The sequence below is a fragment of the Agrococcus sp. DT81.2 genome (assembly GCF_049844935.1).
Taxonomy (GTDB): Bacteria; Actinomycetota; Actinomycetes; order Actinomycetales; family Microbacteriaceae; genus Agrococcus.
In genome coordinates this window covers 1-55,596 of sequence record NZ_JBNCLZ010000004.1, presented here as the reverse complement: position 1 = coordinate 55,596, position 55,596 = coordinate 1, and the positions used below count along the sequence as shown (strand labels likewise).

The following is a 55,596-nucleotide window of genomic DNA, read 5'->3' as shown; positions in this document are numbered from 1 at the left end:
GCCGAGCAGCTCGCCGGCGTGCTCCGCGACCCGAAGGGCCTCGAGTTCGCCGTGCGCTTCGTCGACGGCGTCGTCCGCCCCGAGGATGTGCACGTGGCCGCGCGCACGCTCCGCGAGATCGCCGGCAACGCGCCCTCGTTCCTCCCGTGGCCGATGCGGCAGGCGCTCAAGCTCGGCGGCGGCGTCGCTCCGCTCGCGCCGCACGTCGTCGTGCCGATCGCGCGCCGCGTGCTGCGCGAGATGGTCGGCCACCTCATCATCGACGCGACCGACGCCCGTCTCGGTGCCGCGATCAAGCGCATCCGCGCCACCGGCGCCCGCCTGAACGTCAACCTGCTCGGCGAGGCCGTGCTCGGCGCTCGCGAGGCCGAGCGCCGCATCGAGGGCACCCGCGCGCTCATCGAGCGCCCCGACGTCGACTACGTCTCGATCAAGGTGTCGGCGACCACCGCCCCACACCAGCCGTGGGCGTTCGACGCCGCCGTCGACGACGTCATCGAGCGCCTGCTGCCGCTGTACCGCCGCGCGGCCGCGAACGGCACCTTCATCAACCTCGACATGGAGGAGTACAAGGACCTCGAGATGACCATGGCGGTCTTCATGCGGATCCTGGAGACCCCCGGCCTCGAGTCGTACGAGGGCGGCATCGTGCTGCAGGCGTACCTGCCCGACGCGCTGCCCGCGATGGAGCGGCTGCAGGCGTGGGCTGCCGACCGCATCGCCAAGGGCGGCGCACCGGTGAAGGTGCGGCTCGTCAAGGGCGCCAACCTGCCGATGGAGCAGGTCGAGTCGTCGCTGCACGGCTGGCCGCTCGCCACCTGGCACACGAAGCAGGACAGCGACACCCACTATAAGCGCGTGCTCGCCTGGGCGCTCACGCCCGAGCGGGTCAAGGCCGTGCGGCTGGGCGTCGCGGGCCACAACCTCTTCGACGTCGCCTTCGCGTGGCTGCTCGCCAAGCAGCGGGGCGCGGAGTCGGGCGTCGAGTTCGAGATGCTGCTCGGCATGGCGCAGGGCCAGGCCGAGGTCGTGCGGCGCGACGTCGGCGGGCTGCTGCTCTACACGCCGGTCGTGCACCCGACCGAGTTCGACGTCGCCATCGCCTACCTGATCCGCCGCCTCGAGGAGGGCGCGAGCCGCGAGAACTTCATGTCGGCCGTGTTCGAGCTCGCGAACGACGAGTGGCTCTTCGCGCGCGAGCGCGACCGCTTCCTCGCTTCGCTCGAGGGCCTCGCCGCCGACGCTCCCGCGACGCACCGCGTGCAGGACCGCACGGATGCGCTCGCCCCGGTCGCCGAGGACGGCTTCGAGAACGCGCCCGACACCGACCCGTCGCTGCCGGCCAACCAGGCCTGGGCCGCCGGCATCCGGGAGCGCGCGCAGCACTCGCGGATCGGCATCGACCTCGTCGAGTCCGCGACCATCCGCGACGCGGCGACGCTCGACGCCACCATCGAGACGGCCATCGCCGCGAACGCCGGCTGGCGCTCGCTCTCGGGCGACGAGCGCGCGGCGATCCTGCACCGCGCGGGCGTCGAGCTCGAGGCGCGCCGCGCCGAGCTCATGGAGGTCGCGGCCGCCGAGGCGGGCAAGACGCTCGACCAGTCCGACCCCGAGGTCTCCGAGGCGATCGACTTCGCGCACTACTACGCCGAGCGCGCGCGCGACCTCGACCGGGTCGACGGCGCGGTCGCGGTGCCGGCGAGGCTCATCGCCGTCACCCCGCCGTGGAACTTCCCGATCGCGATCCCCGCGGGCTCGACGCTCGCGGCGCTCGCGACCGGCGCATCCGTCATCGTCAAGCCCGCCCGCGCGACCGCGCGCACTGGTGCAGCGATGGTCGAGGCGCTCTGGGCCGCGGGCGTGCCGAGGGACGTGCTGCATCTCGTGCAGCTCGGCGGGCGCGAGCTCGGCGACCAGCTGATCGGCGACCCGCGGGTGGACCGCGTCATCCTCACGGGCGGGTTCGAGACCGCCCAGGCGTTCCGGCGCATCCGCCCCGACCTGCAGCTGCTGGCCGAGACGAGCGGCAAGAACGCCATCATCGTCACGCCATCGGCCGACTACGACCTCGCCGCGAAGGACATCGTCGCGAGCGCCTTCGGCCACGCCGGCCAGAAGTGCTCCGCCGCCTCGCTCGCGATCCTGGTCGGGCAGGCCGGCCGCTCGCGCCGTATGCACAACCAGCTCGTCGACGGCGTGCGCTCCCTCACGGTCGGGATGCCGTGGGAGCCGACCGCGCAGATGGGCCCGGTCATCGCGCCCGCCGAGGGCAAGCTGCTCGAGGGCCTCACGACCCTGAGCGACGGCGAGTCGTGGGTCATCGAGCCGAAGCAGCTCGACGACGAGGGCAAGCTGTGGAGCCCCGGCGTGCGCGCCGGCGTGCAGCGCGGCAGCGAGTACCACCGCACCGAGTACTTCGGGCCGATCCTCGGCATCATGCGCGTCGAGACGCTCGAGGAGGCGATCGCGCTCGTGAACGAGGTCGACTACGGCCTCACCTCGGGCCTGCACTCGCTCGACGTCGACGAGATCGGCACGTGGCTCGACTCGATCGAGGCGGGCAACCTCTACATCAACCGCGGCATCACCGGCGCGATCGTGCAGCGGCAGCCGTTCGGCGGCTGGAAGCGCTCGGTCGTCGGCCCGACCACGAAGGCGGGCGGCCCGAGCTACCTCATGCCGCTCGTCGACTGGCGGCCCGCGGAGGCGCGCGAGCTCGCAACCGTCGAGCACCCCGCGGTGCGCGACCTCGTCGAGGCGATCGACTCGCTCGCGCGGTCGGCGGATGCGTCGGTCACGTCGGCCGAGGCGGCCGCCCTCCACCGTGCGGCCGGCAGCGACCAGCACGTGTGGGCGACCGAGCTCGGCGTCGCGAAGGACGTGCAGCGGCTCTCCGCCGAGCGCGACATCCTCCGCCACCTGCCCATGCCTGATGTCGTCATCCGCCTCGCCGAGGGCGGCCGCGTGGCGCAGCTCGCGCGCTCGGTCGCTGCGGCGCTCCGCGCCGGCGCCGAGGTGCGGGTGTCGACGGCGATCGAGCCCGCCCCCGCGGTGCGGGCGGCGCTCGCCGCGGCGAACGTGCCGTTCACGGTCGAGGACGACGCCGCGTTCCGGCAGACGGCGCGCGGTCTCGCGCAGGGGCGCATCCGCTACCTCGCCGCGGACGACGCGGTCGACGAGGGCGTGCGTGCGCTCGCGGAGGCGGTCGAGGGTCGCCCCGACCTCGCGATCGTCGCACACCCGGTCACGGAGGCGGGTCGGCTCGAGCTGCTGCCGTTCCTGCGCGAGCAGGCGATCGCGATCACGGCGCACCGCTTCGGCACGCCGAACCACCTCACGGACAACCTGATCTGAGCCGCAGAGGGCTCCCAGCCGTACGTCGGCGCGAACGGGACCCCTTCCACCCGCGGGGACCTGGTGCACCGGGTCCCGGAGGGTGGAGGGGGTCCCGTTGCTGTGCGGGGCGCGCCGCGTCGCTCAGAGCACGAGGTGCTGCCGGCCGTCGATGAGCTCGCGGGCGGCGTCGAGGTGCCCGGCGTGCGTGGCGGCATCGAGGATGACGTGCATGAGCACCGCCGCCAGGTCGGCGAAGCGGCCATCCGGCCAGTCCGGCTCCGGGCGGAGCGGCGCCGCGTCGAGCGGCATGGCAGCGAGGATCTCGTTCGAGCGCGCGATTGCGCTCCGGTACTCCTGCACCACCGCATCCGTCGGCTCGTCGAGCTCGACGCGCCAGTCGGCCGGCCTCCCCGCGTCGAGCTCGGGTCGATCCTCGGGCCAGTAGTCGAGCGCTTCACCGGCCATGACGCTGTGCAGCCAGTAGCGCTCGCCGCCGAGGGTCAGGTGCCGCACGAGCCCGATCGGCGACCAGCCGGAGGGCAGCGCGGGCGTGCGCAGCTGCGCGTCGGTGAGGCCGTCGACAGCGGCAAGCACGTGCCGCCGCTGCGCTTCGAGCGCCCCGAGCAGCAGTGAGCGGATGCGGTCGTCGGTCATGCGCCGATCCAAGCACGCGCCCCCGCGAGCGGGACCCGTTCCACCGAACGGGACCCGGTGCACCGGGTCCCGGTTGGTGGACGGGGTCCCGCCGCGGAGCGGCCGCGCGCCGCGCACGCGCCGCCCGCCGCGGCTCAGCCCGCCGACCAGCCGCCGTCGTTCGGGATGATCGCGCCGCTCACGTTGCTCGCCGCATCGGAGGCGAGGAAGGCGGCCAGGTGCGCCTGCTCGATCGGCTGCGCGACGCGCTGCGCCGACTGGTGCACGGGCGTGAGGGCCGCGATGCCGTCCATGTCGATGTGCTGCTGGATGTCGGCGGTCATGACGTTCGTCTCGACGCCGCCGGGGCAGATGGCGTTCGCGCGGATGCCGGCCTTGGCGTAGGTGTACGCGGTGTTGCGGGTGAGTCCGACGAGCCCGTGCTTCGAGGCCGTGTAGGCGGCACCCGCCGCAGCGCCGCGGATGCCCGCCTCGCTCGCGATGTTCACGATCGAGCCCGAGCCCTGGGGCAGCATCACCTTGAGCGCCGCGCGCGTCAGGTAGAACGGCGCGGAGAGGTTGACGCGCATGACGCGGTCCCACAGCGCGTCCTCGACGTTCGCCGCCCCGGCGAAGTGGTCCATGATGCCCGCATTGTTCACGAGCACGTCGAGCCGCCCGTAGCGCTCGACCGCCGCCGCGATGATCGCGTCGGCCACGGCGACGTCGCCGATGTCGCCGATGTGCGCGGATGCGGTGCCGCCGGCCCGCTCGATGCTCGCGACGGTCTCGTCCGCTGTCTCGGCGATGTCGCTCACCACCACCTGCGCGCCGAGGCTCGCGAACAGCTCCGAGGTGGTGCGGCCGATGCCGCTGCCGCCGCCGGTGATGACGGCGACCTTGCCGGTCAGATCGATCATGCTCATGTGCTCCCTGCGTCGTCGGATGGGGTGGTGCCAGGATGACCTGAGGTCGCCTCGACTTGCAAGCACCGGTCCGCGAGCATCCGCCGAGCATCCGCCGGGTTGGCTACGATGGACGCGCCGCGACTGGCGCAGAGGTGGAGCACCACCGGGGAGCGGCGAACATTCGGCCGCGCGCCTGGGCCCACGCAAGCGTTGCGTGCAATCTCCGGGCGACCAGTGCGCCGCAGAGCTGAAGGAGCCACCGTGTCCGACCGCCTCCCCTCGTCCTTCAACAGCCCGCTGCTCGAGGTCGATCCCGAGATCGCCGCGGTGCTCCAGCAGGAGCTCGACCGCCAGCGCGACTACCTCGAGATGATCGCGAGCGAGAACTTCGTGCCGGTCGCGGTGCTCGAGGCCGCGGGCAGCGTGCTCACCAACAAGTACGCCGAGGGCTACCCGGGGCGGCGCTACTACGGCGGCTGCGAGCACGTCGACGTCGCCGAGTCGCTCGCGATCGAGCGGGCGAAGTCGCTCTTCGGCGCGCAGTTCGCGAACGTCCAGCCGCACTCGGGCGCCACCGCGAACGCCGCGGTGCTGCACGCCATCGCCCGCCCGGGCGACACGATCCTGGGCCTCTCGCTCGACCACGGCGGTCACCTGACGCACGGCATGAAGATCAACTTCTCCGGCCGCCTCTACGACATCGTCGCCTACGGCGTCGACCCCGAGTCGAGCCGCGTCGACATGGAGGAGGTGCGACGCCTCGCGATCGAGCACCAGCCGAAGGTCATCATCGCCGGCTGGTCGGCCTACCCGCGCCAGCTCGACTTCGCCGCCTTCCGCGCGATCGCCGACGAGGTGGGCGCGCTGCTGTGGGTCGACATGGCGCACTTCGCCGGCCTCGTGGCCGCCGGCCTGCACCCGAACCCGGTCCCGCACGCGCACGTCGTCTCCTCGACCGTGCACAAGACGATCGGCGGCCCTCGCTCCGGCTTCATCCTCACGAACGAGGCCGACATCGCGAAGAAGATCAACTCGGCCGTCTTCCCGGGCCAGCAGGGCGGCCCGCTCATGCACGTGATCGCCGCGAAGGCGACCGCGTTCAAGCTCGCGGGCACCGAGGAGTTCAAGGAGCGCCAGGAGCGCACCCTGCGCGGCGCGCACATCCTCGCGGAGCGGCTCATGCAGCAGGACGTGGCGGATGCCGGCATCACGGTGCGCTCGAACGGCACCGACGTGCACCTCGTGCTCGTCGACCTCCGCGACGCGGCGATCGACGGCAAGCAGGCCGAGGACCTCCTGCACGAGATCCGCATCACCGTCAACCGCAACGCGGTGCCGAACGACCCGCGCCCGCCGATGGTGACGAGCGGCCTCCGCATCGGCACGCCGGCGCTCGCGACACGCGGCTTCGGTGACGAGGAGTTCACCGAGGTCGCCGACATCATCGCGCTCGCGCTGCTGCCGGGCGCCGACCTCGCAGCGCTCCGCGAGCGCGTCGCGAAGCTCGCCGACGCGCTGCCGCTCTACCCGGGCGTCGGCCCGAGCGGCCAGCCCGAGGTGGTGCACGAGCTGGGATCGAGCGTCGACCGATGACTGCGCAGATCCTCGACGGCAACCGCACCGCAGCCGCCATCAAGGAGGAGCTGCGCGACCGGGTCTCTGCTCTGAAGGCCAAGGGCGTCACGCCCGGGCTCGGCACGCTGCTCGTCGGCGACGACCCCGCGAGCCAGTCGTACGTCAAGGGCAAGCACCGCGACTGCGCCGAGGTCGGCATCACGTCGATCCGCGTCGACCTGCCCCACGGCGCCTCGAGCGCCGACGTGCGCGCCGCCATCCGCGACCTCAATGAGGCGCGCGAGGTGACCGGCTACATCATCCAGCTGCCGCTGCCGCCAGGCCACGACGAGCACGGCATGCTCGAGATGATGGATCCGGACAAGGATGCCGACGGCCTCCACCCGGTGAACCTCGGCAGGCTCGTGCTGGGCGTGGACGGCCCGATCGACTCGCCGCTGCCGTGCACGCCCGCGGGCATCGTGCGGATGCTGCGCCACCACGACATCCCGATCGCGGGCGCGACCGTCGCGGTCGTCGGCCGCGGCCTCACCGTCGGCCGGCCGCTCGGCCTGCTGCTGACGCGCAAGGGCATCGACGCGACCGTCACCCTCTGCCACTCGCGCACGCCCGACCTCGCCGCCCAGGTGCGCGAGGCCGACATCGTCGTGGCCGCGGTGGGTGTGCCGGGGCTCATCCAGGCCGACTGGGTGAAGCCGGGCGCCGCGGTGCTCGACGTCGGCATCACGCGCGGCCTCTCGGCCGACACCGGCAAGGTGAAGCTGCTCGGCGACGTCGACCCCGGCGTGCGCGAGGTCGCCGCCTGGGTGTCGCCCGTGCCCGGCGGGGTCGGCCCGATGACGCGCGTCATGCTGCTCGACAACGTCGTGCAGATGGCAGAGAAGGCGGTCCGCTCGCGCTGAGGCTCAGCGGGGGAGCCCGTACTGGTCGCGCAGCGCGGGGTAGTAGTCGTCCCAGTCGGGCATCGTCTGCCCGCCGAGCGCCGCGACCAGCCGGTCGAGGTACCACTCCCAACCGGCGGCGACGTCGGGCAGCGCGACGAGCGCGACGTCGTGGTGGGTGAAGCGGATGGTCGTGCCCGATCCCGCGTCATGGCCGCCGTCGACGAGCTCGATCTCGAGGCTCCACGAGCCGTGCTCGTCGGAGGTCAGCACCGCGAGGTGCTCGGGCGCCTGGCACTCCAGGATCTCGACGGCGGTCGTCGCCTCGCCATCCTCGGCGGTCATGCTCATGACGACCTCGCCCGAGTCGGGGTCGCCCGCGTAGGTGCCGAACCACATGCCGAGCTCGCGCGACTCGCTCAGGAACGGCCAGACCGCGATCGCGTCGGCCGCGACCCTGCGTTCGAGCGTCAGCTCTGCCGAGTCGCCGTGCTCCGTGACGGTGCCGGTCCGTTCGATCGCCATGTCGCTCCCTCCGATGCGGCTGAGCCTACGCATCCGCCAAGGGGGACCGCCACCGCGATGCGCGCACCGTCGGCGGATGCGTCGCGTCGGCCCGCGTCGGTCAGCACGTGCGGATGGCGTCGACGTAGAGGTCGATGCGCTTGCTGTAGACCTCGGCGTTGCGCTCGATGCCACGTCGCTCGTCGTCGGTCGTCTCGCGCCGCACCTTGCCGGGGACGCCCGCGACGAGCGAGCGCTCGGGAATGACGGTGCCCTCGGTCACGAGGGCGCCGGCCGCGATGATCGAGCCCCTGCCGATCACCGCGCCGTTCATGACCGTCGCGTGCATGCCGATGAGCACGTCGTCCTCGACCGTGCAGCCGTGCACGACGGCGTTGTGGCCGATCGAGACGCGCGCCCCGATCATGAGCGGCGAGCCGTGGTCGACGTGCAGCGAGCACGAGTCCTGCACGTTGCTGTCGTCGCCGATCGTGATCGGCTCCTCCTCGGCGCGCAGGCTCGCGCCGGGCCAGATGCCGACGCGCTCGCCGAGCGAGACGGCGCCCGCGATCACGGCGCCCGGCATGACGAGCGCCGACTTCGGCAGGTGCGGCGTGTGCCCCGGCAGGGGGATGATCGTTGCGCGCTCGTGGACCGTCATGGCGCCAGCGTATCCCCGGCGGATCCCGGCCCGGCGGCGTATGGTCGCGGCATGAGGATCGAATCGCTCGAACCGCACCAGGTGTTCGTCTTCGGGTCGAATGCGAGCGGCCAGCATGGGGCGGGCGCCGCCCGCATGGCGCACGAGCGCTTCGGCGCCGTGTGGGGCGAGGGGCACGGGCTGCACGGCCGGTCGTACGCGATCGACACGATGAGCGGACTCGCCGTCATCGAGCGCGAGGTCGCCGCCTTCCTCGGCTTCGCGGCCGAGCATCCGGAGCTCGAGCTGCTCGTCACCGAGATCGGCTGCGGCATCGCCGGCTACTCGCCCGAGCAGATCGCTCCGCTCTTCCGTGGCGCGCCCGACAACGTGGTGCTGCCCGCCCGGTTCCTGGCGGTGCTCGAGCGCGACTGACGCCTGGCGAGAGCGTGCTCCGCGGCGAGCATGGCGCCGATCTGCACCGCTTCGCAGAAGTACTGATGCACTTCTCGGAGAAGCGGTGTACTAAGAGCAGTGCGGTCCACTCGACCGCCTGACCAGCAGGAGGCACCGTGTCGACAACGACCGAAGCTCCGGATGCCGTAGGCGCCAACGATCCGCCCCCGTCCGACGCCGTCGCGAAGGGTGAGTCGCGCCGCGAGCGCCGTGCTCGCCGCAAGCGCGCGCCGAAGGTGCCCATGACGAAGCTGCGGCGCCGGGAGGCGCTCGCGGGCTACCTGTTCATCTCGCCCTGGATCATCGGCTTCCTGGTCTTCACGCTCGGCGCGATGGTCTACAGCCTCGTCATCTCGTTCAGCTACTACCAGCTGGCCACCGACACCGCGAGGCCCGCGGGCCTCGCGAACTACGAGCGGCTGTTCGAGGACCCGCGGATCGCGACGTCGCTCGGCAACACGCTGTTCTACGCGGTGCTGGCCGTGCCGTTCGAGATCGTGCTGGCGCTCGGCCTCGCGATGCTGCTCAACAGCGTGCGCCGCGGCTCGGGCTTCTTCCGCACCGTGTTCTACCTGCCGAAGATGACGCCGACGGTCGCGACCGCATCGATGTTCCTGCTGCTGCTCAACGGCAACCAGGGCGCCATCAACCGTGGCCTCGCGTCGATCGGCATCCAGGGTCCGCAGTGGCTGCTCGATCCGGACTGGGTGAAGCCGTCGATCGTGCTCATGACCCTCTGGGGGGTGGCCGGCACGATGGTGATCTTCCTCGCCGCGCTCCAGAACGTGCCGACCGAGCTCTACGAGGTCGCCGAGGTCGACGGCGCGGGCCCGGTGCGCCGCTTCTGGAACATCACGCTGCCGATGATCTCGGGCGCGGTGTTCTTCAACGTGCTCGTGCTGACGATCGCCGCCTTCCAAGTCTTCGACCAGGCCTTCCTGCTCTTCCATCGAGATCAGGTGCAAGGAGCGTCGGATGCGTCGCTCTTCTACGCGATCTATCTGTTCCAGCAGGCGTTCCGGCAGTTCGACTTCGGCTTCGCCTCCGCGATGGGATGGCTGCTGTTCCTGATCATCGTGACGATCTCGCTCGTGCAGGTGAAGGTCGGCAACCGGTTCGTCTACTACGAGAGCGAGCGATGATGACCACGCAGACACCGGCGAAGACCGTCCAGGCCGGCGCGGCGATCGCGGCGGTCCCGCCCGAGAAGCGCCGTCGCCGCTGGTTCAGCGACGAGCGCAACCAGGCGCTCACGCCGATGGGCTGGGTCGGCCAGATCGTGCGATGGGTGCTGCTGCTGATCTTCGCCGCGCTCTTCCTCTACCCGCTCGTCTGGCTCATCTCGGCGAGCCTCAAGCCGCGCGGCGAGGTCTTCGACAATCAGTTGATCCCGACCACGATCGTGCCCGAGAACTACGCGGTCGCGTTCGAGCAGATGCCGCTCGCGAACTGGATCTGGAACAGCATCTTCATCGCCGTGCTCGCCGCCGTGCTCGTCGCGCTCGCGAGCTCGCTCGTCGCGTTCGGGTTCGCCTACTACCGGTTCCCGGGCCGCGGCATCCTCTTCGGGATCGTGCTCGCGACGATGATGCTGCCGGGCGCCGTCACGCTCGTGCCGCAGTACCTGATCTGGAACCAGCTCGGGTTCGTCGGCACGCACGTGCCGCTGTGGGGTGCGAACCTCTTCGGCTCCGCGTTCTACATCTTCCTCCAGCGGCAGTTCTTCCTCGGCCTGCCGAAGGAGCTGTTCGAGGCGGCCCGGCTCGACGGCGTGAGCGCGTGGGGGCAGTTCTGGCGCATCGCGATGCCGCTGTCGGTGCCGTCGTTCGTCATCATCCTGCTGTTCGAGTTCCAGGCGAGCTGGAACAACCTGCAGGCTGCGCTCATCTACCTCAACACCGGCTCGCAGGAGGGCTACACCGTGCCGCTCGGCATCGCGAGCGCGATGACGAGGTACAGCCCGACAGCCGGCGGCCACGGCGACTACCAGTACGTCATGGTCGCCGCGGTGCTCGTCACCATCCCGATGCTCGTGCTGTTCGCCTTCGGGCAGCGGTCGTTCGTCACCGGCATCGCCACCACGGGCCGGAAGGGCTGAACTTCCGGATCAGGCTGCAGCGCGCATGGAGAAGGGGCGCCCGATCAGATCGGGCGCCCCTTCGTCTTGCCCCGCGGGGCTGGAGGTCACTCGCCTCCGGCGACCTGCTCGTACGCGCGCATCGCGGCGTCCTGGGCCTGCGTGAGCGCCTCTTCAGCGCTCGACTCGCCCAGCACGGCGGAGGTCACCGCGTTCTGCAGCTCCGACTGGATCTGCTGCCCCGCGGGCGACGCGCCGAACGACTCACCCTCGGCCGCGACCTCGTAGTACGTCGCGATGACGTCTTCGAAGCCGGGGAAGCCGGCCGCGTCCGCGAACTGGTCGCGCAGCGTCGTGTCGACCTCGGGCGAGCCGGTGAAGAGCCCGGTGTTGATGCCCTGACGGTCCGGGTTCCCGGCGGTCGTCTCCGCGCGCGCCTCGCCAGCAGCCTGCCACGCGTCGGGCGACGTCAGCGCGACGGTCCACGCGCATGCCGCGGACGGGTTCTTGGCGCTCGTCGGGATGACGAAGGCCTGTCCGCCGGCCGCCGTGATGGGCTCGCCGTCCTGCGTCATGAGCGGCGTCGCAGCGATCTCGATGTCGCCCGCGTATGCCGTCAGCACGTTGGGGTACCACTGGTCCCAGATGGCCGCGCCCACGTAGTCGTTCGAGTACGCGTTGCCGTCGCCGAAGACGTCGAAGGAGTCGAGGAAGCTCTTGACGTTGGCATAGCCGCCCTGCGCGTCGTAGACCTCCTTGAGGAACTCGACCGCCTCCACGTTCTCCGCCCGGTCCAGCGTCGGGGCACCCTCGTCGTCGACGGTGCCGCCGCCGAAGCTCAGCATCCACAGCGCGGCCTTCGCGACGCCCTGGGGATCGAAGCCGAGTCGGGTGGGATTGCTGCCCTCGAGCACCGTCATCCGCTCGATCGCCGACAGCAGCGCCTCGCGGTCGGAGGTGTCGAGCTCGGCGTCGGTCACGCCCGCCTCGTTCATCACGCGCTGGTTCAGCAGGATGGCGGGCGGCTGGTAGAACTGCGGCACCCCCCACACCTGGTCCTGGTACTCGACGTCATCGACGACGTGCTCGTACCAGTAGTCGTCGGGATCGACGTCGCGGGCGGCGAAGCACGCGTCCAGCGGCATGATGAGGCCCTGCGCCGCGTAGGTCGCGACGAACTGGCGGTCCATCTGCACGACGTCGGGCACCTGGCCGCTCGCCGCGAGGGTCGTGAACTTCTGCGCGTCGAACGCCGTCGCGTCCAGCTCGAGCGTGACGCCCGACAGGGTGGACTCCGCGTGATCGAGCCGGGCCTGGCCGACGTCGTCGGCGTTCTCGAAGCCCCATGCCGTCAGCGTGCCCGTCGGCTCCGATTCGAAGTCCGCGGCGCCCGCAGCGCCTCCGCCGCCGCCGCATCCGGTCAGCAGCAAGGCGGCCGCCGCAGCGACCCCGATCCCAACTCTGGCTCGCACGATGTGCCTCCTCGGTGTCAAGGTGCCGACCGCGCATCGCGTCGGCTCTCTGGCCGGAGCGTACCTCGAAGGTGTACCCCCACCTAGAAGCGCTTCTCCAGGTTCGCCCGAACCGTCCGCCGTGCGCTCTACGGTTGGAGGGAGGGCGGATGCGCCCCGGCCCCCGTAGCCCAACCGGCAGAGGCAGCGGACTTAAACTCCGCCCAGTCTGGGTTCGAATCCCAGCGGGGGCACCGCGCGAGGCTCGGTAGAGTCGCCGCATGCGGCCGCCCACAGGACAGCAGTTCACCCTCTCGCACAGCGTCGACGGCAAGCGGCTGCGCGCCACGGTCACCGAGGTCGCCGCCACCCTGCGCGAGCTGACCTTCGACGGCGTCGACCTCGTCGAGCCGTTCCCCGAGCACGCGCGGCCCGCGAAGGGCCAGGGCATCGTGCTCGCCCCGTGGGGCGGCCGGGTCGCCGGCGGCGACTGGCTGCTCGACGGCAAGCCGCAGCGGCTCGCCATCACCGAGCGCGACAAGGGCAACGCGAGCCACGGCCTGCTGCGGTTCTCGCCCTACCGCGTGCTCGACGAGTCGGAGTCGCGCGTGGTGCTCCAGGCGACCATCCACCCGCAGGGCGGCTGGCCCTTCCTGGTCGACACGACCGTCACCTACGAGCTCACCGACGACGGGCTGCAGGTCGCGCACGAGGCGACCAATGTCGGCACCGAGCGTGCCCCGTGGGCGTGCGGCGCGCATCCGTACCTCGCCGTCGGCGACACCGCGCCCGACCGCCTCACGCTCACCGTGCCCGCGACGCGCGTGTTCAACGCCGTCGACCTCATCCCCACCGAGGAAACCCTTGTCGATGCGATGGATGCGTCGGCCCCCGATCTGCGCTCCGGCCGTCGCCTCACCGAGCTCGACGTCGACCACAACTACGGCGGCCTCGACTTCGTCGGGGGAGTGGCGACGACGTCGCTGCTCGACGACGCCGGCCGGGGAGCGGAGCTGTGGCAGGACTCGGCGTACCCGTACGTCGTGGTCTTCACGCCGCGCGACTTCCCGGCGGCCGGCGGGCCGAAGCACGCCGTCGCCGTCGAGCCGATGAGCGCGCCGGCGAACGCGCTGAACTCCGGCCAGGGCCTCGTGTGGCTCGAGCCGGGGGAGTCGTGGCGCGGCCACTGGGGCATCGCACCGGTCGGCTTCTGAAGGCGGCGCAGCGTATGGATGACACGCGACAGGCCGACGCGAGCGCGCCGGCGGGCTACGCGCCCGGCGTGCCTGGGCGCATCGAGGTGCCCGAGGTCTCGCTGACCACGGTGCTGCACGACGCGATCCGCGCGCATCCGCAGCGGCCCGCGCTCGACTTCTACGGCGCGACGACGACGTACGCGCAGCTCGGCGAGCAGGTGAGCGCGGCGGCGGCGGCGCTCGCGGCCGCGGGCGTGGGCGTCGGCGACCGGGTGGCGCTCATCATGCCCTCGTGCCCGCAGGCGGTCGTGGCGTTCTACGCCGTGCTCGAGCTCGGCGGCATCGTCGTCGAGCAGAACCCGCTGTCGACGCCCGCCGAGCTGCAGCGGTCGTTCTCGCATCACAACGCGCGCGTTGCCGTCGTCTGGGACAAGGTGGCCGACACCGTCGCCGGACTGCGGCTCCCGCACGAGGTCGCGCTGCTCACCGTCGACATGAGCCGCGCCCTGCCGCTCGGCAAGCGGCTCGCGATGCGGCTGCCGATCCGGAGGGCGCGCGAGCTGCGCACCGCGATGACCGAGCGCCCGGCGAGCGGCACGTCGTGGGACGACGCCGCCCGGCCGCGCAAGCGCACGGCATCCCCGCCGCGGCACCGCGCGGCACCGACCGATGTCGCCCTGCTGCAGTACACGGGCGGCACGACGGGCGCGCCGAAGGCCGCGATGCTGACGCACCGCAATCTCGTCGCCAACGTCACGCAGAGCCGCGCGTGGGTGCCCGACCTGCGCGACGGACGCGAGGTGCTCTACGGCATCCTCCCGCTCTTCCACGCGTACGGGATGCTGCTGTGCCTGCTCATGTCGGTGCGGCTGGGCGCGTGCCTCGTGCTCTTCCCGCGCTTCGACGTCGACCAGGTGCTCGAGGCGATGGAGCGCCGCCCCGCGACCTTCCTGCCCGGGGTGCCGCCGATCTACGCGCGGCTCGCCGACGCGGCCGAGGAGCGGGGCCTCGACCTCACCTCCATCCGCTTCGCGATCTCCGGCGCGATGCCGCTGCCGGCCGAGCTCGTGGAGCGCTGGGAGCGGCTCACCGGCGGCGTGCTGGTCGAGGGCTACGGCATGACCGAGACGTCGCCGATCGCGCTCGGCAACCCGCTCGCCGGCACCCGCAGACCGGGAAGCGTCGGGCTGCCGTTCCCGTCGACCGAGATCCGCATCGTCGACCCCGAGCAGCCGTCCGTCGACCGGGGGCCGGGCGAGCCGGGCGAGCTGCTCATCCGCGGGCCGCAGGTCTTCCCCGGCTACTGGCAGGAGCCGGAGGAGAGCGCGAGCGTGCTGCTCGACGGCGGCTGGCTGCGCACGGGCGACATCGTCGAGCGCGGCGACGACGGGTTCATCACGATCGTCGACCGCATCAAGGACCTCATCATCTCGGGCGGTTTCAACGTCTACCCCTCCGAGGTGGAGGAGGTGCTGCGATCGCACCCGGGCGTCGCCGACGCGGCCGTCGTCGGGATGCCCGGCAAGGCGGGCAGCGAGGACGTCATGGCGGCCGTCGTGCGCGTCGAGGGCGAGTCGCCGACCGAGGACGAGCTGCGGGCCTTCGTGCGCGAGCGCATCGCGGGCTACAAGGCGCCCCGCCGCATCCGCATCGTCGATGCGCTGCCGCTCTCGCCGGTCGGCAAGGTGCTGCGGCGAGAGGTGCGGGCGCTGCTGTAGGAGGGGTAAGGCCGCTCAGGCGTCGGCGACCGGCTGTCGCAGCAGCGGTTGTGGGAGGCTCGTCGACCGCTTCGCATGCGAAGCGACGCGCGTCGCTCAAGTAGCTCTCGCGGTGCGGGCCGGCCGCTGCACGCCAGCTGGCGCACGCAGCAAGTTCGAGCTAAATTCATCCCGGTCCAAATCCGAGCGCGCACGTCGGCTTTGAAGTCCCCCTTCACGCCGATCCCCGAATTCCGGCTGCCGTGCCGTCCCGGGTACGCTTCTTACGCTGCAGGGATAACGAAGGGCGGCTCGTGGGACTCAGTGCCGGTGATCGCATCAATTACATACGCGAGTGCAGCGCGCTACTCGGCCTTGAAGACTGGGACGCGGTCGACTTGGTGCTCGACCAGCATGGGCTACCCACTGCGGATGACTGGGGTGCGAACGCGTCAAAGAGCTCGTATGTGACGGCGATGATCAGAACCGCTCCTGACCACCTGCTACAGGATCTTCACAGTTACCTCACTCGCACGAGTGGGCAGCTACGGATCGGTGCGAGCCCTTACAAGAGTGACCGGCTCCGAGTATTCATGAGCCATCTAACCGCCCAGCGCGACCTCGTGGGCGACGTCGGACGCATCCTCGAAGGCTTCGGAGTTGACGGCTTCGTAGCTCACGATTCGATAGAGCCGAGCAAAGAGTGGCAAGACGTGATCGAAGCGGGACTTGCCGACTGTGACGCATTGGTGGTGTTCCTCCACGACGGCTTCCTCGAGAGTCGGTGGTGCGATCAAGAGGTGGGGTGGGTGATGGGTCGAGCCCGACCAGTGCTGCCGCTCGCTTTTGATGCGATGCCCCACGGGTTCCTAAGCAAATACCAGGCAAGTAAGTGTGCGGGCATGTCCACCGCGCAGGTTGGGCAGTTGGTGGTCAGGTGGCTGGCGCAGCAGCCCACGTTGCAACCTCGGCTTGCTGTGGGCCTGACCGAACAGTTCGTCGACTCGAGCTCCTGGAATCGGACTAGGGCACTCGCTGCTGTGATGGAGACCGTAACGGGGTTCACCGACGATCAACTCGAGGCGATGACCAAGGCAGCCGAGTCGAACGTCGACGTGCGCGATTGCTTGATCGGTGGCGACCGCGGGCCTGAGTGGGTGGCTAGCTTTATAGCGAAGCACCGGGCCCCCGCGCCATCGCTCCGGGACGGCGCCACTTGGGAGGCGTGAGGCCCGAGTGAGTCTGCTGCGTATCAACACTGTGGGCCCGAGGCGGCGCGTGATTCGCTGGGAATCGGCGAGTACCGCGGAAGCACGAGTACAACCGCGGCCGGAGACCTGCTTGCGCTATTTCCTCTCGCGCGCCTGTCGCAAGTAGCGTATCGGGCGTGAAGAACTGGCGATCGAAATTCCAAGGCGTGCGACGATGGCTCATGCCGACTGTGTTGACGGCACTCGGGCTGTTGACCGGTGGTCTTTCGTGGCTGATGAGGGACAGCGAACCTTGGTGGAGCTCGGCGCTGATCAACGTCAGCGTCGTGTTCTTACTCTTGGTCCCGGGCGAGTACGCGATTCGCCGGATCTGGCGCACCGTGGAGACGATCGAGAAGACGAGCGACTCTGCGCTGGTCACTGCCAACGCTGCGGCAACGACGGCTGAAGATACCGCCCGGTCCCTCGCCGATGTGCGCGAGAAGCTGCTCGCTCGTCAGCACGAAGAGCTCGACGCTGAGCTGGGCGTGTACCGCCGCTTGTTGAAGGAGCCCTCGCATGATGCACTGCAGCAAGCGCTGTTGCACGCCGGCGGCGAAGGTCTGACGTCTGAAGCGGGGGTCCGCGTTGAGATCTGGGAGACTCCACTTCACTATCGCTACCGGATAGTTGATGCCGCGCTCGTCGTCAACATCGAGGAGGACGACGGGCGAGTCCTGTCGACGCATTCGTGGCCACCAGACGTGGAGCCGGACGCATTCTTCCAGGCCCTCGTCGAAGGAGTGAGGGCCGCACAGGCAGATTTGGGCGTAGGGCTGAATGATCCGACCCAGTCGTTGGAGCAGCTGGCTGACATGCTTATTGAGGTGACGCGTTTGCGTTCGCAGGAGCTTCTTGGGCATCGACAGAGTCTTCGCAAGATCATCCAGAGAAGGAATGGGTGGTACTTCACCGAAACGGCCGTGTATCCAGCCGAAAATCTTCACTACGAGATAGCGGTTACGCGCCTCAACGAGATGGACTGGGAGACGCACCTCAGGCATAAGGGTTGGTACGATGCTGAGTACATGCTTCCGTTCGCTCGTCGGCTTTATGGAATCGGTAGAGGTCGTACCGAGGACGAGACGCAGCCCGACGCTTCTTCCTCGACGACTTTGGTCTAGTGGGCGTTCGCGTGATCTCGCTAAGTTGACGCGAGTGCCCCGGCTCGGCTCGCCGCATGTGGCCTCCAACCGGACCACCGTCGATCAACTTCGATCGCAGGCTGTTGCGCGCCGCGGTCACCTGGGTCGCGACGACATCTTGCAAGCTGACGTTCGACAGCATCGATGTGGTGGAGCCGTTGCCGGAACACACGAGTGTCGGCAGGAAGACATCGTGCTGTCGGCGTAGGGCGGCTGCGTCACCTGCGGTGACTGATGCTCGATGGAGAACCACAGCCGCTCGCCCTCCGCGAGCGACGAGGGCGCCGCGAGCTACGGCCAATTGCGCTGCTGCTCTAGCGAGTACTCGACGGGTCGCAGTGGCGTGTGGTGCTCCAGGCGCCTATCCGTCCTCACCGTGGCCCACCGATCCCCGTTGAGACCGTCACTAGCTACGACTTGGCCGCCGACGCGCTGCGGGTCACTCGCAAGGCGACCATCGTCGACACGGGACACGCGGCGCGGGCAATGGGCGCGCGCCCGCATCTCCTCACCTATGGGACCCGCCGACGCGATGAGCCTGTCGGCTTGCCAAGCGTGCGAATCACGGGTCAGCGATTCAACACTTGTCCCATCCGCGCGGACGTCGGGTCCATAGGTGTGTGATCGCGTCATCGCTGTTGACACGAGCGTGGCTCGGCTCCGAGCTCTTCACATGGTTCGTGCCGGTGCGCTGCAAGAGGCGATGTGGGCCACGGGCATCGCGTCGGTCGACTCTACCTAACGGCGACCGGCTGCCGGAGGATCGTGCGCCGCTTCGCCGGCTCGACCCGACGGGCGTCGCTCAGGTAGATCTCGTGATGGCGGCCGGTCATGCGCAGCCCGTGCGCCGGGATGAACTCGTGGTGCATCCGCTCGAGCACCGGCCCCTCGTCGTCGAACGCGCCGACGTGCAGGGTCTGCACGGAGCGTCCCTCCGTGAGCGCCTCGAGCCGCACGTCGACGAGCCGAGCCGGCGCGCGCTTCGCGGCCACTGCCGCCACGGCGGCGTCAAACATCCCAGGGTCGATCCAGTCGGGCACGAGCATGAGCAGCGTCCAGTGCCAGCTCGCCTTGTCGCGGGCCGTCGTGAACGCCTCCATGTCATCCGCCCACCACAGTCCTTCGAGCGGCATCACTCCGTAGTCGCGGCCCTGCTCGCGCTTGCTGGCGAACTTCAGCGCGTACGCGAGCGGGTAGAGGGCCTCGAGCGCCTCCGCGAACGCGGCACCGTTCGGGTCGCCGTGCCCGTCGAGCATCAGGTACTGCAGCTCTGGCACGTCGACGATCCGGAACTCGCCCTGCTTCGCCCGGTACGCATCGAGCGTGCGCTTCAGGTCGAGCTTCTCCGTCATGGCACGCCTCCGCGGCCAGGCTAGACCGATGCATCCGCCCCATGATGGCCATTGACTCGGCGCTGCTGCTGCCGTACCTTCGCAAGGCTGTGCATCCGCACGGCACGCACGTCGAGAGGTGGCGATCGTGAGCGCGAAGCGCGAACGAGCAGAGGTCCGGGTCTACCCCGACCTCCAGCAGCCATGCTCTCCGGCGCCGGCCGCGTAGCCCATCAGCTCCGCGCGTCCCGCGACCGACAGGGTCCGGGACGCCACCTCCTCGAGTGGAGGAGACTGCCCGCATCCTGTGGCAGCTCCCACCGCGCAACCCGCGCATCCCATCGAAGGAAAGGCACCATGGAGACCATCTCCGAGCGGCTGCTGTCGTGGGCGAGCATCCTCGAGGACTCCACCCTCGAGCAGGCTCGCACCGCGTCGCGCATGCCGTTCATCCACCCGCACCTGGCGCTCATGCCCGACGCCCACCTCGGTCGCGGCGCGACCGTCGGCTCGGTCATCCCGACGCTCGGCGCCATCATGCCCGCCGCCGTCGGCGTCGACATCGGCTGCGGCATGATCGCCGTGCGCACGCAGCTGCAGCGCGCCGACCTGATCGGCAGCGAGCACGGCGTCCGCGACCTGGCCGAGCTGCGGCAGCAGATCGAGCGCAGCATCCCGCTCTCGGCTGGGCACGACAACCGCTCGGTGCGGCCCACGGCAGAGCCGCGCGTCGCCGAGCTCGAGCAGCTCGCCGAGCGCGCCGGCTTCGACCCGGCGGGCTACGCGAAGCACTGGCGGCTGCAGCTGGGCTCGCTCGGCAGCGGCAACCACTTCATCGAGATCTCGGTCGACGAGACGGATGCGGTGTGGATGTTCCTGCACTCCGGCTCCCGTGGCGTGGGCAACAAGATCGCGCAGCGCCACATCGCTGTGGCGCAGCGGTTCGCGAAGCAGTCGTGGATCGAGCTGCCCGACCCCGACCTGGCCTACCTGGTGGAGGGGACGCGCGAGTTCGAGCGCTACATCGCCGAGCTGCGCTGGGCGCAGCGGTTCGCACTGCTCAACCGCGAGGAGATGATGGACCGCGTCGCCGACCAGCTCGGCCGCTTCGTCGGGGGCGGCATCGACGAGCTCGAGCGCATCAACTGCCACCACAACTTCACCGAGTCGGAGACGCACTTCGGCAAGCGGGTGTGGGTGTCGCGCAAGGGCGCGATCCAGGCGGACGCCGGCCGGCCCGGGCTCATCCCCGGCTCGATGGGCACCGCCTCGTACGTGGTGGAGGGGCTCGGCAATCCGCTGTCGCTCAACTCGGCGCCGCACGGCGCCGGGCGCAGGCTCTCGCGGAACGCCGCCCGGCGCACCTTCTCACGCGACGAGCTGCGCGAGGCGATGGTGGGCATCGAGTACCGCGACACCGACGCGTTCATCGACGAGATCCCGCAGGCGTACAAGCCGATCGACGAGGTCATGGCCGACGCGGCCGACCTCGTGCGCATCCGCCACACGCTGCGCCAGCTCGTGAACGTGAAGGGCGACTGACCGCGGGTCGTCGCCCGCCCGAGGGGTAGCCGCACGCGGCTATCTCTCGGGCGCGGCGCTACCGCTCGGCGCGGCCCGGCGCCGCTCAGGCGATGGGCCAGGCGAGCAGCTCTGCCGTCAGCTGGTCGAGGTACTCCGGCGGCCCGACCTCGGCGAACCAGAGCCAGAGCTCGGCGGCATGGATCGGCACCCACGCGCTCAGGGCATCCGCATCGGCGCCGTATGGCGTCGCGATCGCCTCGAACGACCGCGGATCCTTCCGCGCCGCGCCCCACGCTGCGCGGGACACCTCTCGCAGCGGGTCGCCGACGTGCGCCTTCTCCCAGTCGAGCACCGCGGTGATCCGGCCGTCGGCGGCGAGCAGGTTGCCGTCGCCCCAGTCGCCGTGGCAGAACACCGGCGGGGAGGCTGGAGGGACGGCGAGCGGCAGCGGCGGCCCGCCGGCGGCGAGGTAGCGATCGATGATGCGCGCGTCGTCCGGAGCGTCGGGCAGCCCCGAAGGAGGCTCCGTCTCGTGCAGCGTCTTGAGCAGCACTGCCGACGCGCGGAGCCCGTCCAGCCGGACCTCGGGAGCGACGTCGTCGAGCCGCTCGCCCGGCATGCGCGTCATGACGATGGAGCCCGGCGTGACCTCGACGAGCCCGGGGACAGGGATCCCGGTGCCGGCGAGGGCGCGCAGCGCGAGCGCCTCGGTGTCGTGGCGGAGGGGATCGCCGAGGCGCTTCTCGACGAGCGCGCGCCCGTCGCGCTCCACCAGCCGCACGTGCCCGACCGCTCCTTGACGCATCCGGCCATCATCGCAAGCCGCGGCCCGTTCGCCGAACGGTCGTCGTGCGCGCGGCTTGCGGGCGGATGCGGTGGGCCCGGTGGGGCTCGAACCCACGACCAGCGGATTAAAAGTCCGATGCTCTACCGACTGAGCTACAGGCCCGCGGTTCCAGGGTAGCCGCGGCGCACGGGGCGTCGGGCGCAGCAGCCGGGGTCAGCCTTCCGGATGATTCGGGATGATCCTCCTACCGTCATGGGCCGGGAGGGGCCAGAGTGATCCCCGGAGAGCGCGCGATCCAGCGCCGCGCGCCCCGCGCATCCGCACCCGCCAGGAAGCCGCATGACGTCTCAGACCCCCGCTCGCACGCAGACGAAGCCCGAGACCCCCGGCGCGCCGGCGGCCGGGCACCTCGAGCACCAGCGCATCCTCAGCACCACCGACCCGGCGATCGGGCTCACCGCCGCCGAGGTCGCCGAGCGCGTCGCCGACGGCCGCGCCAACCGGCTCGCGAACGCCTCGAGCCGCACCCTCCTGTCGATCCTGCGCGTCAACCTCTTCACGCTCTTCAACCTCGTGATCGCGGTGTGCACGGTGGTGCTGCTCGCGCTCGGCCGCTGGCAGGACGCGCTCTTCTCGTTCGCGGCGATCTCGAACGTCATCATCGGCGTCGTGCAGGAGCACAGCGCCAAGCGCAAGCTCGACAGCCTCGCGCTGCTGCACGTGCAGCGCTCGACCGTGCTCCGCGGCGGCGAGCGGCTCGACGTCGCGATGGAGGAGCTCGTGCAGGACGACATCCTGCTGCTGCGCCGCGGCGACCAGGTGCCCGCCGACGGCGTCATCGTCGCGACGGAGGGCGTCGACCTCGACGAGTCGCTGCTGACGGGGGAGTCCGAGGCGCAGCTCAAGCACGTCGGCGACGCCGTGCTGTCGGGATCCGCCGTCTCGGCCGGCTCTGCCTCGGTGCAGCTCACGAGCGTCGGCGGCGACTCGTTCGCCGCGCGCCTGACGGCGGAGGCGCGCCGCTTCTCGCTCGTCCACTCCGAGCTGCGCGCCGCGCTCAACCGGGTGGTGAAGTGGATCTCGATCGCCCTCGTGCCGCTCATCGCGATCGTCCTCAACGGGCAGATGCAGGCGCGCGGCGGCTGGTCGGCCGCCATCGCGAGCGGTGCGTGGCAGGACGCGGTCGTGCTCTCGACCGCCGCGATCTCGGCGTCGGTGCCGCAGGGGCTCATCCTCATGACGTCGATCGCGTTCGCCGTCGCCGCCGTCAAGCTCGCCCGCAATCAGGTGCTCGTGCAGGAGCTCGCCGCCGTCGAGGGGCTCGCGCGCGTCGACGTCATCTGCCTCGACAAGACGGGCACGCTCACCGAGGGCGACGTCGAGCTGCTCGACGTCACGCCCGTCGACGACGGCGAGTGCGCACAGCCCGTGGCGGCGGATGCGCTCCGCGCCGTGCGTGCGCGGCCCGGCGCGGCCGCGTGGCCGTCCGCGCTGGCATGGTTCGGGCACGACGAGGACGCGAACCCCACCGCCCGGGCGATCAAGCCGGCGCTCGCTGCGCCACAGGGCGTGCCCAGCTGCGTGATCGGCTTCTCGTCCGCCCGCCGGATGAGCGCGGTCGCGTTCGCGGAGGGCCCGGCGCGCGGCACGTGGGTGCTCGGCGCGCCGGAGTCGGTGCTCGGCGAGGAGGCGGAGCACGGGCCGGTCGCCCGGCGCGCGCTCGAGATCGCCGCGGCCGGCCGCCGCGCGCTCGTGCTCGCGCACGCCGCGCATCCGATCGACCACGAGCAGGCCGAGCGGCACGAGCTGCCGGAGCTCACGCCCGTCGCCGTGCTCGCGTTCGGCGAGCACGTGCGCGACGACGCCGCCGCGACGCTCGACTACTTCCGCGCGCAGGGCGTCGAGGTGCGGGTGCTCTCGGGCGACCACCCCCGCACGGTGGGCGCGGTCGCGCGGCAGGTCGGCATGCCGCTCGACGGCGACGCCTACGACGCCCGCCACCTGCCGACCGACATCGAGGCGCTCGAGGCCGTGCTCGCCGAGCACCACGTGCTCGCGCGCGTCACGCCCGGCCAGAAGCGCGGCATCGTCGAGGCGCTGCAGGCGATGGGCCGCACGGTCGCGATGACCGGCGACGGCGTCAACGACGCGCTCGCGCTCAAGACCGCCGACCTCGGCATCGCGATGGGGGAGGGGGCGCCGGCGACGAAGGCGGTCGCGCGGCTCGTGCTGCTCGACGGCCGCTTCTCGCACCTGCCGCAAGTGGTGGCGGAGGGGCGCCAGGTGATCGCGAACATCGAGCGCGTCTCCCGCATCTTCCTGACGAAGACCACCTACGCGTTCACGCTCGCGCTGCTGTTCGGCGCCCTGCTCGTGCAATACCCGTTCCTGCCTCGCCAGCTCTCCGCGACCGACGGGCTGACGATCGGCATCCCCGCCTTCTTCCTCGCGCTCATGCCCGCCGCCACCCGCTACGTGCCCGGATTCCTCGGCCGCAGCCTGCGCTTCACGATCCCCTCCGGCGTCACCGTGGCGCTCGCGGTGCTCGCGATCACGCTCATCGGGCGCGGGGCGGATGCCGACGAGCGCCAGGTGCAGACGGCAGCCGTGTTCACGCTCACCGTGTGCGGCCTCTGGGTGCTCGCTATCGCGTGCCGGCCGTTCACGCCGACGCGGGTGCTCATCGTCGCCCTCATGGTGGTCGCTCTCGTCGTCGCGGTGCTCGTGCCGATCGTGCGCGACTTCTTCCAGTTCCAGCTGCCCGACGGCCCGCTGCTGCTCGCCTCCGTCGGCATCGGCCTCGTGGGCAGCGCCCTCATCGAGCTGTGGCACCGGCTCGCGCCGAAGCTGCCGCCGGCGATGGTCGCCGACGCCTGAGCGGAGCTGCATGGGGTGCACCGGGCGCGCTCCACAGCATCGTCGAGGCCCTTCCCCAGCGAGGTGCGCGGTCCTACGCTCGACGCACATCCCGTCGGGAGGAGCGCCATGACCGCCGCAATCCGCCGCTCGATGACCGCCCTCCTGGTCGGCGCAGCGGTCGTCACGCTCGCGGCCGGGTGCGTGCTGCCGATGGCCCCGCCTGCCGCGCCGGTCGCCACTGCCGAGGGCACCGTCGCCCCCACACCGGCGACCGAGCCCGCGGAGAGCGACGCGCCCACCGAGCCGGTGGAGAGCGACGCGCCGAGCGAGACCGCCGGCGCGGCCGAGGGGCCGTACGAGATCACCGCCGAGGGCCAGGACGGCTCGATCTGGAGCTTCGAGGTCACCGACAGCCGGGTCGTGGAGGCCGACTCGAACGGCCAGCCGGCCCAGCCGGGATTCCAGCTCGTCGAGGTGCTCATCGACGGCGAGCTCCTCGAGGGCGAGCCTGACTTCTACCACGCGTTCCACGTCTACGTCGTCGACGACGCGACCGGCGCCGAGCACGGCTTGAGCACGGCGAGCTCGTTCCTCGCCGAGGACGACCTGTTCGTCACCGGCCAGAGCCCGTCGTTCACCGACGGCGTCGGCATCTTCCACGTGCCCGCCTCGATCGGCATCGACCACGTGCGCGTCACGACCGACCAGGGCGGCGTCTGGGACTTCACGCGCTGACCGGCCCGCGCGGCCGCCCCGCGCATCCGGGACAATGGTCGGGATGGCTGAGCACTTCAAGCGCCCCACCCGCTTCTCGAACGACTGGTTCGCCCGCGTCGAGGGGGATGTCGATCCCGCGGTGCGCCTGCAGCTCGCGAGCGAGACGGCGCAGGCGCTGCTCGCCCGCGTGCGCTCCGGCGCCGACCCGGAGGTGGTCGAGCGCATCGTGCGCATCGCGCGCGACGATGGCATCGACACCGTCGCCGAGCTGTGGTCGCACGCGCGGCCGCACTCGCTGCCGGGCGCGCTGTGGCGCGTCAACCTGCTGCACGCGCTCGTGACGCAGCGCGCGGTCGAGTCGGCGCTGCTGTACCAGCAGGGGGCGGATGCGCTGCCGACGGCCGCGCCGGTCGTCGCGGGGGTCGCGGCGCCCGCCACCCCCGAGGAGCTCCGGGCGCTGTCAGAGACGATCCTGCGCGGCGTCTTCTCGGGCGACTTCGCGCTCGCGCTCGAGCGCGCGGCCGCCTTCGCGACCGTCACGGCGGCCGGCGCCGTCGAGGCGGCCCACATCGACGAGTCGACGCATCCGCAGCGTGCGAGCGAGCGGACCCGGCTCGCCGCCTCGCTCACCGACATCGCCGGTGACCTGCGGGTGTGCGCGCGGATGTGGCGCTCCGAGAGCCTCGTCTGACGGCTGCTTGCGGCCACTCGCGAGCGGGGCGGCAAGTAGGCTGAACTTGCCGATTGCGCAAAGTGTCGGCTCGGACAAGGAGACCGACATGGCACGCCGCCCGTTCGCCGCAGCGCTCGTTCTGGGCGCGAGCGCACTCGCCCTCACCGGCTGCATCCCGTTGCCGCCCGCGCTGCCTGCCACGCCGACGGCGGCGGCGCCGAGCGGATCGGCTGGGGTCTCGACGTACACGGTCGACGACAGGCTCGGCGACGTCTGGTCGTTCCGCGTCACCGGCGTCGTCGACAACCCGCCGCTGCGGATGGGCGAGCCGGAGCCGGGCACGCGCTTCATCGCCATCGTGATCGACGGCGAGCACATCGCCGGCAGCTTCGCCTTCAAGGACTGCTTCGACATGTTCATCCAGGGCACCGATGGAGAGCTCTACGACTTCGCCGACACCTTCACGACAGTGACGGCGGAGAACGACATCTACGAGGCCGACACCACGTCGTTCACGGGTGCGCACGCCGTCGTGCAGCTGCCCGAGGACGTCGACCCCGACCTCGTCGTCTTCCGCTCGCACTACGGGCACCCGCAGGTCGCCGACACGGTCATCGACGTGGAGTGAGCCGCGCGGCAGCGCGCGTCGGGTGCCCGGGGGAGAACCCTGGGCGCCCTGCGCATTCCCGCTGTCCCGACGCGTTCGCAGTGAGCGCATCCGGGTGCGTGTCGGGGTGCCGTTCGCTACCCTGGTGGAGCCGGGCCGCGTAACCCCGGGCTCCAATATTCGCCGCTGCGAGCGGCCTTCCGCCGAGAGGCGTTTCGCGGCCCGGCACTGTCGTCCCCGCTCCCGGCGTCCCTGCTCCCGGCGTTCCCGCTCCCGGATCCGGTCGAGCGTCCACGTTCACCCGCTGTTCACCTCCGCGGGGCCTGGCCGCCACCCTCGGTGCCTACCGTGAGATCGGCGTGCGGATGCGCGCCGCCCCAGGGCTCCCGTCCCTGCACCGAAGCACATCCCGAAGGGAACACCGTGAAGTTCACGAAGCTCGGCCGCGCTGCGGTCGTCGCAGCAGCCGGCACCATCCTGCTCAGCTCCTGCGCAGCCAACGAGCCCTCTGGCGCGGCCGATGGCACCGCACCCGCTGGGTCTGGCGCACCCGCGTCCTCGCTCTCCGGTGACCTCGCCGGCGCCGGTGCCTCGTCGATGGGCGCCGCTCAGGAGGCCTGGATCGCCGGCTTCCAGATGGAGAACCCCGACGTCAACGTGACGTACGACCCGGCCGGCTCCGGCGCGGGCCGCGAGCAGTTCATCTCCGGCGGCGTCTCGTTCGCCGGCTCCGACGCCGCGCTCAAGGACGAGGAGCTCGAGGGCACCTTCGCCGCGTGCGTCCCCGACACGCTCCCGGTCGACCTGCCGGTCTACATCTCGCCGATCGCCGTCATCTTCAACGTCGAGGGCGTCGACTCGCTGAACATGGACGCGTCGACGATCGCGAAGATCTTCTCCGGCCAGATCACGAACTGGAACGACCCGGCCATCGCGTCGCAGAACGAGGGCGTCACGCTGCCCGACGCGCCCATCTCGCCCGTGCACCGCTCGGACGACTCGGGCACGACCGAGAACTTCACCGAGTACCTGACCGCGACCGCCGAGTCCGACTGGACCGAGGGCGTGTTCGAGACCTGGCCGTCCGCCGCCTACAGCACCAGCGAGGGCGCACAGGGCACCTCGGGTGTCGTCGATGCTGTCACGAACGGCACCAACACGATCGGCTACGCCGACGCCTCGCGCGCCGGTGACCTCGGCACGGTCGCGCTGAAGGTCGGCGAGGAGTACGTGCCGTTCACCGCTGAGGCCGCAGCGGCCGCCGTCGACGTGTCGCCGCGCGTCGAAGGCCGCCACGAGGGCGACCTCGCCGTCGAGCTCGACCGCACCTCGACCGAGGCCGGCGTCTACCCGCTCGTGCTCATCTCCTACGCGATCGCCTGCACCGACTACACGGACGATGCCCAGGCCGAGCTCGTCAAGGGTTACCTGACGTACGTCGCGTCGGAGGCCGGCCAGCTCGCCGGTCAGGAGAACGCCGGCAACGCCCCGATCTCGGACGCGCTCCGCGGCGAGATCATGGCCGTCGTCGACACCATCCAGTAGTCGACCCTGACAGACTGAAGCATCGCGACTCCATCGTCGCAGCCGTCCGGCCGGGGCGCCCCATCGCCCCGGCCCGACGCGTTCCCCGGTCCCTTCCCGAATCTGCTGGGAGCCCCATGACCACCGCAGCACCGGTCGCTTCGAGAGCCGCGGCTCCGAATCGACCCGCCGACGTCATCTTCAAGGCGATCTCCACGACCGCCGGCGTCCTCATCCTCGTCGCGCTCGCCGGTGTCGCGATCTTCCTCGTCGCGCAGGCCGTGCCCGCGATCATCGGCCCGCTGCCCGAGGACGACAGCTTCCTCGCCTGGGTGTGGCCGCTCACGTTCGGCACGCTCTGGTCGGCGTTCCTCGCGATGGTGATCGCTGTGCCGCTCGCCATCGCGATCGCGCTGTTCATCACGCACTTCGCGCCGCGCCGCCTCGCCCAGGGCCTCGGCTATCTCATCGACCTGCTGGCTGCCATCCCCTCGGTCATCTACGGGCTGTGGGGCATCACGGTGCTCGCCCCGTTCATGCAGCCCGCGTACGCGTGGCTCGCCGACAACCTCGGCTGGCTCCCGCTGTTCACGCCCCCGGCATCCGGCACCGGCCGGACGATCCTCACCGCGGCCATCGTCCTCGCCGTCATGGTGCTGCCGATCATCACGGCGCTGTGCCGCGAGATCTTCCTGCAGACGCCTCGGCTGAACGAGGAGGCGGCGCTCGCGCTCGGCGCGACCCGCTGGGAGATGATCACGATGGCGGTGCTGCCGCACGGCCGCTCCGGCATCATCGCCTCCTCGATCCTCGGCCTCGGCCGCGCGCTCGGCGAGACCATGGCTGTCGCGATGGTGCTCGCCTCCGCGGGCGCCGTCACGTTCGTGCTCGTCGGCTCGCAGAACCCGTCGACGATCGCGGCAAACATCGCGCTGCGCTTCCCCGAGGCGCACGGCATCACCGTCAACATGCTGATCGGCTCCGGCCTCGTGCTGTTCGCGATCACGCTCGTCGTCAACGGCGTCTCGCGGTGGATCATCGCGAAGACGACCGTGGACGGAGGCAGGTAGCTCATGACCGTCACCACCACCGCCCCGGCCCCCGCGCCTCGCCGCGAGGTCGACAACCCGCTGACCGCCGGCCAGCTGCCGAAGTGGGGCCCTTGGGTGCTGCTCGGCGTCGCGCTCGTCATCGGCGCCGCCATCTCCGGGCTCGTCGCCGGTGCGAGCGGCACGTCGTTCAGCATCGTCTCGACCGTCGTGGTCGGCTACGTGCTGTACCTGATCGCGATCACGGTCGTGAGCCAGCTCATCGAGGGCGGTCGCAAGGCCACCGACCGGCTCGTCACGGGCGTCGTGGTGGGCGCCTTCCTGCTCGCGCTCCTGCCGCTCATCTCGCTCATCATCACCGTCGTGTCGAACGGCCTCGCGCGCTTCGACATCGAGTTCTTCACGTACTCGATGCGCAACGTGGTCGGCGAGGGCGGCGGCGTGCTGCACGCGATCGTCGGCACCGTGCTCGTCACGCTGTGGGCGGCGATCATCTCGGTGCCGGTCGGCATCTTCACGGCGATCTACCTGGTCGAGTACGGCCGTGGCAAGCTCTCGAAGGCCATCACGTTCTTCGTCGACGTCATGACGGGCATCCCATCGATCGTCGCCGGCCTGTTCGCGTACGCGCTGTTCGCGCTGTTCGCGGGGGAGGGCGTCCGCAGCGGCTTCGGTGGCGCGGTCGCGCTCAGCCTGCTCATGATCCCCACCGTCGTCCGCTCGACGGAGGAGATGCTGAAGCTCGTCCCGAACGACCTGCGCGAGGCGTCGCTCGCCCTCGGCGTGCCGAAGTGGCTGACGATCGCGAAGGTCGTGCTGCCGACGGCGCTCGCCGGCATCGTCACCGGCGTGACGCTCGCCATCGCCCGCGTCATCGGCGAGACCGCTCCGCTGCTCATCATCGCCGGCTTCACGACGAACATGAACTACAACGTGTTCGACGGCCGCATGATGACGCTCCCGGTGTTCGCCTACAACCAGTACGTCAGCCCCGGCGTGCAGGAGCAGGCCTACTTCGACCGGGCGTGGACCGCCGCGCTCGTGCTCATCCTCATCGTCATGCTGCTCAACATCGGCGCGCGCCTCATCGCGCACTTCTTCGCGCCGAAGTCCGGAAGGTAAGGAACATGTCCAAGCGCATCGAGATCAACGACCTCGACGTCTACTACGGCGACTTCAAAGCCGTCGAAGGGGTCTCGGTCGAGATCGAGCCCCGCAGCGTCACCGCGTTCATCGGGCCGTCGGGCTGCGGCAAGTCCACGGTGCTCCGCACGCTCAACCGGATGCACGAGGTCATCTCGGGCGCGTGGGTCGACGGCGAGGTGCTGCTCGACGGCGCCAACCTGTACGGGCCCGGCGTCGACCCGGTGAACGTGCGCCGCCAGATCGGCATGGTCTTCCAGCGCCCGAACCCGTTCCCGACCATGACGATCCGCGAGAACGTGCTCGCCGGCGTGCTGCTCAACAACCGGCGCATGTCGCGGAGCGACCAGGACGACCTGGTGGAGCGCTCGCTGCGCGGCGCCAACCTGTGGAACGAGGTCAAGGACCGCCTCGCGCTGCCCGGCTCCGGCCTCTCCGGCGGTCAGCAGCAGCGCCTCTGCATCGCCCGCGCCATCGCCGTCAGCCCCGACGTGCTGCTGATGGACGAGCCCTGCTCGGCGCTCGACCCGATCTCGACGCTCGCGATCGAGGACCTCATCGAGGAGCTCAAGCAGGAGTACACGATCGTGATCGTGACCCACAACATGCAGCAGGCGAGCCGCGTGAGCGACAAGACCGCGTTCTTCAACATCGCCGGCACCGGCAAGCCGGGCAAGCTCATCGAGCACGGCGACACGACGAGGATCTTCTCGAACCCGACCGTGCAGGCGACCGAGGACTACGTCTCGGGACGCTTCGGCTGATGCCCCCGTTGGTCGAGTAGGCCGCGAAGCGCCCGTATCCCCTTCCGTTGGTCGAGTAGGACGCGAAGCGCCCGCGTCCGCTTCCGTTGGTCGAGTAGGCCGCGAAGCGCCCGTATCGAGACCCGTCCTAGGCTGGCCGCGTGACGACCCTCCCCGAGTTCCTCGCCCACGTCGCCAGCGGCGTCACGATCACGGCCGGCTCGCCGGAGCACGACTTCATGCACCGGAGGGCGCAGGAGGCGCTGCGGATCGTCGCCGAGCTGAACGGCGGCTACCGCACCCCCGACGAGGTGCGCGCGCTGCTCGGCGAGCTCACCGGCAGGCCCGTGGATGCGTCGGTGACGGTCTTCCCGCCGTTCGGCTCGGAGTTCGGGCTGGGCCTCACCCTCGGCAAGGACGTCTTCATCAACATGGGCTGCCGCTTCCAGGACACCGGCGGCATCACGATCGGCGACGGCTCGCTCATCGGCCACGGCAGCACGCTCACGACGCTGAACCACGGCGTCGACCCCGAGCGGCGCGGCGACATGGAGCCCGCGCCCATCGTGATCGGCCGCAAGGTGTGGCTCGGCGCATCCGTCACCGTCGTGCCGGGCGTGACGATCGGCGACGGCGCGATCGTGGGTGCCGGCGCCGTCGTCACGAAGGACGTGCCCGCGAACGCGATCGTCGCGGGCGTGCCGGCCAGGCTCATCCGCATGACGGGCTTCGAGGCGACGGCCGACTGACGAGCGGACCCCACTTCGGTAGCCGGACCCGCGATCGCGGGTCCGCTCGCCGAACCCGGGTCCGCACGGCGGGCATGGGATGCGTCAGGGCACCGCGGGCGCGTGCGTCTCGAGCGCGACGAGCGCCGGCTCGTCGCCGGCGCTGACGTGCAGCACGGTGAACTCGGCTGTGTGCAGCATCGACGCGCGGTGGGTGCGCTCCGACTCGAGCCCGTTCGCGGCGTGCACGACCGCGGTGACGATCTCGGGGATGATCGGCGCGTGCGAGCACAGCACCGTGCCGCGTCGCTTGCGCACGGCCTTGCCGATGCGCTCCTCGAGGGCCGCCCGCGGGTCGACGGTCGACTCCTGGCTGATGTCGGCGGTCGCCTTCGCCGCCAGCCCGGTGAGCTCGGCGAGCGGTGCGACCGTCTGCCGGCAGCGCACGGCGTCCGACGTGACGATCCGCTGCACGCCGTACGCGGCGATGCCGGGAGCGACCGAGCGCGCCTGCCGCTCGCCTCGCTCGGTCAGCGGCCGGGACGCATCCGGACCCTCCCACGTGAACGCGTTGGCGGCCTTCGCGTGCCGCAGCGCGACGATCGGGAAGGTGCGCGCGTGGCCGGCGGCCAGCCGCTGCTCGAAGCGCTCGATGATGTGCACGTCGTGCTCGTAGGTGCAGCGCGCCTTCGCAGCCTCGATCGGCAGCCACGAGAGCTCGAGGATCTCGTCGTTCGGCGCGAACGGCGCGCGCGCCACCTCGTCCTCGTCGACGAACGCCTGCCAGTAGTAGACGACCTTGTCGCGCCCGTCGGGGAGGCGGTACTCGCTCGTGCCGAGCGGCGCGCCGAGAGCGATGCGCACACCCGTCTCCTCCTCGATCTCGCGCGCCGCGCATGCGGGCAGCGTCTCGCCGGGGTCGAGCTTGCCCTTCGGCAGCGAGTGGTCGCGGTGCTGCGTGCGCTCGACGAGCAGCACGAGCACCTCGCCGTCCACCTCGCGCCACACGAGCGCACCGGCGGCGAGCACGGGCTTCAGCGCCGCCAGGGGCGCGCTCATCGAGCCGCCCTCATCGGTCCGTCTTCATCGGCCCGGCCGCTTCCGTCGCTGGATCTGCAGCATCCGGTCGCGGTGCAAGTCGTCGAGCGGCGTGCCGTCCTCCGCGTAGAAGCGGCGCGTCCAGGTGCCGTCCGACTCCGCCCACCACGACGCCGTCTGCGGCGACATGGCCTTGTCGAAGTGCTGCAGGATGTCGCGCTTGTGCTCGCTCGACGTGAGCTGGATCAGCACCTCGACGCGGCGGTCGAGGTTGCGGTGCATCATGTCGGCCGAGCCGATGAACACCTCCTCGTCGCCGTCGTTCCAGAACGCGAACACGCGCGAGTGCTCGAGGTAGCGGCCGACGATCGAGCGGATGGTGATGCGCTCGCTGAGCCCCGGCACCCCGGGCTTGATCGAGCAGATGCCGCGCACCCAGATGTCGACGTCGACGCCGGCGCGGTTCGCGCGGTAGAGCGCGTCGATGATCTGCTCGTCGACGATGGAGTTGACCTTGATGCGGATGCGTGCGGTCCGGCCGTCGAGCGCCGCGGCCGTCTCGCGCTCGATGCGCTGCAGCAGCCCCTTGCGCAGGTGCCTGGGGGCGACGAGCAGCCGCTGGTACGACTTCTCCCTCGCGTAGCCCGAGAGCTCGTTGAACAGCCGGGTGATGTCGCGCCCGACCTGGTCGTTGTCGGTGAAGAGGCCGAAGTCCTCGTAGATGCGGCTCGTCTTCGGGTTGTAGTTGCCCGTGCCGATGTGGCAGTAGCTGCGCAGCCGGCCGCTCTCGCGCCGCACGATCATCATGAGCTTGCAGTGCGTCTTGAGGCCGACGATGCCGTAGACGACGTGCACGCCTGCGCGCTCGAGCTGGCGCGCCCAGCGGATGTTCGCCTGCTCGTCGAAGCGTGCCTTCACCTCGACGAGGGCGAGCACCTGCTTGCCGGCGGCCGCGGCGCGGATGAGCGCGGCGACCACGGGGGAGTCGCCCGACGTGCGGTACAGCGTCTGCTTGATGGCGAGCACGTCGGGGTCGTCAGCCGCCTGCTCCAGCAGCGCCTGCACGCTCGTCGCGAACGACTCGTACGGGTGATGGACGAGCACGTCCTTGCGCGTGATGGACTGGAAGAAGTCGGTCCGCTCGTCCTGGTCGGTAGGCAGGAAGGCGGCCGCGGTGACGGGCACCCGCTTCGTGTAGCGCAGGTCGGGTCGGTCGAGCCCCGCGAGCTGGAACAGTCCGCTCAGGTCGAGCAGTCCCGGCAGCTTGTAGACCTCGAGGTCGGTGATGCCCAGCTCGTCGACGAGCAGCTCGAAGGTGTCGTCGTCGATGTCCTCGGAGACCTCGAGGCGGATGGGCGGGCCGAACTTGCGGCGCGAGAGCTCGTGCTCGAGCGCCTGGATGAGGTTCTCGGTCTCGTCCTCGTCGATCGTCACGTCCTCGTTGCGCGTGACTCGGAACGCGTGGTGCTCGACGATCTCCATGCCCGAGAACACCTCGTCGAGGTTGTTCGCGATGAGCTCCTCGAGCGGCAGGAACCGCTGCGAGTGGCCCACGCGGGGCAGCTCGACGAAGCGCGGCAGCACGGCGGGCACCTTCAGCCTGGCGAACTGGTCCTCCGGCTCCCCAGGCACGCGCACGCGCACCGCGAGGTTGAGCGACAGGCCCGAGATGTAGGGGAACGGATGCGCAGGGTCGACCGCGAGGGGCATGAGCACGGGGAAGATCTCGGCCTCGAACCGCGCCGACATCGCCTCCTGCTCGGCGTGCGTCAGCTCGTGCCACGTGACTGCGCTGATGCCCGCGGCCTCGAGCTCGGGCTGGAAGGAATCGCGCGCGATGCGCGCGTGGCGCAGCTGCAGGTCGTGGGCGCGCTGCACGATCTGCGCGAGGAGCGCCGCCGGGGCGATGCCCACGTTGGTGGGCACGGCGAGGCCGGTCGCGATGCGGCGCTTGAGGCCGGCTACCCGCACCATGAAGAACTCGTCGAGGTTCGACGCGAAGATCGCCAGGAAGTTGGCGCGCTCGAGCAGCGGCGTGAGCGGGTCCTCGGCCATCTCGAGCACGCGCTCGTTGAACGCGAGCCATGAGAGCTCGCGGTCGAGGAACCGGTCGGCGGGGAGGCCGTCGTCGGTCTCGCCGCCCTGCAGCTCCGCCGACCAGTCGAGCTCGGCGTCATAGTCGTCGAAGTCGGCCGCGTTCGCGTCGTGGAAGCTCTGCTCCTCCTCGAGCGTCCTGGTGGTGCGCTCGACCCTGAGCTCCTCGCCGGGGTGACCTGTGCCTGCCACGATGCCGTCCGTCATGCAGCAATCATGTCAACCATCGCTGGACGGCGCGTGCCTCCATCGCACATCGATCGCCCACTGGCGGAAGCCGGATCGCTCGTAGAGCGCGAGCGCGGGCGCGTTGTCGCCCTCGACGTAGAGGTGCGCGGTCGACGCGCCCAGGGCGCGCATCCGCACGAACGCGGCCGACAGCATCCGCCGTCCGAGGCCCGCGCCCTGGCTCGACGGGGAGACGCCCAGCACGTACAGCTCGGCGATGTCGCCGTCGGCGGGCTTCACCCACGCGAAGCCGTCGAGGCCGCCACCCGACGAACCCGTGCCATCGGCGACCACGAGGTTGGCGTCGTCGTGCCACGGCTCGGCCATGCGCGCGGCAAGGTCGTCCGCCGACATGCGGCCCTGCTCGGGGTGGTCGGCGAACGCGGCGGCGTTGAGGGCGAGCAAGGCGGATGCGTCGGCGGGCTCGAAGGGGCGCACGCCCTCGGGCAGGCGGTCGGGCTCGCTCGGCGCCGGCGGCACTGGGGCGCGCAGCTGCAGCAGCGTGCGCACGCGCTCCATGCCGAGCGACGCGGCGATCGCGCGCGCGGCCGGCAGGTCGCCGTGCGACCAGGCGTCGAAGGCGCCGAGCTCCGCGGCGACGCGGCGAGCGAGCTCGCCGCCGCGGCCCTGCCCGCGAGCGCTCGGCGCGACCGCGAGCTCGACCTCGCGATCGCGATCGCTCACCACGGCGAGCGCGACCGCGTCGCCGATCGTGCGACGCTCGCCGCGCTCGAGCTCGACGAGCGCCTGGTCGTTGAAGGGCGGCACGCCGTCGTGCTCGGCGCACGCGGCGGCGAGCGCGCGGGCGAGGTCGATGGCTGTCTGCTCGGTCATGCGTCCACCAGCTCGAATCGGTAGCCGACGCCCCGCACCGTGCCGATGACGCTCTCGAGGTCGCCGAGCTTCGCGCGCAGGCGCCGCACGTGTACGTCGACGGTGCGCGTGCCGCCGTAGTAGTCGTAGCCCCACACTTCGCTCAGCAGCTGCTCGCGGGTGAAGACGCGCGCCGGGTGCGAGGCGAGGAAGCGCAGCAGCTCGAACTCCTTGTACGTGAGGTCGACGGGGCGGCCGTCGACCTTCGCCTGGTAGCTCGCCTCGTCGATCGAGAGCCCGCTCGCCACGATCGGGCCGCTCTCCTTGACGCTCGTGATGGCGAGTCGGATGCGCGCCTCGAGCTCGGCCGGACCGGCCGAGTCGAGCACGATGTCGGTCACGCCCCAGTCGGCGGTGACGGCCGCGAAGCCGCCCTCGGCGAGCACGAGCAGCAGCGGCACGGTGTCGCCCTCGAGGAGCTTGCACAGGTGCTTGGCGGCGGCCAGCTCGGTCGCCCCGTCGACGACGAGCACGTCGGCGTCGGGGGCGTGCGCGACTGCCTCCGCGTTCCCGGGCAGCATGGTGACACGGTGCTCGAGCAGCTCCAGGCCCGGCAGCACACCCCGGTCGCGGCGGGTGAAGATCACGACGTGCGCCATCCAGCCTCCTGCCTGCATCGATCCTAGAGGTCGGCAAGCGGCGGCTCGTGCCATGCCCGGGCTGGGGCCCGATCGCGCCGTCGTGGGGCACGACCAGCCACCCGGTGGGACACGATGAGCCCGGGTGAGACACAATGAAGCCGTGTCGTGGCAATGGGGGAGCGTCTGGCCCGTCTGGGCCCTCGCCCTCGTCGGCGCGGTCCTCGTCGGGGTGCTGCAGCCGTCCGACGGCATCGTGTGGCTGCCGATCGTGCTCGGCGGGTGCACGCTGACGGCCTTCGCGATCCAGCTGGGCGGACCCACCGTGCCGGGTCTCGTCGACCGGCTCGCGGCGGCCGTCGTGGGCTCGGTCGTGATCCTCGCGGTGGCGAGCGCGATCCTCGTGCCGCTGTCGCTGCTGTAGGGCTCCCTGCGCTGCAGCGGAAGTCGGCTACGATCGAGCCATGGCTGGAATCCCCATCGTCGCCCTCGAGATCTTCTATCTGAGCCTGCTCGGCCTCGCGATGCTGGCGATCTTCGGCGTCTCGTTCGTCGTCATCCGCAACCTCTTCAGGGGCCAGCGCTAAGCGATGCTCGAGCTCGATCCCACGCTCCCGGCCGAGCTGGGGCCGCTGCAGTGGCTCATCGGCACGTGGGAGGGCACCGGCGTCCTCTCGTTCCCGGTCGGCGACCGCACGATCGAGCACGAGTTCGCCCAGCGCGTCTCGTTCGCGCACCACGGCCACCCCTACCTCGCCTACGAGGCGTACGCGTGGCAGCTCGATGAGGAGCTGACGCCGCTCGCCGCCGAGACCGGCTTCTGGCGCCTCGCGCGCCCCGCCAACGCGGCCGACGCCGGACCGGGCATGCTGCCGCCCGAGGGTGAGCCGGCCTATCCCGACGCCTCCGCTGTCGAGGCGCTGCGCCGGCCCGACGGCGCCTTCGAGCTGCAGGCCCTCATCGCGCACCCGACCGGCGTCGCGGAGCTCTACCTCGGCACGATCGCCGGCCCGCGCATCGACCTCGCCACCGACGCCGTGCTGCGCGGTGCGAGCGCGAAGGAGCACACGGCATCCACCCGCATGCTCGGGCTCGTCGACCAGCACCTCCTCTGGGCGTGGGACCTCGCGGCGCTCGGGCAGGGGCTCGAGAGCCATGCGTCCGCGCGGCTCGCGCGCGTCGTGCCGAGCGAGGCGAACGAGCAGTGATCGCGCCAGAGCTCGCCCGCCGCATCCCCGACGCCGTGCTGGGCGACGACGGGCTGCCGCTGCACGTCGGCAACCCGATGGCCGAGCAGCGCCGACTGCGCCGCGACGCGCTCGTGCTGCTGCCGCGCGACGTGCTGCGGCTCACCGGCCCCGACCGGCTGCCGTGGCTCGACTCGATCACCTCGCAGGCGGTCGAGCGGCTGCCCGCCGGCGCGTCGACCGAGTCGCTCGTGCTCTCGCCCGAGGGGCGCATCGAGCACGTGCTGCGGCTGCGCGAGACCGGCGACGCGCTGTGGATCATCGTCGACGCGGGCGCGGGCGACGCGCTCGAGACGTGGCTGACGCGGATGCGGTTCTTCAAGGAGGTCGGCATCGAGCGGCCCGAGGTGGTCGTCGTCGGCGCCGCCGGCGAGCCGGCCGGCGAGCTCGCGTGGATCGACGGCTGGCCGGAGGTCGCGCCCGGCGGCGTGCGCTACGGCGAGCCGACGGGGGAGCCGTGGCGTTGGTCGGAGGCGATCCTGACCTCCGCCGAGGCGGAGGCGCTCGACCCGGCGCGCTTCGTCGGCACGCTCGCGGCGGATGCGCTGCGCATCGCCGCGGGTCGCCCGTCGCTCGCCGAGGTCGACGAGCGCACGATCCCGCACGAGCTGGACTGGCTCACGACCGCCGTGCACCTCGCCAAGGGCTGCTACCGCGGCCAGGAGACGGTCGCGAAGGTGCACAACCTCGGCGCCCCGCCGCGCCGGGTCGTGCTCCTGCACCTCGACGGCAGCCAGAACGCGCCCGTCGCGGCCGGCGACCCGGTGCTGCGCGGCGACGCCGAGGTGGGCGCGGTGACGTCCGCCGCGATGCACGACGAGCTCGGGCCGATCGCGCTCGCGGTCGTGAAGCGCGCTACCCCGACCGACCAGGACCTCACGGTGCGCACGGCCGACGGCGTCGCGGTCGCCGCAGGGCAGCAGGTGCTCGTGCCGCCGACCGCCGGCCACGCGCACCGCCCGCCGAGGCTGCCGCGATTGGGCGCCGTGCAGCGCCCGACGGCCCCGCCCGCGTAGCGGCGGCCTCCGCGATCCCGACGCCCTCGCCGCTCCGCCGCAACAGGAGTGGCGGGTTGCTGCTGGAGTGGCGCGCCACGACTGCAAGAGGTCGCCACCCTGCCCGCGCAGCCCGGGCCCTGCGCGTGGCGCGGGAGCCGACCCCTTCCGCTCGCGGCCTCAGCGACATATCGTTGACTATCGTCGAGACGCGATGACGCGACGACGCGAGGAGGACATCATGCATGGATCATTCTCAGGCGGCGGCTTCGCCGGCGGTCCGCGCGGCTACGGCGACGGCCGGCCGGGCTCGAACGTGTGGGAGGCGATGGACCAGCTGCGCTCCGCGTTCGAGCGGCGCGGCGGCCAGCGGATGGGTCGGGGCGACGTGCGCGCCGCCGTGCTCGCGCTGCTCGCGGAGCGGCCGATGCACGGCTACCAGATCATCCAGGAGATCGAGGAGCGCTCCGGCGGCGCCTGGAAGCCGAGCCCCGGCTCGGTCTACCCGACGCTCCAGCTGCTCGCCGACGAAGGGCTCATCACCGCCGAGGAGGCGAACGGCCGCAAGACCTATGCCCTGACCGAGGGCGGCAGGGCGGAGGCGGCTGCGGCCGCGGACCGCCAGGCGCCGTGGCTCGCCTCCAGCGAGCGCGAGGGCGGCTTCTCGGCGCTGCCGAGGGCGGGCATGGAGCTCGCGCAGGCAGCCGCCCAGGTCGGGCGCACGGGCACTCCCGAGCAGGTGCAGCAAGCGGTCACCGTGCTCGACGAGGCGCGCCGTAGGCTCTACTCGATCCTCGCTCAGGACTGACCCGGGTGCCAGCCGCACGTCGGGCGCTAGGAGAGACGATGCCCGACGTCGGCAGCTCACGTGCGCGCTACCGCCGCATCCTGCGCTTCGCGGCGCGCCACCTCGCGGCGATGTGGTGGTTCGAGCTCTTCCTGCCGCGCATCGGGCTCGCGGGGATCGCCGCGCGCACGCGCAGCGCCCGCCTCACCCGACTCGCCCGCCGCTTCCACGCGCTCGCCGTCGACCTCGGCGGACTCATGATCAAGGTCGGGCAGTTCATGTCGTCGCGGCTCGACGTGCTGCCGCCCGAGATCACGCGCGAGCTCGAGGGCCTGCAGGACGAGGCGCCCGCGGTGCCCTTCCCGTTGATCCGCGACCTCGCCGAGCGCGAGCTCGGCATGCCGCTCGCGCGCGCCTACGGCTCGATCGAGCCCTCGCCGGTCGCCGCGGCGTCGCTCGGGCAGGCGCACCGCGCGACGCTCGCCGAGATCGACACCGCCGACACCGGAATCACCGCCGCCGTCGTCAAGGTGCAGCGACCGGGCATCGACGTGATCGTCGACGTCGACCTCGCCGCGCTCCGCCGTGTGGGCGGGTGGCTGCGGCGCGTGCGGATCGTCGCCGACCGCGTCGACGTGCCCGCGCTCATCGAGGAGTTCGCGGTCACGAGCCTGCACGAGATCGACTACCTGCACGAGGCGGCGAACGCCGAGCGCTTCGCCGCCGACTTCGCGGGCGACCCGCGCGTGCGGGTGCCCGAGATCATCTGGGAGCGCACCACGCGCCGCGTGCTGACGCTCTCCGACGTCTCAGCGATCAAGATCACCGACGTCGAGGGCCTCCGCGCGGCCGGCATCGACCCGTCGGCCGTCGCGCACGCGTTCGCCGCCGTCATGTTCGACCAGTTCTTCTCGCACGGCTTCTTCCACGCCGACCCGCACCCCGGCAACCTGTTCGTCACGCCGACGGGTGCGGCGGCGGATGCGTCCGGCCCGGCCTGGCAGCTGACGTTCGTCGACTTCGGGATGATGGGCGAGGTGCCGAGCGGCACGCGCAGGGGACTACGCCGGCTGCTGATCGCCGCCGCCGGGCGCGACGGCAAGGGGCTCGTCGACGCGATCCGCGACGTCGGCGCGCTGCTGCCCACCGCCGACACGGGCGAGCTCGAGCGCGCGATGACGCACGCGTTCGCCCGCTTCGGCGGCATGGGCTTCGCCGAGCTGCGCGACGTCGATCCGCGCGAGTTCCGCGACTTCGCGATCGAGTTCCAGGACCTCATGCGCTCGCTGCCGTTCCAGCTGCCCGAGGACTTCATGCTCATCATCCGCGCGATGGGGCTCACGTCGGGCGTATGCAGCTCGCTCGACCCCGCGTTCAACCTCTGGGACTCGGTCGAGCCCTACGCGGCGCAGCTGCTGCGCGACGAGCGCGGCAGCGTCGTGCAGGGGTTCGCGCAGGAGGCGCTCGCGACGGCCGGTGTGATCGCGCGGCTGCCGCAGCGGTTGGATGCGGTGATCACCAGGGTCGAGGAAGGCAGGGTCGCGATCACCACCCCGCGACTCGAGCGACGGGTCGCGCGGCTCGAGCGCTCCGTCACCCGCCTCGCGTCGGCGATCCTGTTCGCGGGGCTGCTGCTCGCCGGCGCGCTGCTGCGCCCCGACGACGCCGTGCTCGGCGCGGTGCTCATGGCGGCATCGGCCGTGCCGCTCGTGCACGTCGTGGTCGCACCCATCCTCGGCCGCCACGGTCCCGACTGACCGCGCGCCGAGGCATCCGAACCGCGGATCGGCACCTGCTCGCAACTAGGCTGGCGGCATGACCGAGCGCACCCTCATCCTGCTCCGCCACGGCCAGTCGACCTGGAACGAGAAGAACCTGTTCACCGGCTGGGTCGACGTCCGGCTCACGCCCAAGGGCGAGGAGGAGGCGAAGCGCGGCGGCGAGCTGCTGCGCGAGCGCGACCTGCTGCCCGACGTGCTCTACACGTCGCTCCTGACCCGGGCCATCCAGACCGCCAACATCGCGCTCGACGCGGCCGACCGCTCGTGGATCCCGGTGACGCGCTCGTGGCGCCTCAACGAGCGCCACTACGGCGACCTGCAGGGCAAGGACAAGGCCGAGACCCTCGAGCAGTACGGCGAGGACCAGTTCATGCTCTGGCGCCGCTCGTTCGACACCCCGCCGCCGCCCATCGCCGCCGACAACGAGTACTCGCAGGCGGGCGACCCCCGCTACGCCGACATCGACGGCGACGTGCCCGCGACCGAGTGCCTCAAGGACGTCATCGAGCGCTTCCTGCCGTACTGGGAGTCGACGATCACGGACGACCTCGACGCGGGCAAGACCGTGCTCGTGACGGCGCACGGCAACTCGCTGCGCGCGCTCGTCAAGCACCTCGAGAGCATCTCCGACGACGACATCGCGGCCCTCAACATCCCCACCGGCATCCCGCTCGTCTACCGGCTCGGCGACGACAACATGCCGCTGGGCCCGGGGGAGTACCTCGACCCCGAGGCGGCCGCCGCCGGTGCCGCCGCGGTCGCGAGCCAGGGCAGCAAGCACTGAGCAGGGAGCACTGACCCCTCGCGCACGGAGAAGGGCCCCGCGTGGTGCGGGGCCCTTGCTCGTTCCTTCGGCCTAGTCGGAGGTCTCGAGCGGATGCGCCGTCGGGCCGACCGGTGCGCGCACCGGCTCCGGTGCCATCTCGGCGCGAGCGTCGTCGTCGCCGGTCCAGTCGCCGGTCGCGAGGTACTTGACCTTCTTCGCGATGCCGACCGCGTGGTCGGCGAAGCGCTCGTGGTAGCGGCTCGCGAGCGTCGCGTCGACGGTCGTGTGCGCTGCGCCCTCCCACGTGGTGCCGAGCACGTGCGCGAAGACGTCGCGGTGCAGCTGGTCGACCTCGTTGTCGGCGGTCTCGAGCTGGTCGGCGAGCGCGAGGTCCTGCGTCTCGAGCAGGTCGCGGAGCATCTTCGCGATCTCGATGTCGCGGGCACCCATCTCGGCGAACGTCGGCTGCAGCGACTCGGGCACGACCTGCATCGGGAACCGGTAGCGCGCGAGCAGCGCGATGTGGCGCGCGAGGTCGCCCATCCGCTCGAGCGACGCCGAGATGCGGAGCGCCGAGACGACGATCCGCAGGTCGCGCGCGACGGGCGACTGCCGGGCGATGATGTCGATCGCGAGCTCGTCGAGCGAGTTGGCCTTGTCGTCGATGATCGGGTCGGTCGCGATCACGTGCTCCGCGAGCTGCACGTTCGAGTCTCCGAACGCGCGCACGGCCGCCTCGATCGAGACGACGACGTGGTTGGCGATGTCGACGAGGCGATCCTGCACCTCGCTGAGCTCCTGCTGGAATACGTCGCGCATGGCTGCTGCCCCCTTGTGCTGTGCCCCGCTGCTTCGTCGAGCGGGGCACGGTCCTGATGCCCAGTGTCCTTGCCTCAGGTTACCGCCGGGTGTCTGGAGCCTGAACCCGGGACGGCGGGCGCGTCCGGGCCACCGGCTACGATCGTGGGGTGGATGCGTCCTGGTACGTGCTCCTCGCGCTCCTGCTGGGCTTCGCGATCGGGGCGGTCTCGGTGCACCTGCTCGGCGTCGCCGCGCACCGCGGCCGGCAGGTGATGGCCATCTCGAGCGAACCCGTCCCCGACGGCATCGCAGCCATGGTGCACGTGCTCGAGTCGGCGGGCGTCGTGATGGACGGCTCCAACCAGGTGATCCTCTCGTCGCCCGGCGCGATCGCGCTCGACCTCGTCGACGGCCGCGCACTGCGCTCCCACGAGATCCTCGACGCGGTGCGGAGGGTCTGGCGCACGGGCGAGCAGGAGGTGCTCGACCTCGTGCACCGGCGCGGGCGCATCGGCGTCGGCACCGAGCTGCACCTGCGGGTGCGGGTCGCGCCGCTCGGCAACCGCTTCATGCTCGTGCTCGCCGCCGACCAGACCGAGGAGCTGCGGCTCGCGGGCGTGCGCCGCGACTTCGTCGCCAACGTCAGCCACGAGCTCAAGACCCCGATCGGTGCCGTCACCGTGCTGGCGGAGGCGATCGAAGCGGCCGCGGAGGAGCCGGAGCGAGTGCGCGCGTTCGCGCAGCGCATGCAGCTCGAGGCCGACCGCCTCGCTCGCATGACGAAGGCGCTCATCGACCTCTCGCGCATCCAGTCCGACGACCCGCTCGACCACGCCGAGCACGTGCCGATCGCGCGCGTCATCGAGGTCGCCGTCGACCGCAACCGGGTGCTGGCCGAGTCGAAGCGGATGCGCGTCATGCCGCGCGTGCTCGACGAGGTCGACGTGCTGGGCTCCGAGGAGCTCATCACGATGGCCGTCCAGAACCTCATCGCGAACGCGCTGCAGTACTCGCCGGAGGCGACGCACGTGGGCGTGGGCGTGCGCGTCACCGAGGGCGTCGTCGAGATCTCGGTCACCGACAAGGGCGTCGGCATCGCTGCCGAGGACTCCGAGCGCGTGTTCGAGCGCTTCTACCGCGTCGACCCCGCGCGCAGCCGCGTGACGGGAGGCACTGGCCTCGGCCTCAGTATCGTGAAGCACGTCGCCGTCAGCCACGGCGGCGAGGTCACGCTGTGGTCGCGCCCGGGCCAGGGCTCGACCTTCACGCTCCGACTGCCCGTCGACGGCACCACCGCCTACAAGGAGACTGCATGACGCGCATCCTGATCGTCGAGGACGAGACCGCCCTCGCCGAGCCTCTGTCGTACCTGCTCGAGCTGGAGGGCTACGAGACGGCGCACGCCATCGACGGGAACGAAGGGGTGCGGATGTTCGAGCAGGAGGGCGCCGACCTGATCTTGCTCGACCTCATGCTCCCCGGTCGCAGCGGCACCGAGGTGTGCCGCCACATCCGTCAGTCCTCGCGCGTGCCGATCATCATGGTCACCGCGAAGGACAGCGAGGTCGACACGATCGTCGGGCTCGAGCTGGGCGCCGACGACTACGTGACGAAGCCGTACTCGACGCGCGAGCTCATCGCGCGCATCCGCGCCGTGCTGCGCCGCCGCGCGACCGAGGAGGAGGACGACGACGACGCCGTCGTCGAGATCGGCCGCGTGCGCCTCGACGCCGACAGCCACACGGTGACCGTCGCGGGGCACGAGACGGCGATGCCGCTCCGCGAGTTCGAGCTGCTCGAGTACCTCATGCGCAACGCCGGGCGCGTGCTGACGCGCGGGCAGCTGATCGACCGGGTGTGGGGGAGCGACTACTTCGGCGACACGAAGACGCTCGACGTGCACATCAAGCGTCTGCGGGCGAAGATCGAGGAGGACCCCTCGAGCCCGACGCGCGTGGTCACGCTGCGCGGGCTCGGGTACCGCTTCGAGCGCTGAGCGGCGCCCGAGGCTCGCTCGGTCAGCCGGCGGCGGGCTCGACCGGGCCGAGGGTCTCGTAGCCGACGAACTCGGTCGAGATGGCCTGCACGTTCACGCCGGTCGGCTCGGCGCCGTCGGCCTGGAACGACACGTTCTGAAGCGAGCCGAACGTGAGGTCGTCGCCTGACTCGAAGACGAGCTGCTGGTCGGGGAAGCCGTAGGTCGTGACGCCCTCGGGCACGCGGATCTGCTGCGCCTGGTCGTCGTAGCGCACCTCGACGACCGTCGCCTCGCCCGCGTTCGTGAACGTCACCGAGAGGTTGAGCGCGTCGCCCTCGGGCTCGCCGATGAGCGTCGCATTGTGGAACTCGACCGTGCCGGTCTTGCCCGAGACGCCGTCGGACGGGTCGTACTCGATCAGGGTCGCCTGCGGCGTGAAGATGTTGCAACCGGTCGCTGTCAAGGCGACGACGACTGCTGCGGCTGCTGCGGCGACGGTGCGAGGCTGCACGAGAACCCTTTCGACGAAGGCCGACGGTGCTGGAACGGCGCACCGACGGTCGTGTCCACTGTAGTACCGAGGTGCAGGTGGAGGCGGAGGGCCGTGGTGCCCACCGCTCGCCCCGCGCCCGGGCGGGCGACGCGCCGCGGGACCGGCTCTCGGCCCACCGCGGGGCGTGATCCAACCACGCCGGCACGGGCGCTCGCGAGCGACACGCTGTGATAAAATCAAGGTTCTGGCTATGACGAGGAGCATTCGATGAACTTTGAGGTCGGAGAGACGGTCGTCTACCCCCACCACGGTGCCGCGACGATCACCGAGGTCAAGGTCCGCAAGATCAAGGGCGTCGAGACCACCTACCTCAAGCTCAACGTCGCGCAGGGCGGCCTCACGATCGAGGTCCCCGCGCAGAACGTCGACATGGTGGGCGTCCGCGACGTGATCGGCGAGGAGGGCCTCGACCGCGTGTTCGAGGTGCTGCGCGCGGACTTCACCGAGGAGCCCACGAACTGGGCCCGCCGCTACAAGGCGAACGTCGAGAAGCTCGCTTCCGGCGATGTGATCAAGGTGAGCGAGGTCGTGCGCGACCTCTCGCGCCGCGACCAGGACCGCGGCCTGTCCGCCGGCGAGAAGCGCATGCTCGCGAAGGCCCGGCAGATCCTGGTCTCCGAGCTCGCGCTCGCCGAGCACACCGACGAGGACGCCGCATCGGCGCGCCTCGACGAGGCGCTCGCCCCGGCCGTCTGAAGCCGGTCCGCGAGACCCCCGCAGCTGAGGCGCCCGATCCCCAAGGTCGGGCGCCTCTTCGTGTGTCTAGGCTCGTGCTCGTGACCGAGACCGCCATCATCGTCGTCGCCGCGGGCAGCGGCACCCGGCTCGGCCGGGGCGTGCCCAAGGCCTTCGCGACCGTCGCCGGTGCGCCGATCCTCGAGCACGCGCTGCGCGGCCTGGCCGCCGTCGATGCGCGGCTCCTCGTCGTCGTGCCCGCCGGCCTCGAGGCGGATGCGTCGGCGATCGCCGAGCGCGCGGGCGTCGCCGCGCACGTGGTGGTCGGGGGCGCGACGCGCGCCGACTCCGTCGCGGCAGGCCTCGCCGCCGTCGGCGACGCGCGATGGGTGCTCGTGCACGACGCGGCTCGCGCGCTCACGCCGGCCGCGCAGGTCGAGCGCGTCATCGCCGCGCTGCGGGAGGGCGCATCCGCCGTCGTGCCGGTGCTGCCGGTGGTCGACACGGTGCGTTCGGTCGAGGCGGCGCGTCACTCGGAGGGCGATGTGCTCGGCCCCATCGTCGATCGCGCGGCGCTGCGCGCCATGCAGACGCCGCAGGGCTTCGACGCCGCGCTGCTGCGTCGCGCGTACGCCGCGGCGGATGCGATGGGTGCGTCGACCGACGACGCGCAGCTCGTGCAGGCGCTCGGGGAGCCGGTCGCGGCCGTCCGAGGCGACGAGCTCGCGTTCAAGATCACGACCGCCGCCGACGCGGATCGCGCCGAGTCGCTGCTGGGCCCGGCCATCCGGGTCGGGATCGGCGCCGACGTGCACGCGTTCGGCGGCGACGGCCCGCTGCGGCTCGCGGGGCTCGAGTGGGAGGGCCCGGGCCTCGAGGGGCACTCCGACGGCGATGCGGTGTGCCACGCGATCGTCGACGCACTGCTGGGGGCTGCCGGGCTCGGCGACATCGGCTCGCTCGTCGGCGTCGACGACCCGCAGCACGCCGGCGCGCACGGCGAGGTCTTCGTGCGGGCCGCCGTCGCGCGGCTCGCGGAGCACGGGTGGCGGCCGATGAACGTCGCGGTGCAGGTGCTCGGCGTGCGCCCGCGCATCGGCAGCCGACGCGACGAGGCGCAGCGAGCGCTCTCCGCGATGGTCGGCGCGCCCGTCAGTGTCTCGGGCACGACGACCGACGGGCTCGGCGCGATCGGTCGCGGCGAGGGCGTGCAGGCGGTCGCGACCGCGCTCATCCGCCGCTAGCTCAGTCGAGCGTCGCAGCGGCCGATCGGCTGGCGGGTTGCCGGGCGCTTGCGGCGCCCGCAGAGCGCAGGCTCGGACGCGTGAGGAAGAGCCAGTAGGTGCTCAGCGAGGCGGCGGCGAAGGCGGTGAGCACGAGCGTCTGGTCGGTGAGCCCGACCAGGATGGAGAGGTGCAGGCCGACCCCGGCGACGACGGCGAGGACGCGCGCCCGCCGGATCCAGAGCGCGGCGGCGAGGAACAGCTCGGTGGCCACGGTCGCGACGGCGAGCGCCTGGAAGACCCAGAGCGGTGCGTCGAGCCACATCCACTCCTGGAGCGGCTCGCCCGAGAGGAACCGCGGATTGACCTTCGAGAGCCCCGCGAACAGGTAGAGCACGCTGACCTGGGTCATCATCAGCAGCTGCGGCCACCACGGGACGGCGGCGTGCTCCCGTCCCCTCGGCGCCGCGATGCCCCACCGCTGCCCCGCGTGCGCGAACGCCAGGTAGGCGAGCAGCAGCGTGACGAGCAGATGGTGGCTCGAGTAGGTCTGCTGGTCCCACAGCAGGGCACCGGCGAGCAGCGCGCTGCCCGTCGCCGCCGATGCGCGCGCGAAGAGGCCGAGGAGCAGGCACACCGCGGCCAGCAGGCCGACGACCTGGAAGACCTGCACCGCGAGCGGGGTCGGGCCGGGGATGATCGCGAGCACCGGGTACTGCAGCTTGCCCGCGGCGATGCCGGACAGCACCGCCGACGACTCCAGCGCGCACACCGCGAGCGCGAACGCCAGCAGCATCCGGGCCAGGGCGAGGGGTCGTCCGTCGACGCGCGGGTCGAGCAGATCCGTCAGTCGCACGGCACCGCCGCCCGACCGGTGAGGTCCTGCTCGACTACGACGGTCGCGGCTCTCGGCACCTCGGCGCAGAGGTGCGCCGGCACGTGCCGTGTCCAGTCGAGCTCGGGTCGCAGCGCCCGGGGGAGGAGCGCCCCCATGTCGACGTCGATCTCTCGGCCGCCGTCGTCCAGCACCGTGATCGAGCCCTCGCCGTACCCCGAGTACATCTGGAAGCCGAACCGGGCGGGCTTCTCCTGCGTGAGCGCGATCGCGGGAACAGCGATCTGGGCGATGATCACCGCCACCAGGATCCACTGGAGCCGGCGCTGGCGCTCACGCCTGGGAGCCATGCCTCACCCCTTCGTCATGGGGAGGCTAGGGCGGATGGCGCACATTGCGCAAGATTGCGCAGTCGCCACGCCGACTCGCTCCCGCGCTCTAGGTAGCGGCGCCCCTGCCGGTAGCGGGACCCCTTCCACCGATCGGGACCCGGTGCACCGGGTCCCGTTTGGTGGAAGGGGTCCCGCAGAGCACGAAGTCCGCTGGGGAGCGCGCCCAGTAGCCTTGGGGACCGTGACCGTGCGCATCTACGACTCCCGCCAGCAGGCCGTCATCGACCTCGAGCCGCTGCGTGCGGGCGAGGTGTCGATGTACGTCTGCGGCCCGACGGTGCAGTCGTCGCCGCACATCGGCCACGTGCGCAGCGCCGTCGCCTACGACGTGTGGCGCCGCTGGCTCACGCATCGCGGGATGCGCGTCACGTTCGTGCGCAACGTCACCGACATCGACGACAAGGTGCTCGTCAACGCGGTCGACGAGCCGTGGTGGGCGCTCGCGTATCGCGTCGAGCTCGAGTTCACGGCGGCGTACCGGGCCGTCGGCGTGCTCGCGCCGACCTACGAGCCGCGCGCCACCGCATCCGTGCAGGGCATGCACGAGCTGATCCAGCTGCTCATCGACCTCGGGCACGCCTACCCGGCGCTCGACGGCACCGCCGACGTCTACTTCGACGTGCGCTCCTGGCCGCAGTACGGGGCCCTCACCCGGCAGTCGATCGACAAGATGGAGCCGGCGGCCGACGCCGACCCGCGCGGCAAGCGCGACCCGCGCGACTTCGCGCTCTGGAAGGCGTCGAAGGAGGACGAGCCCGAGTCGGCGTCGTGGGCGTCGCCGTGGGGCAACGGCCGGCCCGGCTGGCACATCGAGTGCTCGGCGATGGCGCGCCGCTACCTGGGCGACAGCTTCGACATCCACGGCGGCGGCCTCGACCTGCGGTTCCCGCACCACGAGAACGAGCTCGCCCAGTCGACGGCCGCGGGCCTCGGCTTCGCGCGCGTGTGGAGTCACAACGGCCTCGTCAACGTCGACGGCGAGAAGATGTCGAAGTCGCTCGGCAACTCGATCTTCGCGGCCGACCTGCTCGGCTCCGTGCGGCCGATCGTCGCCCGCTACTTCCTCGTCGCCCCGCACTACCGCTCGACGATCGACCTGCGCACGGCCGACGGCAGCCTCGAGGGCGGCTCGCTCGCCGAGGCGGAGGCCGCGTTCGGCCGCATCGAGTCGATGCTCGAGCGCGCCCGGCGCGTCGGCGAGCTGCCCGAGATCGAGGTGCCGGATGCGTTCGGTGCGGCCATGGACGACGACCTGTCGACGCCGCAGGCGGTCGCCGTGCTGCACGACACCACGCGTGCTGCGAACGCCGCGCTCGACGCCGGCGACGACGCGACGGCGCTCGCTCGGGCCGGCGAGGCGCTCGCGATGCTGCGCGTGCTGGGGCTCGACCCGGCCGATGCGGTGTGGCAGGCTGTACCCTCGGCCGAGAGCCACGCGCTGTCGAACCTCGTCGAGACGCTCCTCGCGGAGCGCCGCGAGGCTCGCGCCAACCGCGACTTCGCGGCATCCGACCGCATCCGCGACACGCTCGCGGCCGCCGGCATCCTCGTCGAGGACGGCAAGCACACGACCACCTGGAGCATCCCATGACGAAGCCGCAGCGATCGCCGCGGAAGAAGGGCCCCTCCAAGGGCACCGGTGGCCTCGGCCGCAGGGCGCTCGAGGGCAAGGGCCCCACTCCCAAGGCGGAGGACCGCTCCTGGCACCCCGCCGGCAAGCGGAAGGCGTCGCGCGAGCGCTTCGAGGCCGCGTCGGCGAAGGGGCGCCCGGCGCAGCAGCAGCCGCCGCGGCACCGGAAGCCGTCGTCGGCGAAGGACGACTCCGAGATGGTGACCGGCCGCAACTCGGTGCTCGAGGCGCTGCGCGCCAAGATCCCGGCGACCTCGCTCATCCTCGCCTCGCGGCTCGAGATGGACGACCGGGTCAAGGAGATCCTCTCGATCGCCACGAAGCGCGGCGTGCCCGTGCTCGAGGTGATGCGGCCCGAGCTCGACCGCCTCTCCGGCCACGACGCCGTGCACCAGGGCGTCGCGCTCAAGGTGCCGCCGTACCAGTACGCGCACCCGATCGACCTGCTCGAGACCGTCATCGACCGCGGCCAGACGCCGCTGTTCGTCGCCCTCGACGGCATCACCGACCCGCGCAACCTGGGTGCGATCATCCGCTCGTCCGCCGCGTTCGGCGCGCAGGGCGTCATCGTGCCGCAGCGTCGCTCGGTCGGCGTGACGGCGAGCGCGTGGAAGACCAGCGCGGGCGCCGCGGCGCGCGTGCCGGTCGCGATGGCCTCCAACCTGACCGCGACGCTCAAGGACCTCAAGTCGCAGGGATGCTTCGTCATCGGCCTCGACGGCGACGGTGACGTGTCGCTCCACGAGCTCGAGCTCGCGGCCGGTCCGCTCGTGATCGTCGTCGGCAGCGAGGGCAAGGGGCTGTCGCGCCTCGTCGCGGAGACCTGCGACGCGATCGTCTCGATCCCCATCGGCGCGGCGACCGAGTCGCTCAACGCCGGCATCGCGGCATCCATCACGCTCTACGAGGTGGCGAAGCTCCGCTCCGCTCGCTGATCGAGTAGCTGCGGCGCGGAGCGTCGCCGCGTATCGAGATCGGGTGGCCCGGCGTCTCGATACGCGCGCCTTCGGCGTGCTACTCGACGAGCGGGAGGGGCGTCAGATCCTGTCGCGCCAGTTCGGGTCGTCGTCGTCGTCATCGAGCGCGATCGCGCCCGTCTCGACCGGCACGATCGGGATCGCCGTCGTGACCGGCACGCCGAGCAGCGCTGCCTCGTCGCGACGGTGCGACAGCTGCGTCTCGATGTAGCTCGCGGCAGCCTCCTCGAGCGGCACCTCGCACTGCAGCTGCTCGGAGAGGTACCAGCGGTGCTCGAGCACCTCGTGGAAGATCTCGGGGCCCTCGAGCTTGCCGCGCAGCTCGATCGGCACGGACTGCACGATGGGCGAGAACACCCGCTCGAGCCACTCGTTCGCCAGCGCCTCGTCGCCCACGTTCGGCCGCAGGTCGTGCTGCATCGCGACGTACTGGTCGAGGTCGTTGAGCATGCGCCGCGCCTGGTTCTCCTCGGCGTCGATGCCGGTGAGGCCCTGCAGACGGCGGTGATGGTGCCCGGGGTCGACGACCTTGGGCTGGATGCGCACGGTCGTGCCGCCGTCGCCGGTGCGGATCGCGAGCTCCTCGATGTCGTAACCGAGGGCGTTGAGGCGCTCGATGCGCGCGCTGATGCGCCATCGCTCGGACACGTCGATGACCTCGTCGCTCGTGAGCTCGTGCCACAGCGAGCGGTACTGCTCGACGATCGACGCGGCCACCGTGACCGGGTCGATCGACTCGTCGAGGCGGTCGCCGGCCGCGAGGTCGAGCAGCTCGCCGGCGATGTTGACGCGCGCGACCTCGAGGTCGTCCTCGCGGCGGCCGGTGGAGAGGCCGTTCGGCTCGATCGTGCCGGTCTCGGCGTCGACGAGGTACGCGGCGAACGCGCCCGCGTCGCGGCGGAAGAGCGTGTTCGAGAGCGACACGTCGCCCCAGTAGAAGCCGACGAGGTGCAGCCGCACCAGCAGTCCGGCGAGCGCGTCGACCAGGCGCTGCGCGGTCTCCGGCTTCATCGATGTCGAGTACAGCGCCCGGTAGGGGAGCGAGAAGCGGAGGTGCCGGGTGACGAGCACCGCGTTCAGCTCCTCGCCGTCGATGCCCGTGCGGCCCGAGATGACCGCGAGCGGCTCGACGCACGGCACGTCGAGGCGCTGCAGCCTCCGGAGCATGCCGTACTCGCGCGAAGCCATCTCCTCGTTCGTCTCCTTGATGGCGACGACGCGGTTGCCCAGCCGGGCGAAGCGCACGAGGTGACGGGAGATGCCCTTCGGCAGCTGCACGACGTCGTCCTCGGTCCACTGCTCGAGCGGCAGCTCCCACGGCAGGTCGAGCAGGGTCGCGTCCATCACCGATGAGGTGATCCGCAGGTCGGAGCGCATGCCGCCATGGTAGGCCGAAGGGCCCCCGCGGTGAGCGGGAGCCCTTCGGATGGTGCTGGTCAGACCCGCAGTCCAGACTCCTTGTCGAACACGTGCAGGTGCGACGGGTCCGGCGTGATGTAGACGGTGTCGCCGAGCGACGCGTGGGTGCGGCCATCGACGCGCGCGACGAGGTCGACGCGCTTGCCCTCGACATCCGCGTGCCCGTAGAGGTAGCCGTCGGCGCCGAGCTCCTCGACGAGGTCGACCATCACCGGCAGGCCGTCGTTGCCCTGTTCCGAGACGGAGATGTCCTCGGGGCGCACGCCGACGACGAGCCCGCCCTTCGCCGCCGCGAGCTGCTCGCGCGGGATGGGGGTGAGGTGGTTGCCGAAGTGCACGCCCTGGTCGCTCGTCGTGAGCTCCATGAGGTTCATCGCGGGGCTGCCGATGAAGCCGGCGACGAACACGTTCGCCGGGTTCGCGTACAGGTCGCGAGGCGTGCCGACCTGCTGCAGGATGCCGTCCTTGAGCACCGCGATGCGGTCGCCCATCGTCAGTGCCTCGGTCTGGTCGTGCGTGACGTAGACCGTCGTGACACCCAGACGACGCTGCAGCGACGCGATCTGCGTGCGCGTCTGCACGCGCAGCTTCGCGTCGAGGTTCGACAGCGGCTCGTCCATGAGGAACACCTGCGGCTGGCGCACGATCGCGCGACCCATCGCGACGCGTTGGCGCTGACCGCCCGAGAGCGCCTTCGGCTTGCGGCCGAGGTAGGGCTCGAGGTCGAGCAGCTTGGCAGCCTCCTCGACGCGCTTCGCGCGCTCCTCCTTGGCGATGCCGGCGATCTTGAGCGCGAAGCCCATGTTCTCGGCGACCGTCATGTGCGGGTAGAGCGCGTAGTTCTGGAACACCATCGCGATGTCGCGGTCCTTCGGCGGCATGTCGGTGACGTCGCGGTCGCCGATCAGGATCTTGCCGCCGTTGACCTCTTCCAGGCCCGCGAGCATCCGGAGGGTGGTGGACTTGCCGCAGCCGGAGGGGCCGACGAGGACGAGGAACTCGCCGTCGGCGATCTCCAGGTCGATCGAGTCGACGGCGGGCTTCGTGCTTCCCGGATACAACCGGGTCGCCTTGTCGAACGTCACAGACGCCATTGTCGTCATTCCTTCCACCGGCAGGTACGTGCCGGACGATCCGTAGTGGTCGGGTGCGGGCAGCGGTGCCCGCGGGAACATCCTGGCACGTCGAGCGCCCGGTACCCTAGGAAGCGGCGTGTGATCTGATCGCGCCCCCCGCTGGGATCCCCGGCCGAGCAGGACAGGAACGCATGAGCGACAAGCTGACCAAGAACGAGCGGCGTGCCCAGGCGCGCGAGCAGGCCCGCGCGATGCAGGAGCAGCGGCGACGCCGCGAGCGCATGCGACGCGGCCTCACGATCGGCGGCATCGTCGTCGCCGCCGTGGCGATCGTCGCGATCGTCGCCGTCGTGATCGTCAACAGCATCCGCCCCGCCGGCCCCGGCCCCGAGAACATGGCGAGCAACGGCATCGTGATCGGCAAGGACTTCGTCGCCGAGCGCACTGCCGCGACCCCCGCCGAGGGCGAGCCGACGCCGACCGCGCCGCGCGAGGACATCATCCAGATCGAGATCTACCAGGACTACATGTGCCCGGTGTGCGGCGACTTCGACGACGCCAACCGCGCCACGCTCGAGCAGCTGCTCTCCAGCGGCGCCGCGACCGTCGAGGTGCACCCGATCTCGATCCTCGACCGCGCCTCGCTCGGCACGAAGTACTCCACGCGCTCCGCCTCGGCGGCCGCGTGCGTCGCTGAGTACGCGCCGGACAGCTTCTGGGCGTTCAACTCGGCCATGTACGACAACCAGCCGTCGGAGCAGAGCGCCGGCCTCACGAACGATGAGATCGTCGGCATCGCCGAGGGCGCGGGCATCGACACGTCGACCGGGCTCGCGGACTGCATCCGCGAGGGCCGCTTCATGAGCTGGGTCGAGGACGCCACGGTGCGCGCGGGCACGCAGCCGCTGCCGGGCACCGACGGCGTGGTCGCCGACCGCACCCCGACGGTGATCGTGAACGGCGAGAAGTACCCGGGCGCGCCCGCGGATGCGGCCGGCTTCCAGGCGTTCGTCACCGCGACCGCCGGTCAGCTGACCGGTGAGTCGGAGACGCCGGCGCCGAGCGAGGAGCCCGCTCCGACCGAGACGACCGCGCCCTGATGCGCGAGCGCGCCTGGCCGGCAGGGCTTGCGGTCACCGCGATCGCCCTGCTGGCCGGGTGCGCCAGCACACCGCCCGCGCCGATCACGACGATCGGCGAGCTGGGCGCCGCCTACCTCGAGGCCGGCGGCGAGTGCGCCGACCTCGTGGAGCAGTATCGAGCGGCCGACTCCGACCCGGTCGTGGCCGCGTGCGGCACCGACACCGAGCTGATCCTCGCGGCGAGCGCCGATGAGGCACAGGGCATCGCGACCGAGCGGCAGCTGCAGGAGCAGACCGTGCTCGTCTCGGACCGCTGGGTGATCCGCGACCCCGCGCTCGAGTCGATCCAGCAGGAGCTCGGCGGGCAGATCGTCACGCTCTCGCCCGCCGACGGTCCCGCGAACATGGCCGACGCCATCACGTTCGACGAGGGCGGCGTCGTCGAGGCCGAGCCCGTGCCCGCCGACGGCGAGCCGGAGGCGCCGGAGCCCGCGACCGGCATCCACGACATCCTCGTCGTCATCGACCCGGAGTGCGAGTACTGCGACCGGATGCTCGCGGCCAACGGAGAGCAGCTCGAGCGGCTCGCCGACGAGGGCGCGGCGCGCGTCGCCTACCTGCCGGTGTCGCTCGGCGACGAGATCGGCAACGGGTACGCGTCGACGCTGGGCGCCAACGCGCTCGCGTGCGTGGCCGACAGCGAGCCGGAGGCGTACCGGCCGTTCCAGAGTGCGCTCGTCGCCCACCTGCAGGAGCAGCGCTTCGACGCCGCGGCAGTCTCGGCGCTCGCCGCCGAGCACGACGCCGAGATCGACGAGTGCGTGCAGTCGGCGCAGTTCGCGTGGTGGGTGCGGCAGGCGACCGTGCGGGCCATCGAGCAGCCGCTGCAGGGCGTCGAGCCGCTGCGGGGCGTGCCGACGATCGTCGTCGACGGCGTCACGTTCGCGGGCGATGTGAGCGACGCGGATGCGCTGGCGGCGTTCATCGCGCAGCAGGTGCCGGTCTCGGGCTGAGCCGGTCCGCGCGGCGGAGTCGACGCCGGGGACGGACGGCCCGGTTTCGACACGCTCAGCGCGCTTGGCTTCAGGGGGTTAGTGCAACGCCTGGTTGAGGGGTGGTGGTTGCGTTGGC

At 71.4% G+C, this 55,596-nt stretch carries 52 protein-coding genes, 2 tRNA genes and 1 riboswitch (1 of these 55 only partly in view); of the genes, 36 read left to right on the top strand and 18 right to left on the bottom strand.

Going from position 1 to position 55,596, the window contains the following annotated elements:
* Positions 1-3,357, top strand: partial view of a proline dehydrogenase family protein gene (locus ACLQ21_RS08905; protein ID WP_425662963.1) — the 3' portion only. Its footprint begins 237 nt before the window's first position; 3,357 of the gene's 3,594 nt are visible here — the last part of the coding sequence; its start codon lies beyond the left edge, outside the window; it ends in the stop codon at positions 3,355-3,357.
* Positions 3,358-3,480: 123 nt separating this feature from the next.
* Here ACLQ21_RS08905 and ACLQ21_RS08900 read toward each other — a convergent pair whose 3' ends face one another.
* Together ACLQ21_RS08900 and ACLQ21_RS08895 are read right to left on the bottom strand one after the other, a co-directional pair.
* A complete protein-coding gene (locus tag ACLQ21_RS08900) occupies positions 3,481-3,993 on the bottom strand; it encodes a DinB family protein (RefSeq protein ID WP_425662962.1) in 513 nt (170 codons plus the stop codon).
* Between the two features lie 134 nt (positions 3,994-4,127).
* A complete protein-coding gene (locus ACLQ21_RS08895) occupies positions 4,128-4,898 on the bottom strand; it encodes an SDR family NAD(P)-dependent oxidoreductase (RefSeq protein WP_425662961.1) in 771 nt (256 codons plus the stop codon).
* Positions 4,899-5,007: 109 nt separating this feature from the next.
* Positions 5,008-5,086: riboswitch (ZMP/ZTP riboswitch) on the top strand.
* Between the two features lie 55 nt (positions 5,087-5,141).
* Here ACLQ21_RS08895 and glyA point away from each other — a divergent pair.
* Positions 5,142-6,473, top strand: a complete 1,332-nt coding sequence (glyA, locus tag ACLQ21_RS08890) for a serine hydroxymethyltransferase (protein ID WP_425662960.1) — start codon at positions 5,142-5,144, stop codon at positions 6,471-6,473.
* Positions 6,470-7,357, top strand: a complete 888-nt coding sequence (locus tag ACLQ21_RS08885; protein ID WP_425662959.1) for a bifunctional methylenetetrahydrofolate dehydrogenase/methenyltetrahydrofolate cyclohydrolase — start codon at positions 6,470-6,472, stop codon at positions 7,355-7,357. Before glyA ends, ACLQ21_RS08885 begins: the two co-directional genes overlap by 4 nt.
* 3 nt (positions 7,358-7,360) lie before the next feature.
* On the opposite strand, the gene ACLQ21_RS08880 is transcribed toward ACLQ21_RS08885, so the two are convergent.
* Together ACLQ21_RS08880 and ACLQ21_RS08875 are read right to left on the bottom strand one after the other, a co-directional pair.
* Positions 7,361-7,861 carry an SRPBCC domain-containing protein gene (locus ACLQ21_RS08880; RefSeq protein WP_425662958.1) on the bottom strand — a complete coding sequence of 167 codons (501 nt, stop codon included), beginning with the start codon at positions 7,859-7,861 and terminating at the stop codon, positions 7,361-7,363.
* 100 nt (positions 7,862-7,961) lie between these two features.
* Entirely contained in the window at positions 7,962-8,501 is a 540-nt protein-coding gene (locus ACLQ21_RS08875) for a gamma carbonic anhydrase family protein (RefSeq protein ID WP_425662957.1), read from the bottom strand.
* Between the two features lie 51 nt (positions 8,502-8,552).
* Between ACLQ21_RS08875 and ACLQ21_RS08870 the strand changes: the two genes are divergently transcribed.
* From ACLQ21_RS08870 to ACLQ21_RS08860, 3 genes are all read left to right on the top strand, one after another.
* A complete protein-coding gene (locus ACLQ21_RS08870; RefSeq protein ID WP_425662956.1) occupies positions 8,553-8,915 on the top strand; it encodes an A1S_2505 family phage non-structural protein in 363 nt (120 codons plus the stop codon).
* Between the two features lie 263 nt (positions 8,916-9,178).
* On the top strand, positions 9,179-10,078 hold the full coding sequence (locus ACLQ21_RS08865; protein WP_425663426.1) for a carbohydrate ABC transporter permease: 900 nt from the start codon (positions 9,179-9,181) through the stop codon (positions 10,076-10,078).
* Positions 10,075-11,034, top strand: coding sequence for a carbohydrate ABC transporter permease (locus ACLQ21_RS08860; protein WP_425662955.1), 960 nt, complete (start codon positions 10,075-10,077; stop codon positions 11,032-11,034). Before ACLQ21_RS08865 ends, ACLQ21_RS08860 begins: the two co-directional genes overlap by 4 nt.
* 86 nt (positions 11,035-11,120) lie before the next feature.
* Here the strand turns inward: ACLQ21_RS08860 and ACLQ21_RS08855 are convergent, their stop codons facing one another.
* Entirely contained in the window at positions 11,121-12,485 is a 1,365-nt protein-coding gene (locus ACLQ21_RS08855; protein ID WP_425662954.1) for an ABC transporter substrate-binding protein, read from the bottom strand.
* 159 nt (positions 12,486-12,644) lie between these two features.
* On the opposite strand from ACLQ21_RS08855, the gene ACLQ21_RS08850 reads away from it, so the two are divergent.
* The 5 genes from ACLQ21_RS08850 (at position 12,645) to ACLQ21_RS08830 (ending at position 17,731) form a co-directional block, all read left to right on the top strand.
* Positions 12,645-12,718: transfer RNA gene (locus ACLQ21_RS08850), tRNA-Leu, on the top strand.
* A gap of 27 nt (positions 12,719-12,745) precedes the next feature.
* Positions 12,746-13,678, top strand: a complete 933-nt coding sequence (locus ACLQ21_RS08845; protein ID WP_425662953.1) for an aldose 1-epimerase family protein — start codon at positions 12,746-12,748, stop codon at positions 13,676-13,678.
* A gap of 14 nt (positions 13,679-13,692) precedes the next feature.
* Positions 13,693-15,378, top strand: a complete 1,686-nt coding sequence (locus ACLQ21_RS08840; RefSeq protein ID WP_425662952.1) for a long-chain-fatty-acid--CoA ligase — start codon at positions 13,693-13,695, stop codon at positions 15,376-15,378.
* A 293-nt stretch (positions 15,379-15,671) separates the two neighbouring features.
* Positions 15,672-16,586, top strand: a complete 915-nt coding sequence (locus tag ACLQ21_RS08835; RefSeq protein WP_425662951.1) for a toll/interleukin-1 receptor domain-containing protein — start codon at positions 15,672-15,674, stop codon at positions 16,584-16,586.
* Positions 16,587-16,744: 158 nt separating this feature from the next.
* A complete protein-coding gene (locus ACLQ21_RS08830) occupies positions 16,745-17,731 on the top strand; it encodes a hypothetical protein (protein WP_425662950.1) in 987 nt (328 codons plus the stop codon).
* Between the two features lie 755 nt (positions 17,732-18,486).
* Here the strand turns inward: ACLQ21_RS08830 and ACLQ21_RS08825 are convergent.
* Positions 18,487-19,104: a GyrI-like domain-containing protein gene (locus ACLQ21_RS08825; RefSeq protein WP_425662949.1), complete on the bottom strand. Its 618-nt coding sequence runs from the start codon at positions 19,102-19,104 to the stop codon at positions 18,487-18,489.
* A gap of 336 nt (positions 19,105-19,440) precedes the next feature.
* Here ACLQ21_RS08825 and ACLQ21_RS08820 point away from each other — a divergent pair, with 336 nt between their 5' ends.
* Entirely contained in the window at positions 19,441-20,625 is a 1,185-nt protein-coding gene (locus tag ACLQ21_RS08820; RefSeq protein ID WP_425662948.1) for an RtcB family protein, read from the top strand.
* An 85-nt stretch (positions 20,626-20,710) separates the two neighbouring features.
* On the opposite strand, the gene ACLQ21_RS08815 is transcribed toward ACLQ21_RS08820, so the two are convergent.
* Together ACLQ21_RS08815 and ACLQ21_RS08810 are read right to left on the bottom strand one after the other, a co-directional pair.
* Complete coding sequence (locus ACLQ21_RS08815; RefSeq protein ID WP_425662947.1) at positions 20,711-21,412, bottom strand: phosphotransferase family protein; 702 nt, start codon at positions 21,410-21,412, stop codon at positions 20,711-20,713.
* Positions 21,413-21,483: 71 nt separating this feature from the next.
* Positions 21,484-21,556 (bottom strand) — tRNA-Lys (locus ACLQ21_RS08810).
* A gap of 177 nt (positions 21,557-21,733) precedes the next feature.
* On the opposite strand from ACLQ21_RS08810, the gene ACLQ21_RS08805 reads away from it, so the two are divergent.
* The 9 genes from ACLQ21_RS08805 (at position 21,734) to ACLQ21_RS08765 (ending at position 31,458) form a co-directional block, all read left to right on the top strand.
* A complete protein-coding gene (locus tag ACLQ21_RS08805; RefSeq protein ID WP_425662946.1) occupies positions 21,734-24,271 on the top strand; it encodes an HAD-IC family P-type ATPase in 2,538 nt (845 codons plus the stop codon).
* Positions 24,272-24,379: 108 nt separating this feature from the next.
* Complete coding sequence (locus tag ACLQ21_RS08800; RefSeq protein WP_425662945.1) at positions 24,380-24,988, top strand: hypothetical protein; 609 nt, start codon at positions 24,380-24,382, stop codon at positions 24,986-24,988.
* A 43-nt stretch (positions 24,989-25,031) separates the two neighbouring features.
* Entirely contained in the window at positions 25,032-25,661 is a 630-nt protein-coding gene (locus ACLQ21_RS08795; RefSeq protein WP_425662944.1) for a DNA-directed RNA polymerase subunit beta, read from the top strand.
* A gap of 88 nt (positions 25,662-25,749) precedes the next feature.
* Positions 25,750-26,271 carry a hypothetical protein gene (locus tag ACLQ21_RS08790; protein ID WP_425662943.1) on the top strand — a complete coding sequence of 174 codons (522 nt, stop codon included), beginning with the start codon at positions 25,750-25,752 and terminating at the stop codon, positions 26,269-26,271.
* 402 nt (positions 26,272-26,673) lie between these two features.
* Positions 26,674-27,795 (top strand): phosphate ABC transporter substrate-binding protein PstS, encoded by a 1,122-nt coding sequence (locus ACLQ21_RS08785; RefSeq protein ID WP_425662942.1) that lies wholly within the window; start codon positions 26,674-26,676, stop codon positions 27,793-27,795.
* 116 nt (positions 27,796-27,911) lie between these two features.
* Positions 27,912-28,844 (top strand): phosphate ABC transporter permease subunit PstC, encoded by a 933-nt coding sequence (gene pstC, locus ACLQ21_RS08780; RefSeq protein ID WP_425662941.1) that lies wholly within the window; start codon positions 27,912-27,914, stop codon positions 28,842-28,844.
* Between the two features lie 3 nt (positions 28,845-28,847).
* Positions 28,848-29,945: a phosphate ABC transporter permease PstA gene (gene pstA / locus ACLQ21_RS08775; RefSeq protein ID WP_425662940.1), complete on the top strand. Its 1,098-nt coding sequence runs from the start codon at positions 28,848-28,850 to the stop codon at positions 29,943-29,945.
* A gap of 5 nt (positions 29,946-29,950) precedes the next feature.
* Complete coding sequence (pstB, locus tag ACLQ21_RS08770) at positions 29,951-30,730, top strand: phosphate ABC transporter ATP-binding protein PstB (RefSeq protein ID WP_425662939.1); 780 nt, start codon at positions 29,951-29,953, stop codon at positions 30,728-30,730.
* 140 nt (positions 30,731-30,870) lie between these two features.
* Complete coding sequence (locus ACLQ21_RS08765) at positions 30,871-31,458, top strand: DapH/DapD/GlmU-related protein (RefSeq protein ID WP_425662938.1); 588 nt, start codon at positions 30,871-30,873, stop codon at positions 31,456-31,458.
* An 84-nt stretch (positions 31,459-31,542) separates the two neighbouring features.
* Here the strand turns inward: ACLQ21_RS08765 and ACLQ21_RS08760 are convergent, their stop codons facing one another.
* From ACLQ21_RS08760 to ACLQ21_RS08745, 4 genes are read right to left on the bottom strand one after another with little or no spacing between them, the layout of a single operon-like run.
* Positions 31,543-32,496 carry an NUDIX hydrolase gene (locus ACLQ21_RS08760; RefSeq protein WP_425662937.1) on the bottom strand — a complete coding sequence of 318 codons (954 nt, stop codon included), beginning with the start codon at positions 32,494-32,496 and terminating at the stop codon, positions 31,543-31,545.
* Between the two features lie 24 nt (positions 32,497-32,520).
* A complete protein-coding gene (locus ACLQ21_RS08755; RefSeq protein ID WP_425662936.1) occupies positions 32,521-34,776 on the bottom strand; it encodes an RNA degradosome polyphosphate kinase in 2,256 nt (751 codons plus the stop codon).
* 12 nt (positions 34,777-34,788) lie between these two features.
* Positions 34,789-35,631, bottom strand: coding sequence for a mycothiol synthase (mshD, locus tag ACLQ21_RS08750; protein ID WP_425662935.1), 843 nt, complete (start codon positions 35,629-35,631; stop codon positions 34,789-34,791).
* Positions 35,628-36,269 (bottom strand): response regulator transcription factor, encoded by a 642-nt coding sequence (locus ACLQ21_RS08745; RefSeq protein WP_425662934.1) that lies wholly within the window; start codon positions 36,267-36,269, stop codon positions 35,628-35,630. The genes mshD and ACLQ21_RS08745 overlap by 4 nt, the downstream gene beginning before the upstream one ends.
* Positions 36,270-36,411: 142 nt before the next feature.
* On the opposite strand from ACLQ21_RS08745, the gene ACLQ21_RS08740 reads away from it, so the two are divergent.
* The 7 genes from ACLQ21_RS08740 (at position 36,412) to ACLQ21_RS08710 (ending at position 41,842) form a co-directional block, all read left to right on the top strand.
* Positions 36,412-36,672 (top strand): hypothetical protein, encoded by a 261-nt coding sequence (locus ACLQ21_RS08740; RefSeq protein ID WP_425662933.1) that lies wholly within the window; start codon positions 36,412-36,414, stop codon positions 36,670-36,672.
* 40 nt (positions 36,673-36,712) lie between these two features.
* On the top strand, positions 36,713-36,835 hold the full coding sequence (locus ACLQ21_RS08735) for a hypothetical protein (RefSeq protein ID WP_425662932.1): 123 nt from the start codon (positions 36,713-36,715) through the stop codon (positions 36,833-36,835).
* A 3-nt stretch (positions 36,836-36,838) separates the two neighbouring features.
* Positions 36,839-37,456, top strand: a complete 618-nt coding sequence (locus ACLQ21_RS08730) for an FABP family protein (RefSeq protein WP_425662931.1) — start codon at positions 36,839-36,841, stop codon at positions 37,454-37,456.
* On the top strand, positions 37,453-38,511 hold the full coding sequence (locus tag ACLQ21_RS08725) for a YgfZ/GcvT domain-containing protein (RefSeq protein WP_425662930.1): 1,059 nt from the start codon (positions 37,453-37,455) through the stop codon (positions 38,509-38,511). The genes ACLQ21_RS08730 and ACLQ21_RS08725 overlap by 4 nt, the downstream gene beginning before the upstream one ends.
* 220 nt (positions 38,512-38,731) lie before the next feature.
* Entirely contained in the window at positions 38,732-39,298 is a 567-nt protein-coding gene (locus ACLQ21_RS08720) for a PadR family transcriptional regulator (protein ID WP_425662929.1), read from the top strand.
* Between the two features lie 38 nt (positions 39,299-39,336).
* Positions 39,337-41,034 (top strand): ABC1 kinase family protein, encoded by a 1,698-nt coding sequence (locus ACLQ21_RS08715; RefSeq protein ID WP_425662928.1) that lies wholly within the window; start codon positions 39,337-39,339, stop codon positions 41,032-41,034.
* 58 nt (positions 41,035-41,092) lie between these two features.
* Entirely contained in the window at positions 41,093-41,842 is a 750-nt protein-coding gene (locus ACLQ21_RS08710; protein ID WP_425662927.1) for a phosphoglyceromutase, read from the top strand.
* A 72-nt stretch (positions 41,843-41,914) separates the two neighbouring features.
* Here ACLQ21_RS08710 and phoU read toward each other — a convergent pair whose 3' ends face one another.
* Positions 41,915-42,643: a phosphate signaling complex protein PhoU gene (gene phoU, locus ACLQ21_RS08705; protein ID WP_425662926.1), complete on the bottom strand. Its 729-nt coding sequence runs from the start codon at positions 42,641-42,643 to the stop codon at positions 41,915-41,917.
* A 149-nt stretch (positions 42,644-42,792) separates the two neighbouring features.
* Here phoU and ACLQ21_RS08700 point away from each other — a divergent pair, with 149 nt between their 5' ends.
* Positions 42,793-43,941, top strand: a complete 1,149-nt coding sequence (locus ACLQ21_RS08700) for a sensor histidine kinase (RefSeq protein ID WP_425662925.1) — start codon at positions 42,793-42,795, stop codon at positions 43,939-43,941.
* Positions 43,938-44,621, top strand: coding sequence for a response regulator (locus tag ACLQ21_RS08695; protein WP_425662924.1), 684 nt, complete (start codon positions 43,938-43,940; stop codon positions 44,619-44,621). The genes ACLQ21_RS08700 and ACLQ21_RS08695 overlap by 4 nt, the downstream gene beginning before the upstream one ends.
* Before the next feature lie 22 nt (positions 44,622-44,643).
* Here the strand turns inward: ACLQ21_RS08695 and ACLQ21_RS08690 are convergent, their stop codons facing one another.
* Positions 44,644-45,114 (bottom strand): hypothetical protein, encoded by a 471-nt coding sequence (locus tag ACLQ21_RS08690; RefSeq protein ID WP_425662923.1) that lies wholly within the window; start codon positions 45,112-45,114, stop codon positions 44,644-44,646.
* 249 nt (positions 45,115-45,363) lie between these two features.
* Here ACLQ21_RS08690 and ACLQ21_RS08685 point away from each other — a divergent pair, with 249 nt between their 5' ends.
* Both ACLQ21_RS08685 and ispD read left to right on the top strand, forming a co-directional pair.
* Complete coding sequence (locus ACLQ21_RS08685) at positions 45,364-45,852, top strand: CarD family transcriptional regulator (protein ID WP_425662922.1); 489 nt, start codon at positions 45,364-45,366, stop codon at positions 45,850-45,852.
* An 80-nt stretch (positions 45,853-45,932) separates the two neighbouring features.
* Positions 45,933-47,075 (top strand): 2-C-methyl-D-erythritol 4-phosphate cytidylyltransferase, encoded by a 1,143-nt coding sequence (gene ispD / locus ACLQ21_RS08680; protein WP_425662921.1) that lies wholly within the window; start codon positions 45,933-45,935, stop codon positions 47,073-47,075.
* A gap of 1 nt (position 47,076) precedes the next feature.
* On the opposite strand, the gene ACLQ21_RS08675 is transcribed toward ispD, so the two are convergent.
* Positions 47,077-47,910 carry an HTTM domain-containing protein gene (locus tag ACLQ21_RS08675; protein ID WP_425662920.1) on the bottom strand — a complete coding sequence of 278 codons (834 nt, stop codon included), beginning with the start codon at positions 47,908-47,910 and terminating at the stop codon, positions 47,077-47,079.
* Positions 47,901-48,239: a hypothetical protein gene (locus ACLQ21_RS08670; RefSeq protein WP_425662919.1), complete on the bottom strand. Its 339-nt coding sequence runs from the start codon at positions 48,237-48,239 to the stop codon at positions 47,901-47,903. Before ACLQ21_RS08670 ends, ACLQ21_RS08675 begins: the two co-directional genes overlap by 10 nt.
* Positions 48,240-48,462: 223 nt before the next feature.
* On the opposite strand from ACLQ21_RS08670, the gene cysS reads away from it, so the two are divergent.
* The gene (cysS, locus tag ACLQ21_RS08665) at positions 48,463-49,872 is read left to right on the top strand and encodes a cysteine--tRNA ligase (protein WP_425662918.1); all 1,410 of its coding nucleotides are present in this window, start codon (positions 48,463-48,465) and stop codon (positions 49,870-49,872) included.
* Positions 49,869-50,846: a 23S rRNA (guanosine(2251)-2'-O)-methyltransferase RlmB gene (gene rlmB, locus ACLQ21_RS08660; protein ID WP_425662917.1), complete on the top strand. Its 978-nt coding sequence runs from the start codon at positions 49,869-49,871 to the stop codon at positions 50,844-50,846. Before cysS ends, rlmB begins: the two co-directional genes overlap by 4 nt.
* 102 nt (positions 50,847-50,948) lie before the next feature.
* Here the strand turns inward: rlmB and ACLQ21_RS08655 are convergent, their stop codons facing one another.
* Positions 50,949-52,265: a DUF4032 domain-containing protein gene (locus tag ACLQ21_RS08655; RefSeq protein WP_425662916.1), complete on the bottom strand. Its 1,317-nt coding sequence runs from the start codon at positions 52,263-52,265 to the stop codon at positions 50,949-50,951.
* A gap of 59 nt (positions 52,266-52,324) precedes the next feature.
* On the bottom strand, positions 52,325-53,401 hold the full coding sequence (locus tag ACLQ21_RS08650) for an ABC transporter ATP-binding protein (RefSeq protein ID WP_425662915.1): 1,077 nt from the start codon (positions 53,399-53,401) through the stop codon (positions 52,325-52,327).
* A 173-nt stretch (positions 53,402-53,574) separates the two neighbouring features.
* On the opposite strand from ACLQ21_RS08650, the gene ACLQ21_RS08645 reads away from it, so the two are divergent.
* On the top strand, positions 53,575-54,483 hold the full coding sequence (locus tag ACLQ21_RS08645; RefSeq protein ID WP_425662914.1) for a DsbA family protein: 909 nt from the start codon (positions 53,575-53,577) through the stop codon (positions 54,481-54,483).
* Positions 54,483-55,478: a DsbA family protein gene (locus ACLQ21_RS08640; RefSeq protein ID WP_425662913.1), complete on the top strand. Its 996-nt coding sequence runs from the start codon at positions 54,483-54,485 to the stop codon at positions 55,476-55,478. Before ACLQ21_RS08645 ends, ACLQ21_RS08640 begins: the two co-directional genes overlap by 1 nt.
* Positions 55,479-55,596 lie beyond the last annotated feature (118 nt).

Coding starts and splice junctions, on each gene's coding strand:
- ACLQ21_RS08900 (WP_425662962.1), bottom strand. CDS start 3,993: ATGACCGACGACCGCATCCGCTCACTGCTGCTCGGGGCGCTCGAAGCG.
- ACLQ21_RS08895 (WP_425662961.1), bottom strand. CDS start 4,898: ATGAGCATGATCGATCTGACCGGCAAGGTCGCCGTCATCACCGGCGGC.
- ACLQ21_RS08885 (WP_425662959.1), top strand. CDS start 6,470: ATGACTGCGCAGATCCTCGACGGCAACCGCACCGCAGCCGCCATCAAG.
- ACLQ21_RS08880 (WP_425662958.1), bottom strand. CDS start 7,861: ATGGCGATCGAACGGACCGGCACCGTCACGGAGCACGGCGACTCGGCA.
- ACLQ21_RS08875 (WP_425662957.1), bottom strand. CDS start 8,501: ATGACGGTCCACGAGCGCGCAACGATCATCCCCCTGCCGGGGCACACG.
- ACLQ21_RS08870 (WP_425662956.1), top strand. CDS start 8,553: ATGAGGATCGAATCGCTCGAACCGCACCAGGTGTTCGTCTTCGGGTCG.
- ACLQ21_RS08865 (WP_425663426.1), top strand. CDS start 9,179: ATGACGAAGCTGCGGCGCCGGGAGGCGCTCGCGGGCTACCTGTTCATC.
- ACLQ21_RS08860 (WP_425662955.1), top strand. CDS start 10,075: ATGATGACCACGCAGACACCGGCGAAGACCGTCCAGGCCGGCGCGGCG.
- ACLQ21_RS08845 (WP_425662953.1), top strand. CDS start 12,746: ATGCGGCCGCCCACAGGACAGCAGTTCACCCTCTCGCACAGCGTCGAC.
- ACLQ21_RS08840 (WP_425662952.1), top strand. CDS start 13,693: ATGGATGACACGCGACAGGCCGACGCGAGCGCGCCGGCGGGCTACGCG.
- ACLQ21_RS08825 (WP_425662949.1), bottom strand. CDS start 19,104: ATGACGGAGAAGCTCGACCTGAAGCGCACGCTCGATGCGTACCGGGCG.
- ACLQ21_RS08820 (WP_425662948.1), top strand. CDS start 19,441: ATGGAGACCATCTCCGAGCGGCTGCTGTCGTGGGCGAGCATCCTCGAG.
- ACLQ21_RS08815 (WP_425662947.1), bottom strand. CDS start 21,412: ATGCGTCAAGGAGCGGTCGGGCACGTGCGGCTGGTGGAGCGCGACGGG.
- ACLQ21_RS08805 (WP_425662946.1), top strand. CDS start 21,734: ATGACGTCTCAGACCCCCGCTCGCACGCAGACGAAGCCCGAGACCCCC.
- ACLQ21_RS08800 (WP_425662945.1), top strand. CDS start 24,380: ATGACCGCCGCAATCCGCCGCTCGATGACCGCCCTCCTGGTCGGCGCA.
- ACLQ21_RS08795 (WP_425662944.1), top strand. CDS start 25,032: ATGGCTGAGCACTTCAAGCGCCCCACCCGCTTCTCGAACGACTGGTTC.
- ACLQ21_RS08790 (WP_425662943.1), top strand. CDS start 25,750: ATGGCACGCCGCCCGTTCGCCGCAGCGCTCGTTCTGGGCGCGAGCGCA.
- pstC (WP_425662941.1), top strand. CDS start 27,912: ATGACCACCGCAGCACCGGTCGCTTCGAGAGCCGCGGCTCCGAATCGA.
- pstA (WP_425662940.1), top strand. CDS start 28,848: ATGACCGTCACCACCACCGCCCCGGCCCCCGCGCCTCGCCGCGAGGTC.
- pstB (WP_425662939.1), top strand. CDS start 29,951: ATGTCCAAGCGCATCGAGATCAACGACCTCGACGTCTACTACGGCGAC.
- ACLQ21_RS08760 (WP_425662937.1), bottom strand. CDS start 32,496: ATGAGCGCGCCCCTGGCGGCGCTGAAGCCCGTGCTCGCCGCCGGTGCG.
- ACLQ21_RS08755 (WP_425662936.1), bottom strand. CDS start 34,776: ATGACGGACGGCATCGTGGCAGGCACAGGTCACCCCGGCGAGGAGCTC.
- mshD (WP_425662935.1), bottom strand. CDS start 35,631: ATGACCGAGCAGACAGCCATCGACCTCGCCCGCGCGCTCGCCGCCGCG.
- ACLQ21_RS08745 (WP_425662934.1), bottom strand. CDS start 36,269: ATGGCGCACGTCGTGATCTTCACCCGCCGCGACCGGGGTGTGCTGCCG.
- ACLQ21_RS08735 (WP_425662932.1), top strand. CDS start 36,713: ATGGCTGGAATCCCCATCGTCGCCCTCGAGATCTTCTATCTGAGCCTG.
- ACLQ21_RS08730 (WP_425662931.1), top strand. CDS start 36,839: ATGCTCGAGCTCGATCCCACGCTCCCGGCCGAGCTGGGGCCGCTGCAG.
- ACLQ21_RS08720 (WP_425662929.1), top strand. CDS start 38,732: ATGCATGGATCATTCTCAGGCGGCGGCTTCGCCGGCGGTCCGCGCGGC.
- ACLQ21_RS08715 (WP_425662928.1), top strand. CDS start 39,337: ATGCCCGACGTCGGCAGCTCACGTGCGCGCTACCGCCGCATCCTGCGC.
- ACLQ21_RS08710 (WP_425662927.1), top strand. CDS start 41,093: ATGACCGAGCGCACCCTCATCCTGCTCCGCCACGGCCAGTCGACCTGG.
- phoU (WP_425662926.1), bottom strand. CDS start 42,643: ATGCGCGACGTATTCCAGCAGGAGCTCAGCGAGGTGCAGGATCGCCTC.
- ACLQ21_RS08695 (WP_425662924.1), top strand. CDS start 43,938: ATGACGCGCATCCTGATCGTCGAGGACGAGACCGCCCTCGCCGAGCCT.
- ACLQ21_RS08685 (WP_425662922.1), top strand. CDS start 45,364: ATGAACTTTGAGGTCGGAGAGACGGTCGTCTACCCCCACCACGGTGCC.
- ACLQ21_RS08670 (WP_425662919.1), bottom strand. CDS start 48,239: ATGGCTCCCAGGCGTGAGCGCCAGCGCCGGCTCCAGTGGATCCTGGTG.
- rlmB (WP_425662917.1), top strand. CDS start 49,869: ATGACGAAGCCGCAGCGATCGCCGCGGAAGAAGGGCCCCTCCAAGGGC.
- ACLQ21_RS08655 (WP_425662916.1), bottom strand. CDS start 52,265: ATGCGCTCCGACCTGCGGATCACCTCATCGGTGATGGACGCGACCCTG.
- ACLQ21_RS08650 (WP_425662915.1), bottom strand. CDS start 53,401: ATGGCGTCTGTGACGTTCGACAAGGCGACCCGGTTGTATCCGGGAAGC.
- ACLQ21_RS08645 (WP_425662914.1), top strand. CDS start 53,575: ATGAGCGACAAGCTGACCAAGAACGAGCGGCGTGCCCAGGCGCGCGAG.
- ACLQ21_RS08640 (WP_425662913.1), top strand. CDS start 54,483: ATGCGCGAGCGCGCCTGGCCGGCAGGGCTTGCGGTCACCGCGATCGCC.